This window comes from Fulvivirga marina (assembly GCF_016775155.1).
GTDB classification, from domain to species: Bacteria; Bacteroidota; Bacteroidia; order Cytophagales; family Cyclobacteriaceae; genus Fulvivirga; species Fulvivirga marina.
This window is the reverse complement of sequence record NZ_JAEUGD010000023.1, coordinates 230,685-288,355: the sequence shown is the minus strand read 5'-3', so window position 1 is coordinate 288,355 and position 57,671 is coordinate 230,685. Positions and strand designations below refer to the sequence as shown.

The 57,671-nt window shown below is 38.6% G+C and carries 57 protein-coding genes (2 of these 57 cut by a window edge); 28 read left to right on the top strand and 29 right to left on the bottom strand.

The genetic code is table 11. From position 1 onward, the window contains the following. Positions 1-2,704, bottom strand: the 5' portion of a protein-coding gene (polA, locus tag JMN32_RS08255; RefSeq protein WP_202855835.1) for a DNA polymerase I. It extends 95 nt beyond the left edge of the window; 2,704 of the gene's 2,799 nt are visible here — the first part of the coding sequence; its start codon is at positions 2,702-2,704; its stop codon lies beyond the left edge, outside the window. Between the two features lie 123 nt (positions 2,705-2,827). On the opposite strand from polA, the gene JMN32_RS08250 reads away from it, so the two are divergent. Then, positions 2,828-3,673, top strand: a complete 846-nt coding sequence (locus JMN32_RS08250; RefSeq protein ID WP_202855834.1) for a DUF4349 domain-containing protein — start codon at positions 2,828-2,830, stop codon at positions 3,671-3,673. Here JMN32_RS08250 and JMN32_RS08245 read toward each other — a convergent pair. The 4 genes from JMN32_RS08245 to JMN32_RS08230 form a co-directional block, all read right to left on the bottom strand. Next, a complete protein-coding gene (locus JMN32_RS08245) occupies positions 3,670-4,965 on the bottom strand; it encodes a 7TM-DISM domain-containing protein (protein WP_202855833.1) in 1,296 nt (431 codons plus the stop codon). The two genes, JMN32_RS08250 and JMN32_RS08245, sit on opposite strands and share 4 nt — an antisense overlap. A gap of 104 nt (positions 4,966-5,069) precedes the next feature. Beyond that, positions 5,070-5,915 (bottom strand): dienelactone hydrolase family protein, encoded by an 846-nt coding sequence (locus tag JMN32_RS08240; RefSeq protein ID WP_202855832.1) that lies wholly within the window; start codon positions 5,913-5,915, stop codon positions 5,070-5,072. 51 nt (positions 5,916-5,966) lie between these two features. Then, positions 5,967-6,425 carry a DinB family protein gene (locus JMN32_RS08235; protein WP_202855831.1) on the bottom strand — a complete coding sequence of 153 codons (459 nt, stop codon included), beginning with the start codon at positions 6,423-6,425 and terminating at the stop codon, positions 5,967-5,969. Between the two features lie 185 nt (positions 6,426-6,610). Further along, positions 6,611-8,338 (bottom strand): M14 family metallopeptidase, encoded by a 1,728-nt coding sequence (locus tag JMN32_RS08230; protein ID WP_202855830.1) that lies wholly within the window; start codon positions 8,336-8,338, stop codon positions 6,611-6,613. 88 nt (positions 8,339-8,426) lie between these two features. On the opposite strand from JMN32_RS08230, the gene JMN32_RS08225 reads away from it, so the two are divergent. Beyond that, positions 8,427-9,011: a nitroreductase family protein gene (locus JMN32_RS08225; protein ID WP_202855829.1), complete on the top strand. Its 585-nt coding sequence runs from the start codon at positions 8,427-8,429 to the stop codon at positions 9,009-9,011. Between the two features lie 46 nt (positions 9,012-9,057). Here JMN32_RS08225 and JMN32_RS08220 read toward each other — a convergent pair whose 3' ends face one another. After that, positions 9,058-9,771, bottom strand: a complete 714-nt coding sequence (locus JMN32_RS08220) for a methyltransferase domain-containing protein (RefSeq protein WP_202855828.1) — start codon at positions 9,769-9,771, stop codon at positions 9,058-9,060. After that, positions 9,771-10,862, bottom strand: coding sequence for a type III polyketide synthase (locus JMN32_RS08215; RefSeq protein ID WP_202855827.1), 1,092 nt, complete (start codon positions 10,860-10,862; stop codon positions 9,771-9,773). The genes JMN32_RS08220 and JMN32_RS08215 overlap by 1 nt, the downstream gene beginning before the upstream one ends. 50 nt (positions 10,863-10,912) lie before the next feature. On the opposite strand from JMN32_RS08215, the gene JMN32_RS08210 reads away from it, so the two are divergent. After that, on the top strand, positions 10,913-11,812 hold the full coding sequence (locus JMN32_RS08210; RefSeq protein ID WP_202855826.1) for a UbiA family prenyltransferase: 900 nt from the start codon (positions 10,913-10,915) through the stop codon (positions 11,810-11,812). Here JMN32_RS08210 and JMN32_RS08205 read toward each other — a convergent pair. Further along, on the bottom strand, positions 11,809-12,924 hold the full coding sequence (locus JMN32_RS08205; protein WP_202855825.1) for an NAD(P)/FAD-dependent oxidoreductase: 1,116 nt from the start codon (positions 12,922-12,924) through the stop codon (positions 11,809-11,811). The two genes, JMN32_RS08210 and JMN32_RS08205, sit on opposite strands and share 4 nt — an antisense overlap. A 105-nt stretch (positions 12,925-13,029) precedes the next feature. Here JMN32_RS08205 and JMN32_RS08200 point away from each other — a divergent pair, with 105 nt between their 5' ends. Further along, the gene (locus JMN32_RS08200; RefSeq protein ID WP_202855824.1) at positions 13,030-13,506 is read left to right on the top strand and encodes a hypothetical protein; all 477 of its coding nucleotides are present in this window, start codon (positions 13,030-13,032) and stop codon (positions 13,504-13,506) included. Here the strand turns inward: JMN32_RS08200 and JMN32_RS08195 are convergent. The 3 genes from JMN32_RS08195 to JMN32_RS08185 form a co-directional block, all read right to left on the bottom strand. After that, the gene (locus JMN32_RS08195; RefSeq protein WP_202855823.1) at positions 13,503-14,741 is read right to left on the bottom strand and encodes an aspartyl protease family protein; all 1,239 of its coding nucleotides are present in this window, start codon (positions 14,739-14,741) and stop codon (positions 13,503-13,505) included. The genes JMN32_RS08200 and JMN32_RS08195 overlap by 4 nt on opposite strands. A 113-nt stretch (positions 14,742-14,854) precedes the next feature. Next, positions 14,855-15,364, bottom strand: a complete 510-nt coding sequence (locus JMN32_RS08190) for an ABC transporter permease (RefSeq protein ID WP_202855822.1) — start codon at positions 15,362-15,364, stop codon at positions 14,855-14,857. A gap of 131 nt (positions 15,365-15,495) precedes the next feature. Next, positions 15,496-16,077: an LOG family protein gene (locus JMN32_RS08185; RefSeq protein ID WP_202855821.1), complete on the bottom strand. Its 582-nt coding sequence runs from the start codon at positions 16,075-16,077 to the stop codon at positions 15,496-15,498. A gap of 41 nt (positions 16,078-16,118) precedes the next feature. Here JMN32_RS08185 and JMN32_RS08180 point away from each other — a divergent pair, with 41 nt between their 5' ends. The 3 genes from JMN32_RS08180 (at position 16,119) to JMN32_RS08170 (ending at position 18,734) form a co-directional block, all read left to right on the top strand. Continuing rightward, positions 16,119-16,505, top strand: coding sequence for a RidA family protein (locus JMN32_RS08180; protein ID WP_202855820.1), 387 nt, complete (start codon positions 16,119-16,121; stop codon positions 16,503-16,505). A 213-nt stretch (positions 16,506-16,718) separates the two neighbouring features. After that, positions 16,719-18,134: a toxin-antitoxin system YwqK family antitoxin gene (locus JMN32_RS08175; protein ID WP_202855819.1), complete on the top strand. Its 1,416-nt coding sequence runs from the start codon at positions 16,719-16,721 to the stop codon at positions 18,132-18,134. Between the two features lie 45 nt (positions 18,135-18,179). After that, positions 18,180-18,734, top strand: a complete 555-nt coding sequence (locus JMN32_RS08170; protein ID WP_202855818.1) for a DUF2911 domain-containing protein — start codon at positions 18,180-18,182, stop codon at positions 18,732-18,734. Here the strand turns inward: JMN32_RS08170 and JMN32_RS08165 are convergent. Further along, the gene (locus JMN32_RS08165) at positions 18,731-20,440 is read right to left on the bottom strand and encodes a TolB-like translocation protein (protein ID WP_202855817.1); all 1,710 of its coding nucleotides are present in this window, start codon (positions 20,438-20,440) and stop codon (positions 18,731-18,733) included. The genes JMN32_RS08170 and JMN32_RS08165 overlap by 4 nt on opposite strands. Before the next feature lie 98 nt (positions 20,441-20,538). On the opposite strand from JMN32_RS08165, the gene JMN32_RS08160 reads away from it, so the two are divergent. After that, a complete protein-coding gene (locus tag JMN32_RS08160; protein ID WP_202855816.1) occupies positions 20,539-23,742 on the top strand; it encodes a caspase family protein in 3,204 nt (1,067 codons plus the stop codon). A gap of 89 nt (positions 23,743-23,831) precedes the next feature. After that, entirely contained in the window at positions 23,832-24,611 is a 780-nt protein-coding gene (locus JMN32_RS08155; protein WP_202855815.1) for an alpha/beta fold hydrolase, read from the top strand. A gap of 43 nt (positions 24,612-24,654) precedes the next feature. Here JMN32_RS08155 and JMN32_RS08150 read toward each other — a convergent pair whose 3' ends face one another. Both JMN32_RS08150 and JMN32_RS08145 read right to left on the bottom strand, forming a co-directional pair. Further along, complete coding sequence (locus tag JMN32_RS08150; RefSeq protein ID WP_202855814.1) at positions 24,655-24,867, bottom strand: DUF2905 domain-containing protein; 213 nt, start codon at positions 24,865-24,867, stop codon at positions 24,655-24,657. Between the two features lie 148 nt (positions 24,868-25,015). Then, the gene (locus tag JMN32_RS08145) at positions 25,016-25,612 is read right to left on the bottom strand and encodes a hypothetical protein (protein WP_202855813.1); all 597 of its coding nucleotides are present in this window, start codon (positions 25,610-25,612) and stop codon (positions 25,016-25,018) included. A 198-nt stretch (positions 25,613-25,810) separates the two neighbouring features. On the opposite strand from JMN32_RS08145, the gene JMN32_RS08140 reads away from it, so the two are divergent. The 8 genes from JMN32_RS08140 (at position 25,811) to metK (ending at position 31,585) form a co-directional block, all read left to right on the top strand. Then, positions 25,811-26,686, top strand: coding sequence for an AraC family transcriptional regulator (locus JMN32_RS08140; protein ID WP_202855812.1), 876 nt, complete (start codon positions 25,811-25,813; stop codon positions 26,684-26,686). Between the two features lie 78 nt (positions 26,687-26,764). Next, positions 26,765-27,265 (top strand): GbsR/MarR family transcriptional regulator, encoded by a 501-nt coding sequence (locus JMN32_RS08135; protein WP_202855811.1) that lies wholly within the window; start codon positions 26,765-26,767, stop codon positions 27,263-27,265. A gap of 70 nt (positions 27,266-27,335) precedes the next feature. Continuing rightward, positions 27,336-27,692: a hypothetical protein gene (locus tag JMN32_RS08130; protein WP_202855810.1), complete on the top strand. Its 357-nt coding sequence runs from the start codon at positions 27,336-27,338 to the stop codon at positions 27,690-27,692. Between the two features lie 10 nt (positions 27,693-27,702). Further along, the gene (locus JMN32_RS08125; RefSeq protein WP_202855809.1) at positions 27,703-28,122 is read left to right on the top strand and encodes a DCC1-like thiol-disulfide oxidoreductase family protein; all 420 of its coding nucleotides are present in this window, start codon (positions 27,703-27,705) and stop codon (positions 28,120-28,122) included. 401 nt (positions 28,123-28,523) lie between these two features. Beyond that, positions 28,524-29,096, top strand: coding sequence for an NAD-dependent epimerase/dehydratase family protein (locus tag JMN32_RS08120; protein ID WP_202855808.1), 573 nt, complete (start codon positions 28,524-28,526; stop codon positions 29,094-29,096). Positions 29,097-29,231: 135 nt separating this feature from the next. Then, positions 29,232-29,438, top strand: a complete 207-nt coding sequence (locus tag JMN32_RS08115; RefSeq protein WP_202855807.1) for a DUF1731 domain-containing protein — start codon at positions 29,232-29,234, stop codon at positions 29,436-29,438. 80 nt (positions 29,439-29,518) lie between these two features. Next, a complete protein-coding gene (locus JMN32_RS08110; protein WP_202855806.1) occupies positions 29,519-30,229 on the top strand; it encodes an SAM-dependent methyltransferase in 711 nt (236 codons plus the stop codon). Positions 30,230-30,331: 102 nt separating this feature from the next. Next, positions 30,332-31,585 (top strand): methionine adenosyltransferase, encoded by a 1,254-nt coding sequence (gene metK / locus JMN32_RS08105; RefSeq protein WP_202855805.1) that lies wholly within the window; start codon positions 30,332-30,334, stop codon positions 31,583-31,585. 122 nt (positions 31,586-31,707) lie between these two features. Here metK and hpf read toward each other — a convergent pair whose 3' ends face one another. The 5 genes from hpf to JMN32_RS08080 form a co-directional block, all read right to left on the bottom strand. Next, a complete protein-coding gene (hpf, locus tag JMN32_RS08100) occupies positions 31,708-32,004 on the bottom strand; it encodes a ribosome hibernation-promoting factor, HPF/YfiA family (RefSeq protein ID WP_202855804.1) in 297 nt (98 codons plus the stop codon). Positions 32,005-32,033: 29 nt separating this feature from the next. Continuing rightward, the gene (locus tag JMN32_RS08095; protein WP_202855803.1) at positions 32,034-32,915 is read right to left on the bottom strand and encodes a tyrosine-type recombinase/integrase; all 882 of its coding nucleotides are present in this window, start codon (positions 32,913-32,915) and stop codon (positions 32,034-32,036) included. A 72-nt stretch (positions 32,916-32,987) separates the two neighbouring features. Beyond that, positions 32,988-33,182 (bottom strand): 30S ribosomal protein S21, encoded by a 195-nt coding sequence (gene rpsU, locus JMN32_RS08090; protein ID WP_202855802.1) that lies wholly within the window; start codon positions 33,180-33,182, stop codon positions 32,988-32,990. 67 nt (positions 33,183-33,249) lie between these two features. Further along, positions 33,250-33,999, bottom strand: a complete 750-nt coding sequence (locus JMN32_RS08085; protein ID WP_202855801.1) for a hypothetical protein — start codon at positions 33,997-33,999, stop codon at positions 33,250-33,252. A 171-nt stretch (positions 34,000-34,170) separates the two neighbouring features. Beyond that, the gene (locus tag JMN32_RS08080) at positions 34,171-35,310 is read right to left on the bottom strand and encodes an acyl-CoA dehydrogenase family protein (protein ID WP_202855897.1); all 1,140 of its coding nucleotides are present in this window, start codon (positions 35,308-35,310) and stop codon (positions 34,171-34,173) included. Between the two features lie 236 nt (positions 35,311-35,546). Between JMN32_RS08080 and JMN32_RS08075 the strand changes: the two genes are divergently transcribed. Genes JMN32_RS08075 through JMN32_RS08065 form a run of 3 tightly spaced genes read left to right on the top strand, consistent with a single transcriptional unit; the run spans position 35,547 to position 38,504 of the window. Beyond that, positions 35,547-36,860: a UDP-glucose dehydrogenase family protein gene (locus JMN32_RS08075; protein ID WP_202855800.1), complete on the top strand. Its 1,314-nt coding sequence runs from the start codon at positions 35,547-35,549 to the stop codon at positions 36,858-36,860. Further along, positions 36,853-37,845 carry a UDP-glucuronic acid decarboxylase family protein gene (locus JMN32_RS08070; RefSeq protein WP_202855799.1) on the top strand — a complete coding sequence of 331 codons (993 nt, stop codon included), beginning with the start codon at positions 36,853-36,855 and terminating at the stop codon, positions 37,843-37,845. Before JMN32_RS08075 ends, JMN32_RS08070 begins: the two co-directional genes overlap by 8 nt. Further along, positions 37,845-38,504 carry a DUF2461 domain-containing protein gene (locus tag JMN32_RS08065; protein ID WP_202855798.1) on the top strand — a complete coding sequence of 220 codons (660 nt, stop codon included), beginning with the start codon at positions 37,845-37,847 and terminating at the stop codon, positions 38,502-38,504. Before JMN32_RS08070 ends, JMN32_RS08065 begins: the two co-directional genes overlap by 1 nt. A 67-nt stretch (positions 38,505-38,571) precedes the next feature. Here the strand turns inward: JMN32_RS08065 and JMN32_RS08060 are convergent, their stop codons facing one another. From JMN32_RS08060 to JMN32_RS08050, 3 genes are all read right to left on the bottom strand, one after another. After that, complete coding sequence (locus JMN32_RS08060) at positions 38,572-39,360, bottom strand: hypothetical protein (RefSeq protein WP_202855797.1); 789 nt, start codon at positions 39,358-39,360, stop codon at positions 38,572-38,574. Positions 39,361-39,547: 187 nt separating this feature from the next. Then, positions 39,548-40,666 carry a zinc-dependent metalloprotease gene (locus JMN32_RS08055; RefSeq protein ID WP_202855796.1) on the bottom strand — a complete coding sequence of 373 codons (1,119 nt, stop codon included), beginning with the start codon at positions 40,664-40,666 and terminating at the stop codon, positions 39,548-39,550. A gap of 8 nt (positions 40,667-40,674) precedes the next feature. Further along, a complete protein-coding gene (locus JMN32_RS08050) occupies positions 40,675-42,006 on the bottom strand; it encodes a DUF5117 domain-containing protein (protein WP_202855795.1) in 1,332 nt (443 codons plus the stop codon). Positions 42,007-42,191: 185 nt separating this feature from the next. On the opposite strand from JMN32_RS08050, the gene JMN32_RS08045 reads away from it, so the two are divergent. From JMN32_RS08045 to JMN32_RS08030, 4 genes are all read left to right on the top strand, one after another. After that, positions 42,192-42,791: an RNA polymerase sigma factor gene (locus JMN32_RS08045; protein WP_202855794.1), complete on the top strand. Its 600-nt coding sequence runs from the start codon at positions 42,192-42,194 to the stop codon at positions 42,789-42,791. Further along, positions 42,791-43,099: a hypothetical protein gene (locus tag JMN32_RS08040; protein WP_202855793.1), complete on the top strand. Its 309-nt coding sequence runs from the start codon at positions 42,791-42,793 to the stop codon at positions 43,097-43,099. Before JMN32_RS08045 ends, JMN32_RS08040 begins: the two co-directional genes overlap by 1 nt. Beyond that, positions 43,086-43,742, top strand: a complete 657-nt coding sequence (locus JMN32_RS08035) for an energy transducer TonB (RefSeq protein ID WP_202855792.1) — start codon at positions 43,086-43,088, stop codon at positions 43,740-43,742. Before JMN32_RS08040 ends, JMN32_RS08035 begins: the two co-directional genes overlap by 14 nt. Before the next feature lie 545 nt (positions 43,743-44,287). Next, on the top strand, positions 44,288-45,637 hold the full coding sequence (locus tag JMN32_RS08030) for an SPFH domain-containing protein (protein WP_238354382.1): 1,350 nt from the start codon (positions 44,288-44,290) through the stop codon (positions 45,635-45,637). A gap of 39 nt (positions 45,638-45,676) precedes the next feature. Here JMN32_RS08030 and JMN32_RS08025 read toward each other — a convergent pair whose 3' ends face one another. Further along, positions 45,677-46,138 carry a DUF6265 family protein gene (locus tag JMN32_RS08025; protein ID WP_202855791.1) on the bottom strand — a complete coding sequence of 154 codons (462 nt, stop codon included), beginning with the start codon at positions 46,136-46,138 and terminating at the stop codon, positions 45,677-45,679. A 118-nt stretch (positions 46,139-46,256) separates the two neighbouring features. On the opposite strand from JMN32_RS08025, the gene JMN32_RS08020 reads away from it, so the two are divergent. The 4 genes from JMN32_RS08020 to JMN32_RS08005 all read left to right on the top strand — a co-directional run bounded on the left by JMN32_RS08020 (position 46,257) and on the right by JMN32_RS08005 (position 49,467). After that, the gene (locus tag JMN32_RS08020) at positions 46,257-46,841 is read left to right on the top strand and encodes a toxin-antitoxin system YwqK family antitoxin (protein ID WP_202855790.1); all 585 of its coding nucleotides are present in this window, start codon (positions 46,257-46,259) and stop codon (positions 46,839-46,841) included. Between the two features lie 197 nt (positions 46,842-47,038). Beyond that, positions 47,039-47,455: an Hsp20/alpha crystallin family protein gene (locus JMN32_RS08015; protein WP_317191768.1), complete on the top strand. Its 417-nt coding sequence runs from the start codon at positions 47,039-47,041 to the stop codon at positions 47,453-47,455. A 181-nt stretch (positions 47,456-47,636) separates the two neighbouring features. Further along, a complete protein-coding gene (locus JMN32_RS08010) occupies positions 47,637-49,145 on the top strand; it encodes a Do family serine endopeptidase (protein ID WP_202855788.1) in 1,509 nt (502 codons plus the stop codon). 139 nt (positions 49,146-49,284) lie between these two features. Beyond that, on the top strand, positions 49,285-49,467 hold the full coding sequence (locus tag JMN32_RS08005; protein WP_202855787.1) for a hypothetical protein: 183 nt from the start codon (positions 49,285-49,287) through the stop codon (positions 49,465-49,467). A gap of 120 nt (positions 49,468-49,587) precedes the next feature. Here the strand turns inward: JMN32_RS08005 and JMN32_RS08000 are convergent, their stop codons facing one another. The 6 genes from JMN32_RS08000 to JMN32_RS07975 form a co-directional block, all read right to left on the bottom strand. Next, positions 49,588-51,075 carry a hypothetical protein gene (locus JMN32_RS08000; protein WP_202855786.1) on the bottom strand — a complete coding sequence of 496 codons (1,488 nt, stop codon included), beginning with the start codon at positions 51,073-51,075 and terminating at the stop codon, positions 49,588-49,590. A 253-nt stretch (positions 51,076-51,328) separates the two neighbouring features. Then, positions 51,329-51,634 carry a hypothetical protein gene (locus JMN32_RS07995; RefSeq protein WP_202855785.1) on the bottom strand — a complete coding sequence of 102 codons (306 nt, stop codon included), beginning with the start codon at positions 51,632-51,634 and terminating at the stop codon, positions 51,329-51,331. A 564-nt stretch (positions 51,635-52,198) separates the two neighbouring features. After that, positions 52,199-55,216, bottom strand: a complete 3,018-nt coding sequence (locus JMN32_RS07990; protein WP_202855784.1) for a CHAT domain-containing protein — start codon at positions 55,214-55,216, stop codon at positions 52,199-52,201. A gap of 117 nt (positions 55,217-55,333) precedes the next feature. Further along, on the bottom strand, positions 55,334-55,546 hold the full coding sequence (locus tag JMN32_RS07985) for a hypothetical protein (protein WP_202855783.1): 213 nt from the start codon (positions 55,544-55,546) through the stop codon (positions 55,334-55,336). After that, positions 55,536-56,714, bottom strand: coding sequence for an adenylate/guanylate cyclase domain-containing protein (locus tag JMN32_RS07980; protein WP_202855782.1), 1,179 nt, complete (start codon positions 56,712-56,714; stop codon positions 55,536-55,538). Before JMN32_RS07980 ends, JMN32_RS07985 begins: the two co-directional genes overlap by 11 nt. Positions 56,715-56,789: 75 nt before the next feature. Continuing rightward, positions 56,790-57,671: the final stretch of an ABC transporter permease gene (locus JMN32_RS07975; protein ID WP_202855781.1), read on the bottom strand. 1,545 nt of this gene lie beyond the right edge of the window; 882 of the gene's 2,427 nt are visible here — the last part of the coding sequence; its start codon lies beyond the right edge, outside the window; the stop codon is at positions 56,790-56,792.

The window sequence follows — 57,671 nt, the reverse complement described above, 5'->3', positions numbered from 1 at the left end:
CCTTAACCTTTTCAACTTCAGCCTTAGGCACATCGAAGATCAATTCATCATGCACCTGCAATATCATTTTGGTGCTAAGCTTCTCTTCCTTCAACCACTGGTGAATGTTAACCATGGCTACCTTGATGATATCTGCTGCACTACCCTGAATCGGGGCATTGATAGCATTTCGTTCGGCATAGCCTCTCATAGTGGCATTTCTGGAGTTAATATCCCGAAGATACCTTCTTCTGCCCATAATGGTTTCCACATACCCCTGTTCCTTAGCTTTATTAACAGAGTCATCCATATACTTTTTGATGGAAGAAAACTCTTTGAAATAAGCATTGATAATATCATTGGCCTCAGATCGTGGAATGTTAAGATTTTGAGATAAACCAAACGCCGATATTCCGTAGATAATCCCGAAGTTGACTTCTTTAGCCTTCCGTCTCATATTAGGATCAACATCTTCAAGGGCAACATTAAAAACTTTTGCCGCTGTAGTAGCATGAATATCTCTGCCATTCTTAAAGGCCTCTATCATATCTTTATCTTGCGCAAAAGATGCCGCTATTCGAAGTTCGATCTGTGAATAATCTGCTGACAGCAGCACATGATTCTCATCTCTTGGAACAAATGCCTTTCTGATTTCTCTCCCCTTCTCAGTTCTTATTGGAATATTCTGAAGGTTCGGGTTATTAGAGCTCAACCTACCCGTTGCTGCTACAGCCTGCCCATAATCAGTATGAACTCTGCCATCACTCGCACTGATCATTTTAGGCAATGCATCCACGTAAGTAGACTTGAGTTTTTGATACTCTCTAAATTCAAGTATTTTCCTTGCTATATCATGCTCTGCAGCCAGCCTGCTAAGAATTTCTTCACCTGTAGCATACTGTCCTGATTTGGTCTTTTTAGGTTTTTCCATGAGCTTCAGTCTATCAAACAAAACCTCACCCAACTGTTTTGGAGATGCTATATTAAACTCACATCCGGCTATTTTAAATATTTCTTCCTGAGCCTGCACGCTAGCCTCCTGAAGTTCAGCAGACATCTGCTTCAATGCACCCTCATCTATTCTTACACCTTCAAACTCCATATCCGAAAGCACATAAGCCAACGGGTACTCAACTTTATCAAGGAGGCTGACTAGTTTTTCCTCCTTTTTAAGTTGCTCGGACAGCACCTGCTTTAGCTGCAGCGTTATATCAGCATCCTCTCCTGCATACTCCACTATATCTTTAGGTGCAATATCACGCATATTCCTCTGTTGCTTGCCTTTAGCTCCTAAAACAGCAGTAATCGGCACACATGTATAGTTCAGGTATTGCTCCGCAATGGCATCCATGTTATGAGGCATTTCTGGCTCAATAACATAATGTGCTAACATGGTATCAAATATCTTCCCTTTCACATGTATACCATATTTCTTTAGCACAAGAATATCATACTTAACGTTTTGGCCTATCTTGGCAACTTTCTCATTTTCCATCACAGGTTTAAACTCCTGCAATATTGCCTTGGACTCTTCAAAGCTTTCCGCAAGTGCCACATAGTAGGCTTCACCTTTAACATAGGAAAACGCGAGTCCCACGACCTCCGCCTCCACAGCATCTATGTCCGTGGTTTCTGTATCAAAGCAAAATTCTTCCTGCTTTTGCAGAAACTCTATCAATTCTTTTCTCTTTTCTGCTGAAGTGATCAGATGATAATCATGTTCAACTGATTTGATACTTCCCTTTTCAACAGCAACGGTCTCATTTGCATCAATGGTAGCCTTACTTTCATCACTGAACATCGAAAGTTGACCTGAAGATAATGGTGCAGTTTTACCTGATGCCTCCTCTCCGAATATGCGCTTCATGATCGTCTTGAATTCAAGCTCTTCGCATATTGGCTTCAGCTTTTCTTCATCAGGGCCTTCATAAAGCAGTTCCTTCTCATTAAACTCTATAGGCACTTCCGTATTAATGGTTGCCAACTCTTTTGAAAGTACTCCTTGCTGCCCGTAAGTTTCTACGTTTTCCTTTTGCTTACCCTTGAGCTTATCCACATTGGCTACCAGCTCTTCCACTGATCCAAATTCTTTGATAAGTTTTGCCGCTGTCTTTGGCCCAATACCCGGAATCCCAGGAATATTATCGGCAGCATCTCCCTGCAAACCCAGCATATCCTTTACCTGATCAACACGTTCTATGTTCCATTTCTCCAGTACCTCTGGTACTCCAAGTACATCTACCGCATTGCCCATATAAGCAGGTTTATATAAGTAAACATGCTCATCCACTAACTGTCCAAAATCCTTGTCTGGCGTCATCATAAACACCTCAAACCCTGCTTCGCCAGCTTTTTTAGCCAAGGTACCAATTATATCATCTGCTTCATATCCATCCAGCTCAATTACAGGGATATTAAATGCCCTTACAATATCCTTAACCACCGGAATCCCAGTCTTTATATCTTCAGGTGTTTCTTCCCGATGAGCTTTATACTCCGCAAATTGCTCATGCCTGAACGTAGGAGCAGAGGTATCAAAAGCAACTGCTATATGTGTAGGCTTCTGCTTTTGCAACACCTCTAAGAGAGTATTCATAAAACCGAACATTACGCCAGTATTCACCCCCTTAGAACTGATTCTTGGGTTTTTGCTGAAAGCAAAATGGGCTCTGTAAATAAGTGCGTAGGCATCAAGGAGAAATAACTTTTTTTCAGGTTTGCTCATGCTCGTAAAGGTATGCAATTGAAATTATAAGATGATAAAAATTAAAAGTGACTTTTTCAGCGATCAAAGTTATGGAATTAGCTAGTTTGAAGCATCTATATTAAAAATGTAAAATAGATAACTATGAAAAAGCCGCTGAAATATCTCTTAATAATGATGGTCATAACCATGGGTGCCTGTCAAGGTGAAAAAAGCATGAATGGTGAGTTTAGCTATGCAGAAGATTTACAGGAAATACCAGCTACGGAACAATCTTCCCCTCCTGATATCAGGTTTGCAAGTCTGTCAGGTCCTGTAGAAAGAAAAGTGATCAAAACAGCAAATGTCAACATGCAGGTAGAAAATCTGGATTCAGCAAAATCAAATATTGACAATATCATTAAGCAGTTTAATGCGTATGTGAATACAGATAATCGCACTAACAATAATTATCGGCTATCTCTCGAAATGACTATTCGTGTACAGCAGGATCAGTTGGGTGCACTCCTTAAGAAAATAATTACTCAGGCATCATTCGTCTACACCAATAATATCAATGCCCAGGATGTTACTGAAGAGTTTGTTGATCTGAAGATCAGGCTAAAGAATAAAAGAGCGGTAGAAGAGCAATACAGGGAAATATTGAAAAAAGCTCATAAGGTGGAGGACATTCTTAAGGTCGAAAATGAACTGCGCATGATCCGCGAAGAGATAGAGGCAAAAGAAGGAAGGCTTAATTTTTTGAATAGCCAGGTAAATATGTCAACCATTCACCTCAGTGCATATCAGGATATTTATACAGCCAGTCAGGCCCCTTCAAAGAGTTTTTGGCTAAAAATGACTGATGGGTTTAGCGGCGGCTGGGACCTTCTAAAAGGTTTTATAATAGGAGTTACTTACTTGTGGCCATTTTTGCTGATGACCTCAATTATAATCTTCCTTTTAAGAAAGCGATTTAAAAACCTACGCTTGAAAAGAAACAGGGGCTAAATGCCCCTCAATCTTCCTTCCAGACTTCGATTTCTTTCCTCTTCCAGAACATTGATCTGCTTGTAGGCTCCCACGAAGTGGTATGCCAATACCAGGGAATTGAGGAAGAAAACGGCTAGGTATCCGAAGTTGAGAAATATAAAGTTTATTTTAACAACCACAGCATAGGCTGTTAATTCATAGGCAAACAGGGTCATTCCAATGATAATACCCATTGCGCTGAACCATGCCTCGTGCTGTTTCTTAAATATTGCCCTTACAATAACGATTATAACAAACAGAAAATTTACTGCAATAAAAAACTGGTAGGTAGTAAGTAATTGAGTAAAAAAAACAGGCGGCAAAATGACCGTTAATGCAATAATGCAGTAGTTGATCATGATAAGTGTATACTTATAAATAGACTTCTTCTTATCCAAAAACACCTGACTTATAAATAGCATACCCACCAGCATACTAAGGTATAACGAAAGATACTCCACTCTAATGGCCAGCTCCCAGCTAATGCTATCGAAAAACGATGTAATGAGGTAAATATTGGAAAAAAGAGCTCTAATACCCCAGAATAAACACAAGAGGCCAAAATACAACGTTGCCCACAGTCCTTTCCTTATCAGAAAAAAACCAATAAAGAAAGCCCCCAATATCAATAAACCTCCCACCAGAAGAACATTTGAAACAACTATGAATTCATGCTGCCTGCTAATATTATCCGGTGTACCAAGCTTTATAGATTTATGCACCCCTCCACGGTTATGATGAAAGTTCGACACCTGCAAAATGATCTCAATAGTTTTTCCCTGAGCTTCAAAAATCTTCACATGTGGCCGCCATGCTGGTTTTGCTTGTGACCCTTCTTTTGAAACAACACCATTGGAAGCCAGCATTACCCCGTTAACCCATAGCGCATAATTAGTATATACATTTGGTATATCCAGACTGAGCAAGTCTGGCTTTTCATCTTTTGTTATAACCAACCTGTATGTAGCATAACCTTCCCCTGTTAATTCTGAATTACCCAGTTTAAGACCATTCCAAACAGCTGGAACCTTTATATATTGGGCTGAAGGATGCTTCTTAGAGGTAAAATCAGATGGAAACAGGATCTGCTTCCAGTAAAACTCCCATTCTCCGTCAAGCACTATTGGTTCCGCATTACTTATATCTATTTGAGTCAGATCCATGCTTCCGTGCTTTATTGTGGTTTTTGACATTGCCTGAAACCCCAATGTGACGATCAATAAAAAAGTTAGAAACGCAGTAATTTTACTTGCATTAAGTAGCTCAGCCATAGACATTTTATGATTGGATTTACCTTACCATCGTTTAAGCTAACTCCTAATACTTTTATATCCTAAGCAAAAACGAGGTAAAAGGTACATGAATATAATAACACTTAATCCAGCACTTCCTTCAAAAATGCTAATGACTTTTGGTAAGCGTCTTCAGCCGCCTTCATATCATGGTTAGGGTTGCTAGGGTTAGCAAACGCGTGAGTTGCTTCGTAAAAGTGAATCTTGAGTTCCTTATTTGCCGTCTGCATATCCTTCTGAAATTTTGAGACTACTTCAGGAGTGATCCAATTATCATTTCTGGCAAATACACCCAAAACAGGAAAGTTTATTTTCTCTTTGATTTTATTTAGATCCTTTTCTGGCATACCGTAGTATATTACGGCTCCTCGGGCCTCATTGCCTGCCATCATAGCCGCCTGCAGAGCCCACCCTCCACCAAAACACCAGCCAATGGCAGCTATTTTCGAACCATTTCCAGCATAGTCAAGTGCCCCTTGTATAATTGCACGAACTCTCTTTTCATCAGCCTGTCCCATGTATTCTGAGGCTTTCTCCCTGGTCTCTGCAACCTTGCTATCATATAGATCAAGGGCCAGCACATTAACGTTACCCAGCTCTCGATAATATTTCTCTGCCATTTTTTTGATGTGACCATTTAGTCCCCACCATTCATGAATCACAAACAAATAATCATCGGAATCCTCCTGCGCCTCCAGCAAATAGGCATTAGCAGTTTTGCCATCAGCTGTCTTTATCTTAATCATTTTACCGTCCTTGCTATAGTGTAAATATGGCTCAGGCTCAGCATGTTCCCCATTAAATTTTTGGTCGGAAGCAAACATCGCGAAAGCCTGCGTAGGAGAAGTATGACATATTGTAATGTCAGACTGGGCGAACAGAAAGTTGGTAAAAAATAAAAGCGCAATAAAAAATGCGTAATCTTTCATGGGACCAAGGGGTTGAGATTACCCCTCTAACAACTTGATAAAATATTTTGTTTATTTCTGCCTTGCATAAACAATATAATCCGTCACCGGAGGCTCAATACCTTCCTCCTTTAACAGTATGGCTATTTGACCTCTATGGTATGAACTATGACTCAACACCTGATTTATGATCTCCCTTATGGTGTTTTCAAACTTCTTGCCCTCAGTGTTTTTATAAAAGATCATTTCCTCAAAGGTGTCAAACTTATGTTCTTCCAGATAGCTAAGCCAGTTAACAGAGCTTTCCTCTGTCATACTGCGAAGTTCTCGCAGCTTATATTGCTCCCATAATGGAAAAGGTGAGGTAGGAATATCTTTAATACGATTAAGCCAAATAATTTGAGCTGACAACAGGTGGCTAAAAAGCTGGAGCGCCTTGTCATTTTTGACATTGCTGCTTTCAAGGGTGATCAACACCCTTTGATTCGCCCATGCATTATATTGAAACTGGTCCCTAAAATGCTTTTTCATTGGTGTGTGTTTTATTTTTAGTATTCTCTGGCTTTTAGCTTCATGTTCTTTTGGCATTACATCTGTCAGCTTCTTTTGATCCCACTCCTGCCAAATCGCTAAATTAGAAAATAGATTTCTTATTTAAAGATGATCGCTCCACTCTTTTTTGATACTACTTATGCATGTTTTATCCGGTCTATTACTTAATCCACTATACGGTATATTGGATACTGCATATGAGCCTCTTCATAATAAGGCGAATGCATATAAATAAAACTTAGCTGAGCATGCCAGCTACCTGCTAACTTTATATCTTCGCTTTTTTTCTTTTCGAAAAGCTCTTTAAGTTCAGGTTTTTCTTCAAGCAACTGCCAGGCAATATCCTCAAAAACATAAGGGGAGAAATGCTCCTTCTGCTGCAGGATAGTATCAAAAAAATTCCAGTTGAAAAATGAATCCGTTGCTTCTGGCTCTAAAGTTTCCACGAGGTACTTCCCTCCGGGCTGATCAACATAAAAGACATAGTCTCCAGCTCTGAAACTTACATCTGTTTTTAATTTATCTACTTCAACACTATTGTGTGGGTAATGCCCTTCATATGCTGAGGGTGACGTTTCGTATTTAACTATTTTGTAACTTTCAACCTCTATTGTTGTATCGTTTTCAAGCCTTGAATAGGTCAGGTCATTAACTTTCAACCTGTTTAGCACTGCATGCCATCCCTGCGGCACAATGTATGCCTTGGGAAGAATGACCTCTTTGGTGGGATTATAAATATTATAGTAAGGAATCTTTCTATTGAAGGGTTTTCCCCGATTATAAAAAATACGCTGCTGCCCAGTAACCTTGCTGGCAACCATCTCCCCCTCATAACCTTTAAAACCTATTTCCCTTGATTTCTCAGAATCCAGCTTCCAGGTAACTGGATATAAGCTGCCCGGCTCTGGCACATTATCCTTATGCATGGCCCTGATCTTCCCCCCGTCCTTTCTCGCTATTTCTATAACGCTCGCGATGAAGTTGTAAGTGGCTTTTACTCTAACATTAAAGGGTTTGAGCATATGTGTTTCAATCATAAAACCCAAAGTATTAAACAAAGTGGTATATCCTGTAGAGTACCTGGGGTAATCCATAAACTGAGTGATACCATCTGAATCTGGTGTTTGGTTAAACACATTAACATAAGGGGTGATTTCACTTCCTTTTTTAGCAATTAGGGTTTCGAGCTGAGGAGTAAAGCTACCTTCAATGTATGCACCCATATCACCCCCGATCTTATTATGCTGTGTGGCCAAGTGTGTAATGCTATACTGATAATCAGCCCCATTACTAACATGGGTATCTATGAAAATATCGGGCTTCGCTAAATGATATATTTCATAAAAAGCCAATGCATTTTTTGTATCGGCTTTTATAAAGTCTCTATTAAGGTCATAATTTCTAGCATTACCCCTAAACCCATACTTTTCCGGCCCATTTTGATTCGCTCGGGTGAAGCTATTCCTGTTTAGTGCGCCACCAATGTTATAAATAGGGATCACCACCAGTACAATGTCCTTTAGAGCTTTTTTCATTTTTGCACTCACTACATAATCGCGTACCAGCATTTGTGAGGCCTCAATACCATCCGGTTCTCCGGGATGTATCCCGTTATTGATCATGATAATAGTCTTTCCCTTTGCCCTTGATCTATTTAGATCAAAGTCTGCATCAACATCCACTATTACCATGTGCAGCGGCTTACCACTATCTGTTTCATCCATTTCTTGAATATAAACTTCCGGATACTGCTTGGATAGCATTTTATAATAGTCAATTACTTCATGATAGGGCGAGGTACCTCCATTTTGTTCAAATCCGGTTTTAATATGCTTTTGAGCAAAAAGTTGCACTGAAAAGAAAAGGCATAAAAGAAAGATTGTGTTTTTCATTCTCTATATTTAATCACTTCAAAGCCACTAATGTGGCTTAACCAATTTATTTTGAGAGGTTAAATTACTTAATAAAAAGAAAGTATAAATGGATTTTATTGAAACGGTAAATGAAATCATAAAAACTCGTCGGTCAATATACACCAATATGTTCTCCGGGGAACTGGTTGATGATAAGGTAATTGAAAACATGCTGGATAATGCTAATTGGGCACCAACACATAAACTGACCGAGCCATGGAGGTTTGTGATATTCAAAGAAGAAGGTCTGAAAAAGCTGGGAGACTTTCAAAGTGATCTCTACAAACAACAAAACAGTGACTCCTTCAAAGAAGAAACCTATACCAAGCTGAAAAATAAACCTTTGGAATGCTCACATGTAATAGCCATTGGCATGCACAGGGATGAAGAACAAAAAATACCCGAGATAGAAGAGATCTGTGCTACTGCATGTGCTGTGCAAAATATGTGGCTCACGGCTTCGGCCCATAAAGTCGGGTGCTATTGGAGTACAGGAGGGGTTACATTCTATGAGGAGGCCAAGCCATTTTTCGGCTTAGGAAAGCATGACTTACTGTTAGGTTTTCTGTACATAGGAATGCCTAAAGGTGATAAGTGGCCTACTGGTAAGCGTAAGCCAATCGAAAGTAAGATAAAGTGGGTTTCCGGCTAAGGTATGCCGGATCCCGTTGCTTAATCTACAGCTTGACCGACTGGCACTAAAACCACGAAACCAATTGCCATCGAAAGGCCCACATCCACCTGAGTGAATAGTTAGTAATATTAGAGTTTTCTAATATTTTCTCAATTTCAGTTTTATGAAACGACCTGAGTACAGATACGGCTGCATCATTTCTTACCATGGCAGATTTTGAAAAAGCAGCGGTCAACCATTTGATGGAGTGATAGGCAAACCAATGGCGATGCAAGTCATTAATTACCATACCTATGGTTGCCTGGGATTTTATATGTGCAAATAAACCGACAAGCTTATGATTGGTAAAATGATGCGTAAAAAGCGTAGAGGTTGCCACATCATATTTCAATGCTTTAAACTCATCTGAAAAAATGTTAATGGCTTTATAGCTTATTTCAGGGTAATCCTGAGTATTCTTCTTGGCGAATGCCACAATATTCGGGTTTGCATCTATACCTATCAGGTTTATGGGCTGTTGGCGCTTTCGTGCCCAATCTGCGATCATCATTAGCATATCACCCCCGCCACACCCAAGATCTGCGATCGTTAAAATGTCAGGCCTTACACTGGCTTTTCCCATCAGCAAATCCAACCCATTGACGGTAACATGATTTCCCCCCAGCCATTTGTTAATGGTTTCCAATTCTTTAAGTGTCTGATCAATAACCTCTCCTGAACTTTCGAGGTCATCCATTAGCTCTGCCTCATTACTTCGCTGTACAAATTTTGACGCCATTAATGAGATTCAATTGTTAAAAGCATACTCTCAAGTGTAAGCCCCGGACCAAAAGCAAGCCCTAAAAGATTCTTACCATTATCCTCCATGTTAAATTTATCCATAACCCGCTTTAATACAAATAAAATAGTCGGTGAAGACATATTGCCATATTCAGAAAGAATGTCATGTGCCTCCTGATTTTCCCTTTTACTAATACCAAGCTCCTTTTCAATAACCTGTAAAATTCTTTTTCCCCCCGGATGTATGGCAAAATAGTCAAATTTATCGACTCCTCCTTTATCAAGTAATTTTTGGGTTAACAGTCTAACACCTGACTCGATAACATCGGGCACGTAGGAAGAAAGACGCATTTCAAAACCAAAATTACCGATTTTCCAAGCCATATGCTCATGGCCATTTCTGAATAACTCGCTGAAAAAAGAAGTGGTTTTTAGATTTACACCTGTCACCGGTTTTCCTGTCACCACTACCGCAGCTGCACCATCGCCAAAAAGTGCATTGGCCAGCATATAGTCGTCCATGGCTTTCTTTTGAAAGTGAATACTACACAACTCCACGCATACTACAAGTACTTTTGCACCTTTATTGGCCGTGCATATAGCGTCCGCCACTTTTATTGCATTAAAAGCCGCATAGCATCCCATAAAATTAATACCTGTCCTCTCTACATGTGAATTTAGACCGAGCCTGTCGACAAGTTCTATATCAATACCAGGGGCATACATACCTGTACAACTTACCGTAATTAAATGCGTAATTTGTTCAGCACGAGTAGTCGTTAAGGCTCTTTTGGCAGCTTCAACACACAATGTGATAGCTTCCTGCTGAAAGAGTTCAAGACGCTCCTGAGTAGAAGGGAAAGGCTCAAGCTTTTTATTGTCAGGGAAAAATTGTCTGACCAGGGATGACTGATAATCTTCTATTACCGAATACCTCGATAATATACCTGTAGCTCGATAAAGTACCCTTAATTTATCTGCATCAACACCTTTCAACTGATGTGCCCGAATCATAAAATCAAGAACATCCTGCTGCTTGATTTTGAATCTGGGATTTGATGTGGCAATAGAGGTGATGTATGCATTCATTGATCAATAATAATTAAAAATTGATATCTTGGCGTAAAAGAATATAATGTATGTTTAAAAAATCTACATGGCTCCACCTGCGTATCCCTTTTTCGTTTTTTCTCCTACCGGTATTTCTATTTGCCCTGGCGGTCTCACCAAATATTAATGAAAGCCGGATCATCATTGTTTTCATTGCTCTTCATTTTTTTCTTTACCCTGCAAGCAACGGCTACAATAGCTATTTTGATAAAGACGAGAAAAGTATTGGTGGTTTAAAAAACCCACCGAAGGTAGTAAGAGGCCTGTACTATACGGCACTAATATTTGATTTGGTTGCTATAGGTTTGGCCTTGCTTATCAGTTGGCAGTTTGCGCTCATGCTATTTATTTATGGGTTAGTTTCTAAAGCTTACAGCCACCCTTTAGTGCGAATAAAGAAATATGCCTGGCTCAGTTGGTTCATTGCAGGTTTCTTTCAGGGAATCTTTACCTTCATTATGGCCTATATGGGGCTGAATAAATACGGCTTTCATGTACTAGAGCAGGCACATGTAGTAATACCTGCTTTACTAACCTCACTGGTATTATGGGGCTCTTACCCCATGACACAGATCTATCAGCATGAGGAAGACTCCAAAAGAGGAGATAATACTTTAAGTTATAAACTGGGAATTAAGGGTACTTTTCATTTTACTGCCATAGCATTTTCCATAGCAGTTGGCTGCTTTGTTTTTTACTTTATGGAATATCATCATGACAAATATGCCTTGCATTTTGTGCTGGGGATGCTTCCAGTTGTAATGTACTTTGGCTATTGGTACTTGAAAGTCCATGTGGATATAAATAAAGCAAATTACAGCTACACTATGTGGCTAAACACCATCTCTGCCTTATGCCTGAACATCTTTTTTATTTATTTTTTCCTGGATAACAGTCAGGTGCTCCAGGCTATTAAAGCGGGCTATTAAAAAGCCTCACCATGTGTTTGTTTAATCAAAAAATCAGCTATAAACCTTGACCTCCTGGCTATAAGAACGGCAAGGTTGGAGGCATGCTCTGAGCCAAAAAGTTTTTGTATCTGTCTGCCTGCCCACAACCTCCTTTCAAACAGCACCCGCCATCTTTGCCCATAGTTACTTTCAAGTTTTTCTCTCGAATGGTGGTTATGAAAGTAATTGATGATTTCTCCTGACAAGGTTTTGGCTGATCGAATGGCCATGGCCATGCCATTGCCGCACAAAGGAGTGATCATACCCGCAGCATCACCGCACATCAACACATGCTGATCTACGGACTCCTTGGTTTCAAATGAAATCTCATTGATAACCTCAGGTCTTTCAAAAAGGAATTTAGCTTCAGTAAATATTCTCTTCAAATGTGGATTTTGACTAAGGATATGATCTTCCATGTCGGAAATATCTGATGACTTCGATAAGTTAGACCGCGCCGACAAATAACATAGATTATATTTATCCTCTTCTATTTTATTGATGCCACAATACCCATTCTTAAAGTTATGGAGTGCAATCAGGTCATCTGGATGCTGGTCATATTGAATATGGTATTTCACCCCAATATAGGGTGATCTTTTTACCAAAAACCTTCTCCCCATTTGCTTATCCAGCCTCGATCTTTTCCCAAATGCTCCCACAACCACCTCTGCTTCCATACTAGAAGCTCCCTCGATGTCAACTAAAAACTTATTTTCCTCGAACCTCACCGCTCCTGCCTGACTCTGTAGGATAAACTCCACCCCCATATCTACTGCCTTTTGATACATGAAGTAATCCATTTCAAATCGACTCAACCCAAAACCACCCATATCCAATGGCAGAAATGCAGATTTACCATTTACAGAAGTAATCTGAAGACGAGTAATAAGTGATGGCCTGACATGATCCGGAAATATTTGGAGGCGCTCCAGAAAGCCACAAACCTCATTAGAAATGTATTCGCCACATACTCGGTGAAATGGATATGTCTTTTTCTCTATTAATGTTACAGGCAAACCAGCCTTGCGTAAACAAATAGAAGTTACTAAACCAGCAAGCCCTCCTCCTATAACGATTACCTTTCTCACCACCAGCGTATTAACATCAAATGTGAATAATTTTCTAAAAAATAGAATATAATGATCAAACTTATTACAGATAAAAGCGTTTAATTTACAAAAACAAGTTGGCCTATGAATTCGATATCTACTAACAAAACTAGCAATGATGCCATTAATATATTTTTAATTGGAAACAACCCGATCGAACTTAGTAATATTTACGAAAAGCTAAAAGAGATCAAAACTAAAAGTTATCATGCAGAAATAGGCTTCGACCTAAAAACCGTCTATAAAAAGATCATGCGGTTTCGTCCCAGTTGCATCCTGATAGATGACAACCTGGAGGAACCCTACTTAAAAAGCCTTCTCGGTAAGCTCTCATCATGGTCTAAAACCCGTGATATCCCCATTGCGATTTTAAAGAATTCAAATTACGGAGAGTCGTATTTAGTTGGTGCTCAAGAGTTTATTCTTAAGGATGGCATTACCTCTGAAGCTCTTTCAAGATCAATATTAAATTCTATACGACTTAGAAGTATGCAGAAGTACCTGTATACCTCTTATAAAAAGCGCCAGTCTCAGTTTCTTAACTTCTTCAGTAATAACTAAATCTGGCTCTTTAAACGAAAAGTTTGAGTGATTTTAACGCCGTCCCGTAAGACGGTTAGCTTCAGCTTTTTGTTCTCCCTGGCATTAAGAAAATTTGTAATGTTACTTAACCTCAACCTACTGGCATCAATGCTATTGATGGAAACGAGAACATCGCCTTTCTTAAAGCCAGCCTTTTCGCCGACTGAATTTTTGCGTACTTCTGTAATCTCATAAGTATTTAAGCGACTACCAATGGCCTTAACCACCAAACCACTTAGGTTATAGGTAAAATCCTTCTTAAAGCTTTTTCCTTTTTTTAGATACAGCTTTTCTTCAGGAAAGTTAATAACCACGGTAAATCGGCTGAGAATTTCACCCCCGACAGAACCGTTTCTAAATGTCCCTACATTTTTGAGGCTATCAAGAAAAGAATTTGTTTCGGGAAAGGTGGCAAGGATATCCTGCCAGCATGCTTCTCCGAGGTGAAAATATTTCAGGCGGGCCATTTCTCCTTCCAACAATCCCCCCAAACCTCTGCCTAAAGATGTCGTGATATGTTTTTCTGGTATTGTTATCTGCGGATCTGATGACTTATCCAATAGCAACCCATGGCTGGCACCCGTATCAACAAGCAACTTCACATCCAGATGCTCGCCCGTTTTGTAAACAATACGTCCCGAAATGTAAGGCTTTGTATCCTCTACTTTCATCTCCACTTCCTGAAACCTCCTGCGTTTCTTAAAGTGTTCAGGTGTTGTAAGCGTTAATACCTTCTTATCATAGTTGATAGTAACTATAAACCGGCTAAAGATCTCGTAGCCCAATATGCCATGCACCTCTGTACCCAGATAATTGCGCAACTCAAGGTAATCTTCCGCAAGTACCAACATCGCATGCCCTTTTCCTGATACGCCAGGAAGTGAAAGAGATACATTGTTGGTAATATAAGCATCTACATGCCGCTCTCCCCCAAGCCCTGAAATCGTATATTTTCTTGAGTAAGTCAGGTTTAATATATCACTAAAAGATTTTTCGGTCAGAATAGTAGTCCGTACGCCGGTATCCAGTATGAATTTTAGGGGTATCTGATTGTTAAGGACAACAGGAACAACAATGAGGTTATTATAGACTTCAAAAGGAATATTGACCCGTTTCGTATCATTTAACTCAAAGCCCAGTGTTTGACTATACGACTTTGAAAAAAAAGGTAATAAAAAAGAACAAAAAGTAAGGCCAATCAAAATTTTTCTCATGCACATCGACTGTAACTCATGTTCTTAAAAATTAAGAATTTTGCGTGACAGATTTATTAGATTGCGAACATAATTTCATTTCTTTTCATTAAAATAACCCAAACTGGGGGATTTTAGTTTTTTTTCAAATGACTGATAATATCAGCTTTAACCAGCCGATAACCTGGGAATATAACGGTAGTAATACTCACCACCAAAACGCAGACAAATGCAAATACCAGGTCGCCAAAACTGCTTAAGTTATATTTTAAATTAAAGCTAAACACACCTTTCAGTGGGGCAAGATCCAATGCAATAAGACTAAAGAGTAATGCCAGTACAGATAGTATAAACGATTCGGTAAGAATTAATTTGTATATGGCCAATGAATCTGCCCCAAGCAATTTCCTGATACTTACCTCTTTAATAGAATACTTATAGCTGATGCTATTTACACTATTGGAAGCAAAGATCGTCACAGCAATACCAACCATGAACACAGACACCTGACCATATGTCTTAAATAAAACAAAACTACTGATAAGACATGCAAAGCCTATTGCTGATACAGAAATGCTTACTATATAAAACAGTATATGTTGACGGAGTTTTCTGAGTGATATGATACAATGATTCCAAAACATTCAGAATATTGTATTTCAAGAAGTATACCATAATTATAATGCCCTCTAAACGCAATTGAGGAAGTTCTCATTTTAAATATGTTCAACCTCAAACATTATGGCTGTGCATAAATGAACACTTTTTCATCAAGTTAGGTTTTGTCCAGATCATCCCAAATAGAATAATCATCATGTATATGTGATTCCAGAAGAGGAAGGACATCTTCAGCATTATTCAGGTTAATAATCAACTTACGATTCTGTGGTTTTAGAAACCCCTGCTTTACCATGTGGTCCATTTGCAACAACAGGTTATTATAAAAGCCATTTACATTAAGTAACGCTACCGGCTTTTTTATTAACCCTAGTTGAACCCAGGTAAGAATTTCACCTAACTCCTCAAGTGTACCGAAGCCACCAGGCATAGCAACAAAACCATCGGCCAATTCTGTCATTTTCTGTTTCCGCTCATGCATAGATCTCACCACTATAAGTTCTGATAAACCCAGATGACCTACTTCTTTTCTCATTAAGAAATCTGGTATAATCCCAACTACTTTACCTCCATTATCCATTACCGCATCAGCTATTACACCCATTAAACCTATGTTGCCCCCACCATAAACAAGGGCTTTGTTATTTTCAGCCAATAGTTTACCCAATGTTTTTGCCTGAGTATCATAGATGGGATCATTACCATGGCTGGAACCACAAAAGACACAGATATTATTCATATTTTAGGGGTATAAAAAAGTAAAACTAACAAAAAGTATCTATGGACAAAAGGTTAAACATATCTACCGGAGCCCCTTGGGAAGATATTGTGGGCTACTCCCGGGCTGTACGCATAGGAAATACTATAGAAGTTTCTGGTACAGTGTCAGTTAAGGATGGGAAATTGGTTGGCAAGGATAACCCTTATGAACAGACCAAGTGCATCCTACAAATTATTGATGAAAGCCTTCAAAAAGCCGGAGCCCAATTGTCTAACGTTATTCGCACCAGAATCTTTGTAACCGATATTGGCCAATGGCAAATGATAGGCAAAGCACACGGTGAAGTATTTGGAGATATAAAACCGGCAACCTCAATGATAGAAGTAAGCCGATTGATCAGTCCCGAATATTTATTAGAAATAGAAGCTACTGCTATTGTTCAGTAGAGCCGTCTATATCGTGCTTATTATCACTGATCATTTTGTTAGGAAAAATCATTGGAGAAATGATTGCCATAACAAATAATACTAAAACCAGTACTAGCGCTAAATAACCCATATTTTTATTACGTTTTTATCTTTGACGCAAAGATAGTAAGGCACTTGTAATATTAAAATAATTTATAATTTACCTTGCACAATATTTGCTTTAGCATGGCCATGAAACAAATAATTAACCTGATTGCAACCTTATTAACCATCCTGGCAATTGATGTTCACGCCCAGGAGACCAAACTTTTCACCACAGACAGCTCCGCATATGCTATTGGAGATATTGTGAACGGTGAGAAAACGGGGATGTGGAGGTTTTATGATAAGAACGACATCAAACTCGAAGAGGGGGAATTCGAAAATAACAAAAGAGAAGGAGTCTGGCGATTTTTCTATTCGAATGGAAGTATTAAAGCTAAAGTAAAATATAAAAATGATCAACCTACTGATTTGATTGGACTTTCTCCCACAGGTACCGTCGAGCAGGCAGGGAAATATCAAAATGGTAAAAAACATGGGGAGTGGGTAACATACTATGACGATGGACAGCCTATGTATGTTAAAACTTTTGAGAATGGTGTGCAGCAAGGGCCTTTTTATTATTACGGACCATATGGTGAATTGTTAGCCGAAGGAAGCTACAAAGCTGATACTACCCATGGCCAATGGAAGGAGTTCAACCAATTCGGCAGACTTACTCAGGAAGGAAAATATAACAATGGCAGCAAAGATGGTCTTTGGAAATCATATTACGATTTTGGTAAAATAATGGAAATCCAAAAATATAAAGCTGGCTTGCCTGATAGCACATGGGTTGAGTATCATGAAAACGGAAAGATCAAAAGCATAAAGCATTATGAAGAAGGGCATGCAAAAAACAAATGGCAATCCTTCTATAAAGATGGAGAGCTTGAGGAACTGAAATTCTATAAAAATGGCTGGCAAGATAGTGTCTATCTTACATATTTCGACAACAGAAACCCCGCAATACAAGGGTTCTATTCCAATGGAATAAAAGTGGGTAACTGGCGATACTTTAACAATGATGGCTATGTAGTGGAGGAAGGAAAATACCAAAATGACAAGCAGCATGGCCAATGGTTTACCTACTACGACAAAGGACAGCTAAGGTCAGTTGGCAGTTTCTATCACGGCCTTGAGGACGGACTTTGGGGCATCTTCCATACTACTGGCCTATTGATGCAGGAAGAAACCTGGGACAAAGGTAGACTCATGAGCACAAGCCCCTATTTCACCATTTATGGAGATACTCTATCTGCAGGAGACCTTAAAAACGGCAATGGCCTTAAGGTTAACTATTACATTGATGGGAAAAAGGAAATAGAATGTCAGTTTCAAAATGGAGTTCCCCACGGCTCATGGAGCTATTATGAAAAGGATGGTAGTGTAACAGAGATTGGACAATTCGAAAACGGCCTGAGAGAGGGTAGGTGGATATATTACTATAACAATGGCAAAAAAGAAGCTGAAGGGGATTTTAAGAATGGTGAGAAAACCGGTGTTTGGTACTATTATTACAAAAGTGGCGGACTCAGGGAGTCAGAAGATTATACGGAAAAGTAACTTTTAATATTGTATTTCAGTATAAGCATACAAAACATGGAGTAAATGAGAAAGTTAGTAGTAGCAGGAGGCATTATAGTAGCAATCATTATTATAGGTATGGTAGGGCTCAGATTCTACACAAAATCATTTAGCCCGCTAGATAAAGCCATTTTTGAAGGAGAAAACACAGAACTAGTTGTCACTTACAGCAGACCTTATAAGAAAGGCCGTAAAATATTCGGAGATCTCGTACCCTATGATAAGGTATGGAGAACAGGCGCCAACGAAGCAACCATATTTACTACTGATAAAGACCTAATGATAGGTAACAAACTACTTAAGGCTGGTTCCTATTCATTATTTACGATACCAAGAAACAACAGCTGGACTATTATATTCAATAAAGAGGTTGGGCAGTGGGGAATAGTCCCGTTTTCAGGTGAGTCAAACAGAGACCCTGAACAAGATGCTCTGACCGTTGATGTAGCCACGATCAAAACCCCAGATCTTTTTGAGCAATTCACTATTGCTTTCGAACAAATGGGGCATGAAATTGAAATGATACTGATGTGGGATCATACTCTCATAGTGGTTCCCATGTATGTTGCCAGTAACTAAATCTTTAGTATTTTAACTTCAACCTTAACATCCGGCAAATCTACATCAGATTCGGTATCTGCAGCTTTTTCCTTTCTTGATGTTCTTAACAGTATTCTGTCTTCAGCAACTCCCCTTCCAACTAAATAAGCTTTTATGGCTGTAGCCTGATTCTGAGTTCGGTCATTGTGATAGTGTTTCTTTATTTGTGTCTCCTCCACAACTTTATATTCCATTTGGCCGTCGTCCTGATCGTTGGCTATTTCATCTTGTTCTCTCTTATTTTCTTCATACCTCGAAGAATCTTCTTCAACTTTACTTTCCACCACATCCTGGAGTACCTGTTTTTTAACTTCCACTATCAAAGTATCAAGATCAATTTCAGTAAGATCATCATCAGATTGTATAGAGTCCTTTCTGAAATTATTTTGACTAACGAGAATTTCTATAGCCATACTTGGATTTTTCCTAAGCACCTCAGCTATGCGCCGCAACTCAAAGGTTGAGTTATCACTAATATTTGAAGAGTGTTCTTCAAAGAAGATGTCAGGATTATAAGTCATCCCCGACTCTATTTTTGTCAGCTTCACTTGTAGACTTTCCTTATCTCTGGTTCCAACCCCCTCACTAAGATCATATACCTTTGAAAAATATAGATAGGTAGGGTCGTCCATATCTACGGCCACATCATATACGGCACCCTCTTTCAAAACAATCGCAAATTCACCTTTCTTACCCACCTGTTCATTCCATAAACGATCCCTCACCCCTACATTAAATACAGTAAGGTTGGCATTCAATGGATCGCCCGAAGCAGCATCCATAACTGTACCTTGAATTCGCATAACTCTTTTAGGTTGAAATTCATCAGGAATCAATATCTGAACTAATTCTCTATCCTTGTCACCTTGAACATCTGCAAACAGATATCTCCCTTTGGCTGGTATACTAATAAACTGATCGTGATTTTCTGTATTTATAAAATCAAGCGGAATAGGATCTGACCAAGTATCTCCCGATTTAGTGGTCATATACAAATCCAGACCACCTTTACCTCCAAATTTGTCGGAAGCAAATATTAACGTTTCCCCATCAGCTAGTATTCTCGGCGTTTGAGAGTTTCCTGTATTGATATTAGAAGGCAACTCTACAGGTGTATCCCAGCCATTGTATGTTCTTTTGGATATCATTAACCTACACCCACTCGCACCTCCATATTCGCTCATTTTTTCGCAACGCATAAAATACAGATACTCACCGTCAGGAGATAGCATACCTGCTCCTTCATTTTCTCTGGAATTTACTGGAGATCCAAGGTTGCTCGGAGCTTCCCAATCATTCCCCCTACGATTGCTCGACCATAAGTCAAACCCACCCAAACCTGATTTACGTGAGGTAAAAAGCATCAGGTTACCGTCAAAGCTAAGGCTATAACCACCCCTATAGTTTAACGTTGGGCGATTGATCAATTTGTTAACCTCAAGCTCATCATTCCAGGTTGAAACTGTTTTTTTTGTAGCCCACCGCATTCCATGATGCCCATCATCAGTATAATCAGACAGGTATAATATGGTTTTGCCATCTCCACTAATAAAAGGGGCATAAAGGTTAATCGAAGGGCGATTTATATTGGAAGGTAGTTTTCTAATTTTATCCTGAGATAAAGCATTAGTTACATTAATTATACAAATCAGATAAAAAAAACTCACCCTAATAATGGAAGACATAATATTCTGTTTAGGTTTACGCATTCTAAATATAATGATTTAGAGCAAAAATGTTTCCAAATCAAATTCATAAATTCAACATCAAAAATCAGTATTCGGTGAAGACATTTATAATTACACTAACCTGCTTATTTTCAACATCAATTGCCTTTGCTCAAAAACTTGAAACAGTAATTCAACGTGGGCATTATGCAGCAATAAAAGCTGTTGCATTTACGCCCGATGGCAAATACCTGCTTACAGGTAGCCGTGATAAATCCATCAAGTTATGGGATGTAGCTTCGGGGCGCGAACTCCGGTCGTTTCTGGGCCATAAATCTACCATCAACGACATAGATGTAACTGATGATGGAAAATATTTCATAAGTAGTAGTGCAGATAAAACTGCAAAGTTCTGGGAGATTTCGACTGGTAAGGTGATCCGGGACTTTGTAGGATCTAAGGATATTATGACCTCCGTCAGCCTAAGCCCGGATGGGTCAAAATTAATTACCGCCGGATATGACTGGGTTGGCTCATTGTGGAGCATGGCCAGTGGAGATACCCTGCGTACATTTAAAGTGAACCCCGACAAAGGGTTGGGGTATGGTATCAATGCCATGTTTAGCCCGGATGGAAGCATGATTGCTTTCGGTAATGACAATCGGACAACAGCAGTTTATGATACTGAATCAGGAAAACTGATAAAAGAGATGAGGCCAACAGCTGGTTCTTGTGGTGGCTGCGCTACTTTTATAGATTATTCTGAAGATGGACAATGGCTCATTACCGCCAGTAATAAAGGAGATTTCACGTTAAGAAATAGTCGGAGCGGTGAGATCATAAAAACTTTTGAAAAGGATAACTCTTACGAAGCTGTGGATTTAAGTTCGAATAGTCAGCTAGCATTAATGCTCACAGAAGACTCACTAAAAGTTTTTACGGTCACCAACGGAAATCAAAAATTCTCCATTAAAGTTGATCACTCTATGCCGGCTACAGATGCCACTTTTAGTCCGGATAGCAAAATGATTGCAGTAGTGAGCGATGACCAAAAAATAAACCTATATGATGCTGAAACTGGCAAAATAGCAAAAACCCTTGGTGGCTACCTGGTGACACGGGATAAGGGCGGACTGGACTATGACCCTAACTCTAGGTGGGATTACTACATTAAAAAATACACTGATCTAAAAAATGACTTTGCCATAAGCCCTAATGGAAAATATCTGGTAAAAGGTAAAGTTGGATCTATTGCGCGCATGTGGGAGATTAAATCAGGAGTAATTGCTCAGGAGTTCCATGGGCATGAAAAAGCTATTCTCTGTATGACCTTTAGTAATGATGGTGAACAACTGGTTACTGGAAGCGCTGATAACACTGCCAAAATATGGGATGTTAAAACAGGCAGAGAACTATTGACATTAAAAGGCCACAGAGAGGTAATATTTTCTGTAAACTTTAGCAAGGACCAAAAAACGATAATAACCGGGAGTTGGGACGGAACAGCTAGAATATGGGATGCAACATCTGGAGAACTGATTCAAACGATGATCTTTGAAAATAACTCACCTTATCAGGCCAACCTCTATAAAAATAATATTTATGCCTTTATCGCTGGCCTTGACAAATCCCTCAAAATGGTCGAGTTAGATTCGAAAAAAGACGTAAGACAATTCGTTGGCCATACAGATATTATTCAAGCATTTGATATTCACCCATCAGGAGACTTCCTGACTTCCGTTTCATGGGATGGTAAATTGAAATTATGGAATATAGCCACTGGCTTACAACAATGGAAATTTACCAGTGACGAACCTCTATACGCTGTAAAATATGGCAGGGAAGGAAAGTTGCTTGCCTTAGGAGGTGCCGACAGAGTGATAAGAATAATGAATGCATCAGATGGAAAGCTGATCAACAGCTTGCAAGGACATCAGGCTGCCATAACTAACATCGATTTTTCACCTGATAATACGCTGCTCATAAGTGCTAGCGAAGATGGCATGATAAAAATATGGGATGCCGTAGAGGGCAAGGAATTGATCACTTATGTCATATTAGAAAATAACGATTGGATGGCCATCAATTCGGAAGGGTATTTTAATGCCTCTAGTGGCGCCTTTGATAAAATAGCTTTTGTTCGTGGGATGCAAAGTTTTAGCGCAGATCAGTTTTTCGAGCAATTTTATCAGCCTGACCTTCTCGACAAAACCTTCAAATCAAAAGGTCAGGGTATGAACATGCTGGAAAAAATCAAAAAATCACCGCCTCCGTCCATAGAAATAATTGCACCGCATCAGGGAGAGGGCTTCCGCAGATCAGAAGCTGAGGTAATGATCAAGGTAACCGATCAGGGGGGAGGTGTCGCTGAGGTTAACATCATTCAAAACGGCAAGATTGTAAGCACACAAACACCTGAGGTACCTAAAGGAAAATCAATACTCATAACTCAAAAGATAAGTCTTGTACCCGGTACCAATACGATAGAAGCTTCTGCCTTCAGCAAGGGCCGAATAGAAGCTGACCGAAAAGGCGTGAAGGTAACAATGGAAGGCAAAGTAAATTCAACCTTATATGTGGTTGCTGTAGGTATCAATAAGTATAAAAATGAGGCCCTTAACCTAAATTACGCAGCAGAAGATGCCGAGGGCTTTGTAAAAGTAGTAGGTGAACACTCCAAAAAGCTATTTGATCGTGTTGAGATCATACCACTTTATAATGAAGAAGCTACAAGGGAAAGTATCCTGAACAAAATGGAGGCCCTATCGAAAGTAGTAAAGCCTCAGGATGTATTATTTTTCTACTATGCTGGCCATGGAAGTATGGTTGACAATAATTTTTACTTCATTCCCTCTGACAACATAAGACTTTACAGTGAAGACAAGTTAAAGAAAAACGCAATTTACGCAGGAGAACTTCAGGAAAAGCTGGCAAAAACTGCTGCATTAAAGCAACTTGTAATTATTGATGCCTGCCAGTCTGGTGGTAGTGTAGAGCTGCTCGCTCAACGCGGAGCAGCCGAAGAAAAAGCACTGGCACAATTATCCAGAAGTACGGGTATACACGTTTTGGCATCAGCCGGTAGCGAACAGTTTGCCGTAGAATTTAAAGAATTAGGACACGGGCTGTTTACTTATGTACTGCTAGAGGCACTTTCAGGAAAAGCTGATGGCCTACCTCAGGATGGAAAAGTAACAATCTATGAATTAAAATCATATCTTGATAATCAAGTGCCCGAATATTCAAGAAAGTTTAAAGGAAAGATGCAGTTTCCTTATACTTTCTCCAGAGGACATGATTTCCCAATCGTAATCAAATAAACAAGACCAATGAAATTTGTTATAAGGTAAATGTACTCCCCTATTGGGGCAAAACATTTACCTTTGAGCAACACCAGAATAGCATAACCATGAAATTGTATCATAGAGAAATAGGAGAAGGAAAGCCATTGATAATTCTACATGGGCTTTTTGGGTCTTCAGACAATTGGATGTCAATAGCCAAAGAATTGGAAGGCCACTTTAAAATGTATCTTGTGGATCAGCGTAACCATGGACAATCTCCACATAGTGATGAATTTAGCTATGCAGCTATGGCCAGTGACCTAAATGAGTTTATTGAGGAACATGGTATAGAGAACCCATCTATCCTAGGTCATTCTATGGGTGGAAAAACGGCTATGAATTTTGCCATTAACCATACTGATAAATGGGATAAACTAATTGTAGTGGATATTGCCCCCAGGGCTTACCCAGTACGTCACGACACCATACTAAAAGGCTTGCGATCCATTGATGTAGACCACATTAGGTCAAGAGGAGAAGCGGACAAACAACTTGCTGAATATGTCAAAGATCTGGGAACACGCCAGTTCCTGTTAAAGAACCTTACTCGAAAGGCAGAGGGCGGCTTTGAGTGGAAAATCAACCTCAAGGTAATTGATGAAAATATTGAAGCTATGGGAGAAGGTATAGAACAGCAGCTCGCCAGTGAAAAAGAAGTTCTGTTTATACGAGGAGAAAATTCGGATTACATACAGGATAAGGACAATATCCTGATCGTCGAACTTTTCCCTAACTCAGAAGTAAAGACTGTCAAAAATGCCGGGCATTGGGTTCATGCCGAGCAGCCACAGGCTGTAATCGAACTAGTAACTGACTTTCTTGAAGTCCCCAACAACACGCGATAGATCATTTTTTATACAGTTACCCGAAGTTTTATTTCGGGTAGCTCTAGCCTTTCAGTTTCTGAATGAAATAAATAATTACAGAGATAAGGATGCTTAGGATAATGCTAGTCATGAGAGGAAAATAAAATTGAAAGCCCTCTCGCTTAATGCTGATATCACCGGGCAATTTGCCCAAGTAAGGAATTTTAGGGCCGAAATGTAAGAATAACCCAACGGCAACAATGATCAGCCCAACAATGATCAGTGATTTACCCATACATGTAAATTTCACCAGAAACATTCAAAACGTCAAGCCCTACCGACGCAGCGACATACTAAAGCTTGCTACACAAAAGGCAACAAAAAAAGGGCCGCCCCCTTACCTGACGACCCTCACCCTCTCCTATGAAGATTTTAGAATGCTTTTATTGAATTCGTATAGATTGACTGAATAACTTTCCTGCTATATCGATTCTCATTGTATATGAGCCTGGACCTAGGCGTGACATGTCATATCTCTTCGTTAGATTGCCATTGTCAGCTAGTGTGTCTTCAAAAATGATATCATTGGTATTATCCAGAATGGAAAGCTTCAAAGGCGCCTCTTGTAGCTTTTGTAGAGCCACATCAACTTTATTTCCATTTTGGTTTATGCTTGGTTTATGGATCACCAATCGACTATCCTTGTTTATAGAAAGCTTGTTATTAATAATCGAGAGTGCAAACATCTCAATTCGTTGATTATTCTCAATCTCCAGTGTGTATTCACCATCAGGTAATGATTGTAGGTCGAAACCCTTTAAATATTCATCGCTATTGATATAAGTTTCTTTGTATAGACTGAAATTATTACCGTCTTTCAGTACTACATTTACCTTTGAAGAGTCTGTATTCTTTATTATTACAAAAAACTTCTTAAGATCATAACTTGTCACCTTGATATACGGGGTAGAACCGTAAGCACTTACAAATAATGTGGTCAAAAACAAGACCGCTACCATGGATTTTTTTAATGTCTTCATATCCTTTCAGTTTTGATTTGCAAAAACTTATGATACAAACTTAGGGCAGTTTGCTAAGGCTCACTACTGCGAAATTGGCCACTTTATGTTGTATTTTAACCCAATTATCCTCCCAAACTATATATCATGTTAATTATGCACATAAACAGGTTAATTTTACATATCTTCGTCTAAAACATATCATATTACTTTGCGTCTATGATTACTAAGAAACCTAGATTTGAAAAGATCAACCCAGCTTTTGGTAGCTCTATAACTATCCGACAATATCGTGACCCTTGCCGCAACAAATTGCCCTATTGGCATATTCACCCTGAAATGGAATTGGTATATGTAAATGGAGGCAGTGGAAAGCGTCACATAGGTAATCAATTATCATATTTTAATAATGGCGACCTTATTTTTATTGGAGCCAATTTACCTCATTATGGTTTCACAGACCGACTAACCGCCAATCGGTCCGAAACGATTTTGCAGATGCGCGAAGATTTTCTCGGAGAGGCTTTTTTTGATATTCCTGAAATGGCACCTGTTAAAAAGCTAATGGAACGTGCTAAAAGAGGTATTGCATTTCATGGAAAGACAAAAAGAAAGGCTGGTGCAAAGATTGAAAAACTAATAGACAAAGATCCTTATGATAGACTTCTGAAAACATTAGCGATACTAAAGCAACTCGCAATATCCGAAGAGTACACCATCCTGAATGTTGATGGCTTTGCAGTGGAAATCGAACCACAGGATAATGATCGCATTAATACCGTTTATAAATATGTACGAGAAAATTTTCAAAGCCAGATCAGCTTGGATGAAATCTCGGATAAGGTAAGCATGACAGAACCAGCATTTTGTAGATATTTTAAAAAGATCTCGGGGAAAACATTTACCAAATTTGTCAATGAATACCGACTGGTACATGCATCAAAATTATTGTCAGAGAGTACCTCAAGTATCACTGATATTTGTTTTGAATGTGGCTTCAATAATTTTTCCCATTTTAATAAACAGTTTAAGGTCTTTACAGGTAAAAGCCCATCGGAATACCGTAGCGAATTAAAGAAGATTGTACAGGCATGAAACAATCTCGTTTGTGCTTAAGTCAACAAAGTTTCAATAATAATTGAAACTTATGAAACATTGATATAACTTTGACGTATGAAATATCAGGAAGCAAAGGATAAATTTATTTTGGCTTGGGGAAGCTTAGGTTCTAGCTGGGGTATAAGTCGTACCATGGCTCAGATACATGCTCTATTGCTTATATCCACCACTCCTTTGTCAACAGAAGATATCATGGAAGAACTTCAGATCTCACGAGGTAATGCAAACCAAAACATCAGAGCTCTTATGGACTGGGGGCTAGTGGAAAAACAACTTAAAACTGGTGAAAGGAAGGAGTATTTCGTCGCTGGAAAAGATGTTTGGGAACTTGCCAAACAAGTGGCTAAAGAAAGAAAGAAAAGAGAGCTTGAACCAATATTGAAGGTTTTAAACCAGGTACAGGGCGTAAATGGTAATACTAAAGAAGTAAAGGAGTTCAAGGAAGTAACAAAAAACATTTCAGACTTTGCTGAACAGGCAGAATCAACCCTAAACCTTTTTATCAACTCAAAACAAAACTGGCTCTACAAGATTTTATCAAAAATCAGGAGTTAAAAAAATTTAAACTTAAGTTTCATTTTTTACTGAAAGTTATGAAATAAATATTCACTAACGTCTTTACATCATGAACTACAACATTCTCACTTACGCACTCTATATGCCACTCACTATTGGCCTAACCATTTGGGTGGCAAAAACGCTATTCACCAATGGCAGAATATTTCTTGTAGACATTTTCCATGGCAATCAATTGCTTGCTGATAGTGTCAACAAACTTTTAGTCGTTGGGTTTTACCTCGTCAACATTGGCTACGCCATTTACACATTAAAGATATTTGAGTCCATTTCCACCACTCAGGAAATGATCGAAAAGCTCAGTGTCAAAACAGGTACAATAATACTTATACTGGGAGCCATGCACTTCTTTAACCTTTTCATATTCTTTAAGCTTCGCAAAAAGGCCCAGACTGCCACTACCTAACTCTACTAATATGAAAACTTTAAAGAATCATACACTCATTTATGACGATGAATGTCCCATGTGTAAAATATATAGTGGAGCATTCATTCGGTGCGGCATGTTAGATAATGATGGAAGAATCTCCTATGACAAACTTCAGGAGACTCTCGAGCTAGACTTAGACTTAGGCAAGGCCCGTAACGAAATCACACTCATCAACAAAGAGAATAAGCAGGTTTTATATGGTATAGACAGTCTCTTCATGATTATAGGTCACTGTTTTCCGGTTCTCAATGTACTATTTAAGCAAGACGCCTTCAAAGCCGCTTGCCGTCTGCTTTATCGTTTTATCTCCTATAATCGTAACGTAATTGCTCCTGGTAGTTCTGACAATAGATGTATTCCAGATTTCAACTTTAAATATCGATGGACCTATATTCTGTTTGCGTGATTCACAACAGCTGCTATTCTTACAGCATACTCTGAAATGCTAATCCCTTTATTGATCAAACCACACTTAAACCAAGAGTTCATCATTTGCGGCGCACAACTTGCATTTCAATTTGTAGTCCTGCTTGGTCTGGATATAGACAGCTATAAAACACAACTAAACTATCTTGGCCATTTGATGACAGTCTCTTTAATAGGTGCACTGCTTTTAATCCCTGCCATTTTGTTAAATCATTTTATCAATAGCCCCTATTTTTTCCTAAGCTACTTCATGTTAGTGGTGGGATTTATGCTCGCAGAACATATGCGAAGAGTCAAGCTTCTTAAACTTCCTAAGTTGTTAACGGTCGCCTGGGTTTTATATAGGCTAATTGCTTTATGTGTCATCCTATATCAATCACTATGAAGAAAATAGTAATCGCTGGGGGTACAGGTTTTTTAGGCACATGCCTTACCAAGTTCTATTCTGCAAAGGGATATGAAGTATGTATATTATCCAGACAGCATCGGATAGATTATGATAACGTCAAACATTTCAAGTGGGATGGAAAAAACCTTGGATACTGGACAGACATTCTTGAGGGGAGTGAAGCCGTAATTAACCTGAATGGTAAATCCGTGGACTGCAGATATACCAGAAAGAATAAGCAATTGATCTATGATACACGAATAGATTCTACCATAGCTATCGGTAATGCACTAATTCGGTGCAATGAGCCTCCTAAGTTATGGGCCAATGCTGGCTCCGCCACTATCTATCGTCACTCCCTGGATAAAGATATGACAGAAAAGGATGGAGAAATAGGATCAGGCTTTTCCGTTGATGTTTGCAAAAAGTGGGAAGATGCGTTTAATAGCTTTAGATTACCTGCAACCAGGAAGATAATATTGAGAACAGGTATTGTACTCGGCAAAAACAATGGCCCTTTTATACCACTAAAAATACTTGCCAGGATGGGCTTAGGGGGGCGGTAGGGATCTGGAAAACAATATTTTAGCTGGCTACATGAAGATGACTTCGCAAATATTGTAGACTTCCTTCTTAATAATAAAACTGCTCATGGTATTTATAACCTTACCTCACCAGAGTTAGCAACTAATATGCAGCTAATGAATACTATAAGAAGTACTTTTGGCGTACCTTTTGGAATCCCATTGAGTAGACAAGTGCTTGAATTTGGGGCATGGCTCATTAGTACTGAGACTGAACTTATTTTAAAAAGCAGAAGAGTTTTTCCAGAAAAGCTGTTGGATGCCGGTTATAAGTTTTACTTTGCAGACATACGAGAAGCGGTAAAAAACTTACTTAAAGGATAGTGTTACTCAGGCGCTCCAAATCTTTAAGAAGCTATAAGTTCACTACTTATCTTTACCTTTATGCTTTCAAATAAAAAATTATGTCTAAAGGTCAGCTCTATCTAATACCTACAGTAATTTCCGAAAAGCAAACAGAGGTAATCCCGGAACAGGTAAGACAAGTAATAAGGCAGACGGACCATTTCCTTGTAGAAAACCTGCGAACTGCCCGTCGTTTTATTGGAAGCTTAAAATTAGGCCTGACGATAGAAGATTTAAGCTTTGAGGTGCTAGACAAAAACACCTCTATAATGGAAGTTGAAAAATTGATGGCAGTAATTTTTCAGGGGAAAAATATTGGTGTGTTGTCAGAATCCGGATGTCCTGGTATTGCCGATCCGGGTTCAGCCGCTGTAAAATATGCTCATGCCCATGACATCAAGGTTGTTCCACTGGTCGGACCCTCATCAATATTTTTATCACTAATGGCTTCGGGATTCAATGGTCAAAACTTCACTTTCCATGGCTACCTCCCGATTGACAAGAAAATGCTGGAAAGTGCCATAAGGAACTTGGAGAATGAAGCCAAAAGAAACAATCAAACACAAATATTTATTGAAGCTCCTTATCGAAATAACCAACTCTTAGAAAATTTGATAAAAACCTGCCACCCGCAAACTTTATTATGTGTTGCAAAGGACATTTCGGGTAAAAATGAATATATCAAAACCGCCAAGATAAAAGACTGGAAATCAACACAAATTGATCTCCATAAAGTGCCTACAGTTTTCTTGATATACGTTCCGTATTAATAATTTAATGTTATATATTTTAAGGCAGATTTTATTTTAAGCACATTTGATATAAATTTGTGCGCTTTGAACACATAGATATTAATTAAAACAAAATAATATATGCCTTATCTATTTACCTCCGAATCGGTGTCAGAAGGACACCCGGACAAAATTGCAGATCAGATTTCTGACGCTTTGATCGATAACTTTCTGGCATTTGACAAAAACTCAAAGGTAGCTTGTGAAACTCTAGTAACAACCGGTCTCACGGTACTCAGTGGCGAGGTTAAATCCGAGGCATATCTTGATGTACAGCAGATTGCCAGAAACGTGATCAACCAAATTGGTTATACCCGAGGTGAGTACATGTTTGACGGTAACTCATGTGGTGTAATATCAGCCATTCACGAGCAATCACCAGACATCAATCAAGGTGTTGATCGTAGCAGCCCGGAGGAGCAAGGAGCAGGGGATCAGGGAATGATGTTCGGCTATGCTACAAGTGAAACCGATGATTACATGCCTTTGGCTCTTGACTTGTCTCATAAGCTTTTGATTGAACTGTCGAAGCTTAGGAAAGAGAATAAAGAAATAGACTACCTACGTCCCGATGCTAAATCTCAGGTCACTATTGAATATTCTGATGATAATGTACCTCTAAGAATAGACTCCATAGTGGTTTCTACTCAGCATGATGAGTTTGGCACTGAAGAAGAAATGCTTAAAAAGATAAAATCAGATATTATCAATATTCTGATTCCTCGCGTTAAAGCACAGCTTAAGCCAGAAATTCAAACTCTGTTTAATGATGATATAAAATACCATATCAACCCCACTGGTAAATTCGTGATTGGAGGCCCTCATGGGGACACCGGTCTTACCGGAAGAAAAATTATTGTAGATACTTACGGAGGAAAAGGTGCGCACGGAGGTGGAGCATTTTCAGGGAAAGACCCATCAAAAGTAGATAGATCAGCTGCTTATGCTACCAGGCATATTGCTAAAAACCTTGTAGCAGCAGGTATTGCTGATGAAATATTGGTTCAGGTATCTTATGCAATAGGAGTAGTTGAACCAATGGGTATCTTTATTAACACTTATGGCTCAGCAAAAGTGGACATGAAGGATGGAGAGATCGCTAAAAAAGTACAGGAGGTTTTTGATATGAGACCGTATGCTATAGAGCAAAGGTTGAAACTGCGAAATCCGATTTACTCTGAAACAGCAGCATATGGACATATGGGAAGACCAAACGAAATAATTAAAAAGAAGTTTGTTTCCCCTGGTGGACAGGAAGTAGAAATGGAAGTGGAACTCTTCCCTTGGGAAAAGCTAGATTATGTAGACAAGGTTAAAGAAACATTTGGCCTTTAATAAAAATTATAATGAGCTGCTTTATTGTCAGCTCATTTTTAATCTTTCACTTATTCATTAATTGTAAAGAAAAAGGGGCTTGAAATTCAAGTCCCTTTTTTTCCTTCATCTAGTTGACAAAATTAATGTGCCATTTGCTTAACCTTAAACTTTCTGAGCTGTCTTCTCAAAGCTTCAGTTGCCAGATCAGTTGCCTCTTCAAATGATTTAGCTTCTTCTTTTGCAAATAATTGACTACCAGGGATATTTAATTTTATTTCTACTGTCTTATTTTCAATTCCAGAATTATTCAATCTTAAAAACACTTCTCCATCAACTACACGGTCATAGAAGGTTTCCAGTTTATCTACTTTCTTCTGGATAAAATCGATAAGCTTCTGATCGGCATCGAAGTGAATTGAATGCATTTGTAACTTCATAGTAGTAAAGTTTAAAAGATTAGAAAATGTTAAGCCTTAGGGTGCGCCTGGTCAAAGACCTTTTTCAATTTATCTAGCGAATTATGCGTATAGACTTGGGTTGCGGCCAGGCTTGTATGCCCCAACAAATCCTTAACTGCATTAAGCTCAGCTCCCTTATTGAGGAGGTGCGTAGCAAACGTATGGCGCAATACGTGCGGACTACGCTTTTCAATTGTTGTAAATAGGTTTAAGTATTTTTTAACTGTTCTGTAGATCACCATAGGATAGCAAGGTTCTCCATTGTCTGTAACGAGCAACTCGCTTCCATCGTTTAACAAACCGTGACTATTTTTTGCCGCCAGGTACTGTTCAATCACACGCTCCAAGCTAACAGAAAAGGGGATCACTCTTTCCTTATTCCTCTTACCCAAAACTTTGAGTGTCCTGTTAGCAAAATTTACATCTATAGTTTTTAATGAAATCAGTTCAGATAATCGTATGCCCGTTCCATATAGAAGCTCTAAAATCAATCTATCTCGGCAACCGCTAAAATCCTTATTGAACTCAAATTGGTCAAGTAACCTGGTTATATCATTCTCCTGAACAAACTGAGGTAACTGTTTATTGGTCTTCAACACCCTGATTTTTAGCATAGGGTCTTTTATAATATGCTCTCTTCTTAGAAGAAATTTATAAAAAGACCTTAAGCATGCTATTTTCCTGTTTACTGAACGGGAATCCATACCACCATCTACAAGACTTACGATCCACCCACGGATCACACCATGATTGGCTGTACTTGTATTAAGTTCAGGAAAGTTATTTAGAATAAATTCTTCGAATTGGCCTAAATCATTTTCATACGAGGTGATCGTATGTTTACTATAGCGCTTTTCGTACTGAAGGTATTTAAGGAAGGTTTCCCGCATAAAAAAATAGTACTACCCAATTCAACCTGAGTAGTACTAATTTAATAAATTCAGACGGGAATAAATAGCTGATTAATAATTTTCTTCAGCGTATTTCTTCTGTCTATATCTTGCCTTAATTATCTCATTTCTTCTCTGTACAGAAGGCTTTTCATAGAAAGTTCTACCTCTAAGTTCTTTCAAAACACCTGTTTTTTCGAACTTCTTTTTGAATCTCTTAAGAGCTTTCTCTATTGACTCGTTTTCTTTTACGTTTACTACGATCATTTTTTATACACCTCCTTTCAAATGAGTTGCGAAGTTAGACAAAATATTATTGACTAACAAATTAAAATTAACCAGCAGTCCAGGTGCCGCTACTGCTCACATTCCCAGATTCATCATAATAAGTCCAGCTGCCGCTACCATTGGCACTCCACATATACTCTACCTGAAGGAGATCATTCTCATAGCTCTCAATATAACCTGAGCCATCGGCTAAAACCTCAAAAACAAAAGAGTACCCAAAAGATGGATAGTTATACTCACCATAGATGCTTCCATCATTTCTGATTTCGTATTCGTAAGTAAACACTTCTACCCGACTAGCAGCCTCAATATCAAGCATAGCAAATGAACCTGATTTACCATCCTTAGCCTGAGTTCCTTCAAACCATTTGTAGTATGGACCACCTGTTTCTTTAAAAAATATTTCAAAGAAATAAGCATTATCCTGCTCAGTGATCTGATAAGCAATAGATCCCCCTTGGTACGACCACTCATAAGTAACCATATTGGTATACATACGACCATTTACAGCCTCAATAGGACTGGCTAATTTTGTAGCACCATCAGGTATTGTAAAGAGAGAGCTATAGGCTCCGATGTTTGAGGTCATACTTTCAATCATAGCACTAACAGCCTGTGCCTCAGAATCACTAGCATTCTTAAGTCCTTCAGGAATAAATACTTTATTCTCTTCACTGAATACCGCAAGCTCCACTTCTTCTAAAGAAGGTTCTGGGTCATCTTTATCACCACAAGAAACTGCAACTAGTGCCAGGCAAAAGAGGACCAAAAATTTTTGTAGATCTTTAATGTTCATAGTTGTTAAGTTTTAACTTTTATTACCCTTAAATTAGAATATATAAATGATAAAAGTAAATTCTTTCGATAACCAGCAGCAATTTTCGATTAGTAAACTTTAGCATGATAAAATATAACAAAAAAGCCTCCTAGCGGAGGCTTTTTACAATTTAACCTTGAACTATAAACTTTATTTTAATATCGATCTTGAAATTACTAGTTTCTGGATCTCTGATGTTCCTTCACCAATGGTGCAAAGCTTTGAGTCACGATAAAACTTCTCTGCCGGATAATCTTTTGTATAGCCGTAGCCACCAAAAATCTGAACCGCATCGGTAGAATTTTCCACTGCCACTTCAGAGGCATAATATTTGGCCATAGCAGACTCCTTATTTACCGCTTTTCCCTTATTCTTAAGATCAGCAGCTTGATGTGTCAATAGTTTTGCTGCCTCCACTTTTGTAGCCATATCTGATAACTTAAAGGCAATTCCCTGAAAATTAGAAATAGGCTGATTAAACTGATGTCTTTCCTTAGAATACTGAAGCGCAACATCCAAAGCTCCCTGCGCAATACCCAGACTTAATGCCGCAATACTAATTCTACCTCCATCCAGCACTTTCATGGCTTGAATAAAACCTTCTCCAACTTCACCTATTACGTTATCTTTATGCACCCTACAATTATCAAAAATTAATTCGGTGGTTTCCGAAGCACGCATCCCTAGTTTGTTTTCCTTTCGTCCTGCAGAAAATCCTTCTGTTCCCTTTTCAATAATAAAGGCAGTCATGCCATGTGAGTCACCAACCTCACCTGTTCTAACTATAACAACAGCAACATTTCCAGATTTACCATGAGTAATGAAATTTTTAGCACCATTAATAACGTAATGGTCTCCATCCAATTCAGCGACCGTACGCATATTACCAGCATCAGAACCAGTGTTAGGCTCAGTAAGCCCCCAAGCACCAATCCATTCGGCTGTTGCTAGTTTAGGAAGGTACTTTCGCTTTTGATCCTCATTACCAAACTGCAATATATGGCCGGTACACAGTGAGTTGTGCGCAGCCATGGACAAACCGATAGAACCATCAATCCTGGCCAACTCCGATATAGCAGTTACATACTCATGATAACCAAAACCTGAACCCCCATATTCTTGAGGAACTAAAACTCCCATAAGGCCAAGGCCTCCCAGTTTCTTAAACAGTTCTACAGGAAATTCCTGGGTTTCATCCCATTCCATCATTTTAGGACGGATTTCCTTTTCACCAAAATCACGGATCATCTGAGCAATCATCTTTTGGTTTTCACTTTCTTCAAAGCCCATGATGGCCTTTTCTTCAGATACAGCTTGCATATTTTCTTTTAATAAATGGGTTTCAAACGATTTCAAAGCAAAGATAGGTATTAAAATCTGCCAACCAAACGAATGTTAGTTTGGCAACCTGTTTTTAACAATTTATGAAACTTCCCTGTTGATAAGGATTTATAGTAATAATCAATTATTTTTGACGCTTATTCGTAGCAACTGTAAAAAGCTAATACACTGAAAACTAGAAAAAAATGAAAATAGCAGTAGTTGGAACCGGTTATGTGGGTCTTGTAACTGGTACATGTTTTGCCGAGACCGGCAACACCGTATCATGCATAGATATTGATGAGAAAAAAGTCGATAGTCTAAAAAATGGTAAAATAACCATTTATGAACCAGGCCTTGAAGTAATTTTTGAACGTAACCTTTCTCAGGGTAGGCTTAGCTTTACCACCGATCTTAAAGAAGGTATTGAAGGAGCCAAAATAATTTTCCTGGCATTACCCACCCCTCCTGGAGAAGATGGTTCCGCCGACCTGCAGTATGTACTAAAAGTTGCCGAAGATCTTGGGCCTCTTTTAAATGAGTACGCTGTTATAGTAGATAAAAGTACTGTGCCAGTTGGCACCGCAGAAAAAGTAAAAGCCAAAGTTGCCGAGGGTGCAAAGGTTGACTTTGATGTTGTTTCAAATCCTGAGTTTTTGAGAGAAGGAGTTGCTGTCGATGATTTTATGAAGCCTGACCGTGTTGTAATAGGGACTACCTCTGAAAAAGCCAAAAAACTAATGGAAACACTGTATACTCCATTGGTAAGGCAGGGAAACCCGGTAATCTTCATGGATGAGAAATCTGCTGAACTTACAAAATATGCTGCTAACTCATTCTTAGCAACCAAGATCACCTTTATGAATGAAATTGCCAACATGTGCGAACTACTTGGAGCAGATGTCGATGCGGTAAGAAAAGGCGTAGGTACTGACAGCAGAATTGGTAAGAGGTTTTTATTTGCTGGTATCGGATATGGAGGAAGTTGTTTCCCAAAAGATGTTCAGGCCCTTGCTAAGTCCGCAGAACAGGTAAATTATGATTTCCGAATATTGAAATCGGTAATGGACGTTAACGAGGATCAAAAGACTAAACTCGTACCTCGTATTAAGGAATATTTCAATGGTGATCTAACCGGTAAAACAATTGCTATCTGGGGCCTTTCTTTTAAACCATATACTGATGACATCCGCGAAGCTCCTGCTCTTTATAATATAGAACAGCTTTTAGCGGCAGGAGCAGAAGTTAAGGCATATGACCCTGAAGCTATGGAAAATGTACGCAATCAAATTGGCGAAAAGATTACATTCTGTGATGATGCTTACTCAGCTGTTAACAATGCTGATGCATTACTCGTAGCAACAGAATGGCCAGTATTTAGAACTCCAGATTTCGACAAGCTATCAACATTATTGAAGAATAAAGTGATTTTTGATGGTAGAAATCTTTATACTCTGGAGGAAATGAAAGAACTTGGATTCACATATATAAGTATAGGTAGAGAGACAATCAATGGATAAGAAAGTAGTTTTAATAACAGGAGCCGCGGGATTCCTTGGCTCACACCTTTGTGACAGGTTTATCAGTGAAGGTTTTAAGGTTATCGGTATGGATAACCTTATCACCGGGAACCTTAAAAACATAGAACACCTTTTCAAACTAAAGGACTTCGAATTCTATCATCATGATGTTTCGAATTTTGTTCATGTTTCCGGACAACTGGATTATATCCTGCACTTTGCCTCCCCAGCCAGCCCTATCGATTATTTGAAAATCCCTATCCAAACTTTAAAGGTAGGGTCACTGGGTACTCACAATCTTCTGGGGTTAGCAAAAGCTAAAAATGCAAGGATGCTAATAGCTTCTACTTCTGAGGTATATGGGGATCCTTTAGTTCACCCTCAAACAGAAGAGTACTATGGCAATGTGAACCCTATTGGTCCCAGAGGAGTTTACGATGAGGCAAAACGCTTTCAAGAGGCCATGACTATGGCATATCACACTTATCATGGAGTAGAAACACGTATAGTTAGAATATTTAATACCTACGGCCCAAGAATGCGGCTGAATGATGGGCGTGTTTTGCCTGCATTTATAGGACAAGCACTCCGCGGAGAAGACCTGACCGTATTTGGTGAAGGTGCTCAGACCAGGTCATTCTGCTATGTAGATGACCTTGTTGAAGGCATCTATCGCTTACTTTTTAGTGATTATCCCTACCCGGTAAATATTGGTAATCCTGATGAAATCACTATTAAGGAGTTTGCTGAAGAAATAATCAAGCTAACTGGTACTGACCAGAAGATTACTTACAAACCACTTCCAAAAGATGACCCAATGCAACGCCAACCTAATATTGACAAAGCCAGGGAAATATTGAATTGGGAACCTAAAGTAAATAGAGCCGAAGGGTTAAAAATTACCTACGATTATTTCAAGACGTTAACCGATGAGGAATTGTACTCTAAGGAGCACAATACTTTTGATGAATACATCAAGAAATAATGGCACTTTCAAAATCTTTAGCGTTTTTAAAGGACATTAGATTCAACAATAACAAGGACTGGATGCAGGCTAACAAGCCTGCATATCAGACCGCACGTACAGAGTTTATAGACTTTGTGCATGAAGTCATTTTAAAAATGACACCCATAGACACTGGACTTCTCGGACTAGAACCCAAACAATGCATATTTAGGATTAATCGAGACATTAGGTTTAGCAAAGACAAAAGTCCTTATAAAACAAACTTTGGAATGTACCTTTCGGAAGGAGGTAAGAAATCGGGCAAAGCTGGATATTATCTGCATCTCGAGCCCGGCGATAATTCTTTTTTTGGGGGAGGTATGTATGCCCCTGAATCAGAGAATCTTGCCAAGATACGTCAGGAAATTGACTACAATGCTGCTGAACTTAAAAAGATTGTTGATCAAGATAGTTTCAAAAAGCTTTTTGGCACATTGCAGGGAGATACTCTAAAAAGAGCACCGAAAGGCTATCAGGAGGATCACCCTAATATTGACCTCCTTAGGTTGAAAAGTTTCGTTGTTCTTCACCAATTAAATGATCAGGAGATAGCCACGTGGTCAAATGCTGATAAATGCATCTCTGTTTTCGAGCAAATCAAGCCGTTAAATGATTATTTCAACGTAGCCATAAGTTAACTTTAAGACATTAACTAAAAAAAATGCCTGGAGCAGAACTCCAGGCATTTTCGTTAAAGATATAATATTACTGACAGGCAACATCCTCAAAAGAGGCATTCCAGCATAAATAATTACCTCCATTTACCCTGTAATGACCTACACCTGTTTCATGGCTCCACTCTATCTCTACACTGGCACCACCAGCACCAATAATATTGTAGTATCGGTTTAAGTCAACATCAGTTGTTTTTCCATACTCAATATATGAACCAAATCCAGCTGTCCCTGTTTCAATATTCTTGTATTTGATATAGGCAGCCTCTTCATTCTCTACTTCCCAATCTATTCTCAAATAAGGAGTGGGATTATCACCATCTTTATTAAGCTCCCAATAACCTGTACTTCCATTCGTTGCCATAATACCTGAATACCACAGCACATTTTGGAATCCGTTTTCTTCAGAAGCGTACATATTCCACTCTACCCCAGCCTCTGTAACCTCTCCGGTAAGCTCGAAACTGTAAGTCCTCCCAACTACTTTATGGTCAAAATTCCAGACCCATAAGCCTCGGTCAGAATCATAGCTGGCCCTTTGGGAAATGGCAGCTTTGAACGAAGCTACAGGTACTGCCATACCAACAGCCAACACCACATTCCATACACCAACATATGTAGCAGCAGTTTCCCAGTTAGTTGCCATTTCTCGTCCGCCGCTATTAGCACTGTTATCAAACTGAGAAAAATCCATTTCCATAGAACTGGCAGGAGGAAGCTCAGGTGGCGTTCCTGGATTGACTTCTTCATCAGAAGTACATGCTGCAAACATAAAAGTAAAAGCCAATAATAAGACTCCTAGTTGTTTTAACTTATTCATAATGATCGATTTTATTGTGATAAAATTCAAGAAGCAAATACCGTGCTCCTTATTTTCAGAAAATTTAACGGACCCTTGTTTGCCCTCAAAAAAGTTAAAATGAATCCTTCCTTAAGTTGATTTGGTAACCTCTAATATAAAACAGCCTTAATATTCCAAGTTGATACTATTTGAATAAATTACCTTCCTACTCGTTACACATCACCCCAATCGGTGATCCTGGTGGGGGCAGCACGAATTCAGTCTTTTCAAAACTTTCCGGCTCTTTTTCAAATCGAGCAATTTTTCTCAAAGCCAGTAGGTAATGTGCCTTCTGAGATTCGCCTATTGAGCCTTTTGAAATTTGCTCAAGCCAGGTTTTAAGCTGACTGATTTTAAGATAGCTAATTGCCTTTACCTGATCACTTGCATCCTTATTTACAGCCAAGGCCATTAAATGAACCAGAACCATATCATCAACAACACGCTGTATTTCACCATGATAACCCTTGGAATGAGAGGCCCTCCATGTAGCGTTAAGCACCTTATCGATGACCGAAGCAAATGAAGGCTGACTTTCTACCCTTGCATGGTATTCAATCAGGCGCTGAGCTCTGGAAGGGTTAAAAAGCAACCGTAAAGTTATATTGGCAGCGCTTTCTGCTGCACCTAACGGGTCAAACGTAACTGCTGTTCGCAAAACTATAACCTCCCTCCCTCTACTATAGCCTAACGGTCTGGGAGGGATCATTGCTAGTAATTTTTCAGTCAAAGCCAGATTCTCTGGCATGAGTGTTTCCATAAGTGCATCTAGGGCTTTATTTTGTATTTCCGGAGCGACCATTTCGGTTATTATTTGCCCATCTCCTCTTAAGGCGTACCTATAATTCAAACCGCCCACTAACTTCACTGCTGCCTCAGCCTGGTACCTGTGAAAGAAGTAAACCGGAACAAGCACTTCCTCCAGCTTCGAATAAGGCTCATTTAAACGGATATTATTTTCTCCAAAATTTTGAAGGGCAAGCTTGCGTACCTCAAGTACTCTTGTAAGTTCATCCGATGCATCCTTACCGTTATCCCATAAGTGAGCATAAGGGTGCGCTCCCCCGTCAGGCCTGGCATCTTTATCCGATAGGAAACTGAGCCCTTGCCGGAGTGCCTCCTGAATCACGCTATTAAGCTCCGCCTTTTCATTGGTACCATCCGAAAAGTCCTGATAACCATATTTTATGGCTACTTTATCCCAGGCACCTATTTTATCGTCGTATGCATAGTCTAAGGAGATTTTTCCATCTACAACTCGAGCAATCGGATGTGGGTAGTCCATAACAGAGGCTAAGTTCTCGCCACTGGATGCATAGCTATGTGCCAGCCCAATGTATGGCCTACTTCATGTGCAGCCAGCTGCCTAAGCCTGGCCAAAGCCATCTTTTCCATAGCTTCGGGCACCTTTACACCTTCTGCATATGGAGCAAGCAGCCCCTCAGCAATAAGAAAGTCCTGACGCACTCTTAATGATCCCAATAAAACATGCCCTTTAATGATCTCTCCGGTTCTTGGGTCTGTCACTGACGAGCCATAGGACCAGCCCCGCGTAGATCGATGTACCCAATTGATCACATTGTAACGGACATCCATGGGGTCAGCACCTTCAGGTAGCATTTCCACCTTAAAGGCATCTTTATACCCTGTTGCCTCAAATGCCTGGTTCCACCAACGTGCTCCATCCAGCAAGGCCGAGCGAATTGGCTCTGGAGTACCCCGATCAAGGTAATAGATAATCGGATCTATAGCTTCACTTATTTCAGCCTCTGGGTTTTTCTTTTCAAGACGATGGCGGGTTATAAACCGCCTTTCAATATTTTCACTTATAGGCACAGCATAATCATAGTAGGTTATATCAAAAAATCCAGCCCTTGGATCAAATACACGAGGCTTATACTTATTATCTGGCAGCTCTATAAACGAATGATGCTGACGCACGGTAACGCTTGAAGGTGTAGGGACAACACTCTTTATATAATTACCCGGAGAGGTTCCTGTAAAAGTAAGTGTAACCTCAAATTCAGAGTTCTTTGGAAAATTCTTGGTTCGCGACAAATAAAAAGCAGAACGTGATTTGTCTAACGTATAGCTTCCTTGTCCTGCATTCTTTAAGGTTCCACTCACGTCATGGGCATCACTAAGAAAAAAATCAGAAGCATCAATAAGCACCTTATCCTCCTCCTCAGTAATCAATTTAAAGCCCCACAAGACAGACTTCGCAAAAGCATCCTCAACAGCTTTTTGTTCATTAACATTATCACTGACTGCACGGTAAGTATAGTTTGGTTCAACGAGCAAAATTTTAGGACCCCTTCTCTCAAATTTCACTACACGGCTATGCCCCAACTGGTTGCGGTCTAAACCAATGTCATTGGAGCCTACACCTGCCGAAAGTGAGTTTACATATAGGAACTCCTGATCAAACTTATCCACCACCAGCAGTATTTTATCGGTTTTAAAATCATAATAGTACTCAAAATACCCCTCATATTTTTGCATACCGGCCGTTTTTCCGGCTATTCCTGAACCATATGAAGTAATTTTTCCTGATGATGTTGTGGAATTAGATGTTGCCGTGCATCCTATAAAAAGCATAGCAATACAGAGATAAAGCTTGTTCATTGTACAACAGTTAATGTTACTTAAAAGTATTAATATTTATAAATGCAAGCAATGGGTATTATACCTCTGGATATAGCTATTGATTATTATTACTATATTCCTATTAAAGTGGAGAGACATTAGAATTGATTTTATCCCAAAGAAAAAATCAATTTTTCTGTGACCTTTTTAAAAACTGCGGTTATATGTTCAAAACTATTGGAATTCGACACTTGAATACGGCCAAACATATGACCGAAGAAGAAATTGCCGAGGAGCAACAGATAATCGAGGCATCGAGAAAAAATCCTCGGATTTTCGGTAAAATATATGACCGGTATTATGAAGGGATATTTCACTTTGTATATCGAAGAACTGATGACGAACAGCTAACTGCTGACCTTTGTTCGCAAACTTTTTTAAAGGCACTACAGAATTTAAAAAAGTACGAATTCAGAGGATTACCCTTTTCAGCCTGGCTTTATCGCATCGCTAGTAACGAAGTGAATAAGTTTTTCAACAAAAAGAAGAAAAACAGGGTATTTAGCATTGAAGAAGAACGCGTACTTGAGCTTTTTGAAAACGATGAAAAAGAGTTCAGTCAGGAACAGATACAACTTTTGATCACCACCTTAAAAGAGCTCCCAACCGAGACCATGGAAGTATTGGAGTTAAGGTTTTTTGAAGAACGAAGTTTTAAGGAAATAGCATTTATATTGAATATTGGCGAAAGTGGTGCTAAAATGCGCCTTTACAGGGCTGTAGAAAAATTAAAAGAACACTTTAAAGTCAATTGGACCAAATAATGGGAAGACACGAGATCAGATTGCGTAGAAAAAAGATGACCTCTAGAAGGATCGAAAGCCACAAGGATTACTATGACCTTCTCAAAAGGCATGAACGCACGAGTGTTGGCAAAAAGTTGTTGAGAGTTGTTATCTACATTATCATTTTTATAGGCTTGATCATGTTGGGGTACTTTGCTTTACGCAAAATAGATCGCCCTCAAAATGATACTCCAAAAGGAGACGCCCAATCAAAAGCATATAAAACATCCCGGCCGGGTGTATTAATAAATGTTTCATTAAACACCAAAAATCATGGAAAAGCGTAAGAATCCTGAAAAGGACTTGAGAAAACAATCAGGACTTTTCTTTCATATCGGTCTGTTAGCCGCGATGATGCTGGCTGTAAGTGCCTTTGAATATAGAGCAGCAGAAGTCATTGAACCAATAGATATAGAGAGTGGAAATGCAATTGAAGACCCTATCATACCTATTACAGTTCATGAACCACCACCACCTAAACCCAAACCTGTATTGGCTAATCCGGTTGAAGCCGAGCCAGATGAAATTGAAGTCAAAACAGAAGTAACGTTTGATATTACGGAACTACCTGACCCAGAACCCATATTGGAAGAGCCTCCTGTGGAAAAAGCGGAAACTACCTTTACAATAGTTGAGGAAATGCCTGCTCCAGAAGGAGGGTTAGAAGCTCTATACAAATTCATCAATAAAAGACTCAAATATCCTGTACAGGCAAGAAGAATGGGAATAGAGGGCACGGTTTATATGAGCTTCATTGTGGATGAAAAAGGAAACATGGTAGATATTCAAATTGCCAAAGGAATAGGTGCAGGGTGTGACAAAGAAGTGCTAAGAATCTTTGAAAACCCTCCAAAATGGAACCCTGGTAAGCAACGAGGAATTCCTGTAAAGGTAAGACAAATCATCCCGGTAAAGTTTGTATTAAACTAACCAGAGCAATACATAAACTCTTAACTTATTATAGTTGGCTCTCCTTGAGGCCAACTTTTTTTGTTTTATTTTTTAAGTCAAAACATTCTTTTTCGATCAAATAAGAACATTTTAGTTGTTTGAGAATTTGTCTAAACGATTATGCAACTCATAAAAAAACAATATATATGAATATTCGAAACCTCGAATATTCATATTGCGTATACAATAATAAGTTGATACAAAAAGTAATTGAAAATGTCAATTACTGACCGTTTTGACTCATTGAGAAAACGAGAATTGCAATCAGTCATGGGTTGTGATGCATTTTCTCAGACATGTTATTTTTCTTCTCCCCTATCTGGTCAGGCACCCATGTTGACCAATAGCTAACAAGACAATAACTGAATTCAATGAGACCCCTTTTGGGAACTTGTGGTTTTTGGTGCCCTCTGTTGGCAATATTGAAGTTGATATCTCACCAATACCTTACCTAAAGGTCTGCCCTGCTCAATGACGAGCATAAACGGCTTATGCATTTTTTATTAACCTTAAATTTTTTAGCTATGAAAACATTAACAATTATTATCGGCCTTTTAATGATAATCGGCGCAGTGGGGGTTCTGGTTTTAAAAAAATCAGATATAAACTCCCAGTTCATCAGAAGTTGGAGGGCGAAAAATTCACTGATTTTAATCATCTTGGGCATCATGCTGATGTTTATTAATGGCCTTTTCTTTTATTCGGAGGCTGGTTATAGTTACCTTGTTCAATACCCTACAGGTAAGCAAATAGCAGAACTCCGGCCAGGATATCATTTAAAATGGTGGGGAGAGGTTGTACCTTGGAAAAAGGTGGTAACCGTGAAGTTTGTTTCAAATGAAGAGAAAGAACAGGACGGCCAACAGTATAGCGGCAATAGAGTAACTATACCCGTACGATTTAATGATGCAGTAAAAGCAGAATTGGCACTATCGGCAAGGTTCAGGCTTCCAGAAAACCCAGACTTATTCTTAAAAATGGCCTTAGAGTTCAGACATCAGGACAACCTGGTAAATGGTTCTTTGATACCTTCCTGTATGGAAATTGCAAAAAACTCTGCCCGTTTGATCTCAGCACAGGAGTATATAGCCGGACGTGGCGGTGAGCTGGAGAATGCTGTATTGGATCAATTGGCACATGGCATGTACATATTAGATGCCGAGGAAATGAAGCCTAATGGCACTGATTCAATAAAGTCTATCGACGACAGTAGAACCATAGAAAACCGAACATTAGTACGGTATAATGTTAAAAAGAGAACCAATAGTGACGGATCCATTATGCGAAAAAAGCACCCCATTGCAGAATATGGAATTGTTGTTTCGCAGGCAACCGTTGAAGATGTCAACCCCGAACAAAGGTTTAAAGAATTGCTCGGTAAGCAAAGGGATGCTGCTGCTCAGGCCTCTATAGAAAAAGAAAGAGCCAAGCAAGCAGAATATGAAAAGCAACGTATTATTGCAGAAGGTGAGGCTGCTAAAGCAAGCATTAAAGTAAATATGGAAAAAGAGCAAATAACTGCGCTCATAACCATGGAAACAGAAAAGAAGCGTGAGCAGGTAAATGTTGAAAAACATAAACTTGAACTGCAGTCGGCACGATTGAAAGCTCAGGAAGTAAAAGTACTTGCAGATGCTGAGGCTTACAAAAAGAAAAAGGTAATGCAGGCTGATGGAGCGCTTGAAATGAAGCTTCAGACTTTTGAAAGAGTACATTCAGCTTATGCACAAGCCATTGCAGGTACTCAACTGGTTCCAACAACTTATATAGGCGGTGGCGAGGGTAAAGGCACTCCGAACGCCATGGACTTTATAAACATTGCTACGGCGAATATGGCTAAAGATCTTGATGTGAAGATCAAACAAAAAAATTAGCCTGATGTCTTTTGGTTGGCTCATTATGAGCCAACTTTTTTATTTAATTGCTTTCCTGAACGAAAAGCTTGCTTCCCTACCCCCTCCAGAAATGGTAGTCTTCAACTGGTCACCATCATATACATAGTCAATTCTTTTAGGAAAATCATGAGCCTGATTTTCACAGACAAATCCATCATTACGCAATTCCACAATTTCAAAATATACAGGAGCCTCATTTTCGCTTACCTCTGCTACATAAAACAACCCTTTATCATTGACCACGATTTGAAGTTGCTCTAAAAATACCGTGTCCGCCCCCACCAACGTTACTCCCCAGCCATTCAGCCTGTCGGATACAAATTCCCAACGTTCATGAGCAACTTTGCCTGGTTTCATATTTTGTCTTTCCCACTTCCCTACCAACCAACTTAATTGACTTAGTTTTCCTGTATCTGACAACTGGCCATAGCCATATGCACAGGGCGTTAAAAGCAATAGCAAATAACAGAATGATTTCATAAACTTTTTTATTTGTTGCGATTCAAAACAGCAAAAAAATACTGCCTCCTTTTAAAATGGAATCTGTATTTAATAATATTGAAGATCATTTCTATTTTTCGCAAAACCTAGAACAACCATGAGAAAAACCATCGTAATTTTGTTTGTTTTTTCAGTGAATATGTTTGCCTGCAACAAGGCATCTGATACACTTAAAAGCAGAGAAGGATTAGGGGGGTTGCCAGAAACTGCCCAAACTGAGTCCTACCTGGACAACGCTGATATGGTAAAGGTTACGCTTAACTATCCCGATGGTAATATTTCGGCTGAAGGGGATTATCTGAAGGGTGAAAAAATTGGAAGCTGGACCGAATTTCATCCGAATGGTGTGGTTAAAACGATATCAGGGTACGTGAACGGGTTGAGACAGGGGGCCCATATTGAAATTGACAATGCTGGAAGGTTGCTAAAAATGGCCTACTATCATAATGACCAGCTCCATGGAGCATATAAAGAGTATAAGCTCGCACGGATCAAAGAGGAGCGCGTGTATGAAAACGGTAAGTTAAACGGTTTGGTAAAGGTCTATTACGATAATGGAAAACTTCTGGAAGAAAGCCCATATCTAAATGGCAAGCGGCATGGCTTAGCTAAATGGTATGATCAAGAAGGTAATGTGACCATCGAATACGAATATATTGATGGTGAGCTGGTGAAGAAATAGTACCTTACATCAAAGTCTAGCTATACACACATCGCCCCAAATAAGCCAAAATGACATATTTTGGAGTGATTTCCTCTTTTATATATGTCAACTTTTCATTCTTACAAAGATATCGGCAGATGGCATAAGAGTTGTAGATTTTACAGTAAATAATTAACCAATAACCAAAATTAAAAAAGGAGGTAATTATGACACTCATGAAAAGATCAAATGATTTGTTTCCCAGCCTTTTTGATGATTTTTTTGGAAGGGACTGGTTTAACGCTGGCGTAAGCGCGCAGCCCACAATGCCAGCTGTCAACTTAAAAGAAAAAGACGATAATTTTGAAGTTGAGCTAGCTGCCCCCGGCATGAACAAGAATGACTTCAAGATTGAGTTGGATAATAATTTATTAACCATTTCTTGTGAGAAAGAAGAAGCACATGAAGAAGGCGAAGGTCAGTACGCCCGAAGAGAGTTCAACTATAGGTCATTTCAACGATCATTTACTTTGCCTAATACAATAGAGAGTGATAAAATCAATGCTAAATACGTTGATGGAGTCCTAAAGTTAACTATCCCTAAAAAAGAGGAAGCAAAAAAAAGAACCTCAAGGCAAATTGCAATCTCTTAATGTAACTCACTGAAAGCCTTGCCCGTACAATGTTGGCAAGGCTTTTGATATTTTTTAAGCTACCGATACTATTCTCAACTATATCAGCCCCAAATACTAGAGACTGGTTCGGTCTTACTTACAATCTACAGTTGTTGATCTCAAACAACTATACACAATTAATAACTAATAGGAGAAAAGTATGAAAAAATTTAGTTCATTAATTTTAGCTGCAACTCTGGGTAGTGCACTAACTATGGGTTCAGTTTATGTTTTTAACATAGACAAAGAAAATAAGGTGTTAAAAATTGAACACGTAGAAGGTACCCCCGCAGTAAAAACGGCTTATTCCTTAAAGGAAGATGGCAAAGTGATCCCTCTCGATTTTACGGGAGCCGCAGAAAAAGTAATGCCAGCCGTAGTCCATATCAGATCTACACAAACAGGCAATTTCTCAGCTCAAAACAGACAACAGATACCTGAGCCATTTAGGGACTTCTTCGGCCCATTTCTTGATGAGCGAGGCGGAAGGCAGCACATACCAAGAATGGGCAGTGGAAGTGGAGTAATAATCAACACCAAGGGTTATATTGTAACCAACAACCATGTCATTGCCAATGCGGATGACCTTGAAGTTACTTTAAATGACAACCGTAGTTACAAAGCCAAAATAATAGGTACAGACCCAACTACAGATATTGCCCTTATAAAAATTGATGCGGAAGAACTAAGTAGTCTTTCATTTGTAAATTCAGATGATGTTCGCGTAGGGGAATGGGTATTGGCTGTCGGTAACCCATTTAATCTTAATTCTACAGTAACGGCGGGCATAGTAAGTGCTAAAGGACGTAGCATAGGTATAATAGGCGATAACAATACTCAGGATAGCGTAAATAGTGCCATTGAAGCATTTATACAAACAGATGCTGCTGTTAACCCAGGTAACAGCGGTGGTGCCCTGGTTGACCTAAACGGCAATTTAATTGGAATCAATACGGCAATTGCCAGCCCTACAGGATCCTACTCAGGATATTCCTTTGCAGTTCCTTCAAACATTGTTAGTAAAGTAGTAGAAGACCTTATGGCCTACGGCACTGTACAAAGGGGATGGCTAGGAGTACAAATCAGAAACATTAATAGCCAATTCGTCAGGGAACAAAACCTTAGTGTAATTTCAGGTGCCTACATTGACAGAATTGACCCGAAGAGTGGCGCTAGAGAAGCTGGTATTAAAGAAGGTGATGTCATCGTAGACATAGACGGTAGAACTATAAATAATACAGCTCAGCTAATAGGTTACATTGGTAGCAAAAGGCCTGGAGACAAGATAAACGTAACTGTCAACCGAAGTGGAAAAGAAGTTTCATATGGTGTAACACTAAAAAACAGGGATGGAAATACTGAGATAGTTAAGAAAGAACGTAAAGAAATTCTAACCACACTAGGTGCGGAGCTTGAGGATATTGACAAAGCAACTCTGAGAAAACTAGAGATCAGCTCTGGTGTAAGGGTTAAATCCCTTACTCCTGGCAAAATAAGAAAGTCAACAGATATGAAACCGGGTTTTATTATTACCAAAATCGACGGACAATCTGTTAAATCAAAAGAAGAGGTGGTGAAAATTCTTGAAAAAAAGGAAGGAGGCATCCTTATTGAAGGAGTTTATGAAAATATTCCTGGTAAATATTACTATGGTTTGGGGTTATCCTAAAGGTTAAGCAAAAATAACGTCCATATTATTTGGGCGTTATTTTTTAAATTATGGCATCTATAGTTTTAAAAATTACGTATACTTATAGTACTAAAGAAAAAGATCTTTAATTTAATTTAATTTAAGTTTTGTATTGCCTATGAAAAGACTTTTTAAGAAAGGAGAGCGGGTAAGAAACAGTGGAGATGGGAAAGTGATGGAAGTCTTAAAGTACATCAAAAACAAAGGCTCTTACTTAGTAGAGTGCGCTTGGTTTGACTTGGAGAAGAAAGAAATCAGGACGTACAAATTAAAACAGGATAACCTTTTAAAAGCGAGTTAAATAGATCCCTCCTTTTGGAGGGATTTTTAAATGCAAACCTTCTGAGTATTATGCTTAACACCCAGAAAGCTCTCATTAATTATTTTCTGCATCTGTTTTTCTATAGTTAAAACAGCTTCACTACTTTTTATTGAAGTCCGTTTCTCTTTCAAGAACGTCAATAAACTCCTGAATTCTCAATTTTTCGATTTCATCAACAGAGACCCCACTGCTCACACTGAGGTAACTTCTAAATATATGACTGAAATAAAGTGGAGACTTACTATTTTTAAAGGTGGATTTGCCAACTGTAACTGTTGCAACAGTGGTGTGACAGCCCATACAGTTGAACACCTGTGAAGCATCCATAGTATGGATCTGAGAAACACCAAAAGTCTGCGCAAAAGTCTCCATGGTAATATTAAATGCTGCCAATGAGCCTCGTGCACTAGAGGTGCTATCAGCACTACCAATTGAACCCCCAGCTTTGATCATTAGTTCTACCTGTTGATCATGAGTGAGCCCATCAGTATTTATCCATACCGAGCCATTGTAGAAGTAGTTTTTCCAAACATCAGAAAGACTTTCGGAAACACATTCGTTCAACCTCACAATATTATTATAATTGCTTAGGTTAGTGGCACTATCCTGACTTGTATGAGGCATTATAGCATTTTCTGCCGTTCTGGGAATGCCATATTGGAACACTGTAAAAACATTCTCTGCTGCTGATGAGGTAGACTTTGTATATGTAATATTTTTTATAGTAGCTGTATCTCCCTTAGCAAAAAACATTAAATTCTCATTTGACGTAACAGGAACATCCTGATCAGTTGTTGAAGCCCAATCATAGCGACCAGCCAAGCTATTATGTTCAAAAGTTGCCCAAATAAATTCCGGGTGGTTTTTCACCACACCCACTACATGCACACCCAAAAGAGCTACAGTTGCGGTGTCTTGCAAAGGTGTTATATAAGCTTTGGTAAGATAATAGTCAGACTGTTGACCTGAAGGTATGGTACTTGCCTGTACCCATGATGTTTTAACCTCCAATGCCCCAACAGGAAATGTCGCTGTATTGCTTACTTTAGAGGTGTCGTTTAAAATTACAGATTTCATGGAGTCAGCCACCTCTAAAAGGATATTGTTAGCGTATATCCCATAATAGACGGTATCTGTCTGTCCATTAAAGCTCTCGTTGGATATTAATACTCCATCACTTCCCGCCTGGCCCACATCTGTTAAAACAAGCGCTACACCCTCTATAGGCTCAATAGGAAGCAGTTCATTTGTAACCAATGTTAAAGAGTCTTCAAATAAGGTCTTCCCATTGTCCATTGGCTTAGTCAGCCAAAGAAATTTTTGCCATGACCACTCATGAAAAATCGAATTTGTGGTACTTGTCGTATCGAAAGGACTGCCATTACCCTCCATTGGCGGAGGAGTCTGCGAATGAGGGAACCATGCAGGATTACAATTACTTTCTACATCTTCCACGATGGCATAAGTATCTCCTCTTCCTGCCTCATCATTTATAGGTTCCTTACTTTTTTTACAGGAATACAAACAGCTTGTAAAAGTAATGGTAAGAATAAGTAAGGTTAAGTGGTAACTAAACTTTGTTTTCATACTTAAAAATAGGGTTTTGTGTAAGCATGAAATTGCAGCTTTGACCTGTCTTATGTCGAAACGAAAAAGAGGTCTTATACTCCAATTTCATTAAAATGAATTTTTAACTACCTGAATCATGCGCCCAAACTCTAGAAATAGGGCGGCCAACTTCACCATATAGCCCCTTCAAGGTATAAAGAGAGACGGGTATTTTTATTGTTAATAAAACCACATCATACTCCGAAGAAATTTTCCCTTACTAGAAAAAGAATTAATTGTCCGGGTAATTGATCGGGTCCTTAATTAGCATCAAGCTAATTGTCTTTCTATAGTATTTGAGCCTTTCAACTTGCCCTTTTAATGAATAGTACATCAGCATAAACTCTCGCTCATGATCCGTGAGAAAATCAGCTTCCTTCATAATATCTGAAAGCCCTTTTTCATACATTAGATTGGCGAACTCCAGATGATGTTGCTCATAATTTTCAACAAGATCTGACGTTTCATCAATAAGAACATCTAAGCCCTTTAATAGTCGGTTGTACCTTTTTCGGGATTCGGCCCAGGAAATGCTCATATCAATGATTTTAAGTTGTTAAATGCAGATTCTTTTTATTAATGGTGCTGTTTAATATCGGAAGTAAACATACCTTATAAAGTACCTGGCAACTCATTAAGCTCCTGCTATTATTGAGGCAATATTTTGTTGAAGAAATATACATATGCTCGATTAGGACATGAAATGCTAGTTTAGTTTCATATTAAGCTTGACAAGCTATACTATTGAACAATAATAGTTCGATTATTATGCACAAAACAGTTTAAGACTCCTCTAATAGTACACCTGTAAGAACTCTTACACCTATAAATAAAATACTATAAATTTCAGTCCAAAATCAGCTGTTAGCTATTTTTCGATCATAAAATCTTTGTAACACCCAGATTTAATTAAAGATTTAACCACCAAAATATTCATATATTATCAAAAGCTTACCTATAAATACATCCATCACGAATAGGGGCTTCTAAAAATTATCCAGTTTGTTGGTGACTTACTCTGGAAAAAATCAAATATTGATATGGCCCTGCCTTATGTATCCGAGACATAGGATCATACAAAAACTCGTGTTCACAATGGCCTTTAAAACTCCACTCGCTTTCGAAAATTATTTGCGCCCCATAGAACTAATGAAAAAGCCGAGATAATAATCACAAAATAGAGCCAATAGTTTATTTCCGGGCCTTCTATTTCTAATGGTGAAGGGTCTCCTATCACTACAAAACTGCCCCAGTAAAAAGGAGCACTTTTATAGATCCCTGCCGTTTTCAAATAATTCAATTTAGCAGCCCGAATTGCTTCACTTTTATTCATACCTTGCTTTAAATATCTATAAAAGTCATACATGATGGGTGGTGCGACCTCATCAGGAATACCCCAATTGCTTAAAAGCAGACTATTTACACCGGCATACTGAAAAGCCCTTCCTAAACTCATTAAACCCTCCCCCCTCTCAAGTTTCCCATAACCAGTATTGCACGCACTGAGTACCGTCATTTCTGAGTTTAGATTAATGTTATATATCTCATATATATTGAGGTACCCATCCTCTGTTGTGTCTCCAATAGCCGGGGAAAATTTTAGTTTAGAATACAAAGGGTCTTCATCACTTACCTCTCCATGTAGCGCAAGATGAAGTATTGAATAACCATGGCTTTCCTTTTTAAAATTAGCCTCTGATGCTAAGCTCCCAAAATAATATTTCCCGGAAAGCAATTTGGAAATACTTCGTATCTCCTCTCTGGTACCGGGAAGATCATGCTTAAAATCTCGCAGTACCCAAAAGTCAACAGGTGATGTTTCCAATGAGTCGTTACTATATGAAAAAGCAAGACATCTCTTTTTTACATTGGCTTTAGTTCGACCATTATTTAAAAACAGATGATTAGCAGAATTAGCATAACTTATTGTGTAATCATTAATAAGGTAATCAAGTGAATAAAAAGCTTTACCTTCTTCAATTCGTCTCAGAAGCAAATCAAAGTTCAAATGCCATAGTTTACCATCAGGAACTATAATAACATAGTTCTCCTTAGTCAAAAATAACTCGACAGGTTCAAAAAGGCTTTTGTATAATTGATAAGCCATCTCCTGATACTCCATGTAATCTTTAGCCAGGATAGACGATCTTAGCTTATCAATCCAGAAATCTAATTTTTTTGGCCTAGCGAACTCTAAAACTTTAAAGTTATTTTTCTTAACCAAAAACACATAAATCAATTCATCCGTTAGGACAAACTCTAAAATTGTCTCTCCTGCAAGCCTTTCTTGTATCTCTGATATTGTAAGAAATTTGTTACTATACTTTAGCTTGTAATAATTAGGAAAAGCACCTTCCAATGCGTGTTGAAACTTTTCATACTCTCGCCTAGCTTCAAACAAAAGGCCCTTGAGTACCCTTTTTTTAGCTTCTTCAGGCTCCTTGTTAATTTTTGCTATGTAAGAAGTAACCTTATGCTTGATTTCATTTTCGTAGTTTAAAACCGAATCTGGAAGTAGGCTATATTGCATTGCGTTTCGCTTGACTATCGACTGATATAAAAGGTTTGACTTAGCCTTTTCTGCAAAAAGAAAAGCCAATTCCTGATATTTTCTCTGATCACCAATTTTGCCCATTAAATAAGCTACTCTAATGGCTCCATTATATACTTCCACACTGGCCTTATTAAAAACTATTTTATCATTGTCATTCTGAAAATTATATCTAAAAGTATTTACCAGAGTATCACATATTTGATATGCTTTAAAGGATTGTTCTAAATCATTTTGCCTTCCATTTTGCCTGTATAGAATTTCGCACACCATCGCAATATTGTGCATTAATAAAAGGCCCCTTGAATGATCATCTATTTGAGAAGCCAATGGGTAAGAAAACGTATCCGATGGAGACTTACCTAATCGAATCAATATAGCTTTTTTATATTCATTCAAACTTTTTACATAATTTCCAGACTTAAAGTATAAATCACCATATATCTTTCTGATTTCTGACTTTTGCCCAATAGTACCGTCCTTCAACTTTTCTGCTAGTTTTAAAAAACTCATTGAAGCAAACAAGTCATTGTTGGCAAGTTGACATTCAGCAAGTTTATTATAAATATTCAACTTCATAGTGCTCTTACTAGTAGAAATCAACTCCTCAGACTTAAGTGCATTCTTATAAAAATATAGTGCAGAATCATAGTTATTTAGCTTGTAATGGCACCTGCCAAGCGACAGCAATGCACCTGCTAGCTTAGGGTGGACAGGTGTTCCATAAATTTGCTTTAGGCAATAATACTCCCGGTTAGCGTACATTAGTGATTCATGATAATTCCCTAAATTGTGGTGAAGTTTAAAAAGTAGATTAAAGGTAGAAGCTGTATTCGAGTGAAACTCACCATACACCTCTACAGAAAGTTCATGTGCTTTTTGACAATATTCCAGGCCCATTTCTGGTGAATTAGTATAATAGAGAAATTCCGCCATGGTTTTATAACCCGTACACATTAATTCCTTCTCATTTGTCTTTATGGACTCGTTTAAACACTCTTCCGCATAGTTAATAGCTAGATTAATGTCCCCCATTGAATAGCAAATCCGTGACATATTTTGTAGCAGGGTAATATTTCTTTTATTAAGTTGATATGCCTGATTGACTTTTGAAGCCCTTTTATAAAAATGGAGTGCGGAATCAAAATGATATAAATTCTTATAGATCAAACCCAGGTTGTTGTAAATTGCCGAGTATGTCTCCGGGTCTTCAATTTTATAGGTATACCCGGTATTTAGTGCTTGATTTAAATGTTTTACCGCTTTGGACGGTTTCCACTCTATGTTAAAAGAAACTAACCCTAAATAAAAGTAAGTTTTAAACAAGCCCTCTTTGATGTCTAGGGCATTTGAAAGCTTATGCATTTCTTCCAGAAAAGAATACATCTCCTTATTTTTATTAGCCGAGAAGCATTTATCTACCAGCTGATCCAGCACTTTTACCTTAGTAGAACCATGCGCATGAGAAAGCTCTCTATTAAGGCTATCAATCTCCTTAACATACTTTTGCCCCAAAAGAGTGATAGTAGATAACAAAATAAATGAAATGAGAAAAAGAAGTGCTTTCATCTAAGAAGAATATTCATTCTTATGGGGGCTGCAAATTTAACAATGCAAAAATAATTTTCACGGGGATAAAGCTAAAAGCAGAAAAATTGTTCCCTAAAGAGAGTGATAGAAATTAACTTAACCTCTAATACGTTTAATCACTGCCCCAACTAGCATAACCCATGGAAAACCATGCAAGGCAAGATCAAAGTAATCCATAAATTGCATCCCTTTTGCTCCACCTAATACCCAGCGCAGTTTCCCTAGAATGTGAGGTTCGGGAAAAAATGGCGCTAAACCAAGTGTTAATGCAAGTACCAGTGCTAAAATTATCTCCTTGTTATTTTTCATAATGACTATGTTGCAATGAATTTTCTTTCTTCATGTAGTTGGTAACAATCGGTCTGTAGCTCTTTCTCTCAACAGAGTATAAATATACTTTTTTCTGCTTTCCCTCTGCTTGAAAAATGCCTTCATCACGAAAATGAAACCAATGTAAATTAGAAAATTGTTTCAAAAGTCTTCTTGAGATCACAAGTGGTACATCCTTCTCTTTACAAATACTGTACATTCTTGAAGCAGTATTGAGTACATCTCCCGTGTAGATAAATTCCCTTTTCAAAGTATTGATTTCCCCACGGGTAACCTGACCAACATGCAGACTTCCTTTAATTGTTGGTATAAACCTGAAGTTTCTGTAAAAAAAGCTATTATGCTTTGCAATTTCTTCCTTCATACTAAAAAACAATTCAAGAGCATTGTTTGACTTCAGTGCCTGATTTAACGGCCAGGATATAACTACTTCATCCCCTACATATTGATAGATCTCCCCTTTATATTTTTGAATGATTGGGGCTATAAGAGAATAAAAATGATTAAGAAAATCGAAATATTTACGAGACCCCAACTGTTCGGCTGCAGGAGTTGATTTATTGATATCACAAAAGAGAAATACACGCTCCTCCTGATTAGGCTTATGATATGCTCCTTTCAACCATGACTTAAAAATTTTAGGGTCGTGCCTTGACGATAGGTTATGAAACATCAAGGCTAATATACTTCCAAGCCCCCATACAAAGACAAATTTTAATATAAATGGCTCCTGAAAAAGTGTAGCAGGAAGGTATCTTACTCCATAATGTTGTACTAAAGAATATGAAAAATATATGCCAGCAAGGTAAAGAACTGCCCGGGTAAACAAAGCCATATAAAAATTAAGCCTGTTAATCCATTTCAGAAAAAAAAGTTGCTCAAGAATAAGAAAGGGTATACCAAACAAAACCGGAGGAACAATGTAAATCAATAATGAATATAAAATATATGATACCCCTCTGTACTGATATACTATAATGTTTTCATAGCCAAAAACGAAAACTCCAATAATCAGCCAGTACAGCATTACCCATAAGGTACTGTTTATGATATATCTTTTTTTCCCTCCTATTGTGATTGTTGAACCAGGTTCTTCCTGCCCTTCTCCATTCATGAGCACAAATGTATAGAACAAGGAATCGGACATTTGTAACTTAAGTTACCTAAGCCAGCTCGACCAAAATGTTGCAGGTACCCCGAGTCCTTTATTATGAATATTTACTCATTCTTCCTTTAAGGCATCAACAGGGTTACTGTAGGCCGTTTTAATAGTGAGATAAGAAAGAGAAAACAGGGCTATTATAATTAAGATCACCGCAGAAGCCACAAAATCTATGACTGAAATTCCAATACGGTAAGTAAAATTTTCCAACCAACTATCCATTATTAGCCAGGAAACAGGCACCGCAATAACAATTGACACGCCGATCAGTATTGAAAAATCCTTTACCAAAAGAGTAAGAATTTTAAATACAGATGCCCCCATAACTTTGCGTATACCAACTTCCTTTACTCTTTGAGAGTAACTTAAAGAAGCTATTCCAAAAAGGCCAAAACAAGCTATAAGTATAGCGATAAAAGAAAAACCACCAAATACATTAGCGGTTTTCTCCTCCCCCACATAAAGCTGGCCCATGTCATCAGATAGCACAGAATACTCAAACTCAAATCTGCTTTCAAAACCCTTCCATGTTTGTTCGATATCTGCGATAGTTTCAGTGAAATTCTCTCCTTGTACCTTTATCAGTATATCATTATAAGATGGAGCAAGACAAAAAAGTAGAGGCCTGATTGGCTCGTGTAAGGACCCGTAATTAAAATCCTTTACAACACCTATTACCGTTCCTTTTAATGGCTCTCTTCCGTTATTATCGGTATACCAGATTATCTCTTTGCCAACAGGGTCCCTTAGATTCAACTCTCTGGCTGCAGTCTCATTAATTATAAACGCACCAGAGTCCGTAGGGTAATCTCTGGAAAAACTTCTTCCTGAGACAAAATCAATCCCTAAAGCTTCAAAAAAGCTGTAGTCCACATAGGTTTCAGAGGAATTTGTTCTGACCTGAAGGTCATCAGCTCTTGAAATAGCGTTTTGATTAAACTG

What these genes read in the sequence shown, in the direction of transcription:
- JMN32_RS08250 (WP_202855834.1), top strand. Translation starts at nt 2,828, where the DNA reads ATGAAAAAGCCGCTGAAATATCTCTTAATAATGATGGTCATAACCATG.
- JMN32_RS08245 (WP_202855833.1), bottom strand. Translation starts at nt 4,965, where the DNA reads ATGGCTGAGCTACTTAATGCAAGTAAAATTACTGCGTTTCTAACTTTT.
- JMN32_RS08240 (WP_202855832.1), bottom strand. Translation starts at nt 5,915, where the DNA reads ATGAAAGATTACGCATTTTTTATTGCGCTTTTATTTTTTACCAACTTT.
- JMN32_RS08235 (WP_202855831.1), bottom strand. Translation starts at nt 6,425, where the DNA reads ATGAAAAAGCATTTTAGGGACCAGTTTCAATATAATGCATGGGCGAAT.
- JMN32_RS08230 (WP_202855830.1), bottom strand. Translation starts at nt 8,338, where the DNA reads ATGAAAAACACAATCTTTCTTTTATGCCTTTTCTTTTCAGTGCAACTT.
- JMN32_RS08225 (WP_202855829.1), top strand. Translation starts at nt 8,427, where the DNA reads ATGGATTTTATTGAAACGGTAAATGAAATCATAAAAACTCGTCGGTCA.
- JMN32_RS08220 (WP_202855828.1), bottom strand. Translation starts at nt 9,771, where the DNA reads ATGGCGTCAAAATTTGTACAGCGAAGTAATGAGGCAGAGCTAATGGAT.
- JMN32_RS08215 (WP_202855827.1), bottom strand. Translation starts at nt 10,862, where the DNA reads ATGAATGCATACATCACCTCTATTGCCACATCAAATCCCAGATTCAAA.
- JMN32_RS08210 (WP_202855826.1), top strand. Translation starts at nt 10,913, where the DNA reads ATGTTTAAAAAATCTACATGGCTCCACCTGCGTATCCCTTTTTCGTTT.
- JMN32_RS08200 (WP_202855824.1), top strand. Translation starts at nt 13,030, where the DNA reads ATGAATTCGATATCTACTAACAAAACTAGCAATGATGCCATTAATATA.
- JMN32_RS08195 (WP_202855823.1), bottom strand. Translation starts at nt 14,741, where the DNA reads ATGAGAAAAATTTTGATTGGCCTTACTTTTTGTTCTTTTTTATTACCT.
- JMN32_RS08190 (WP_202855822.1), bottom strand. Translation starts at nt 15,364, where the DNA reads ATGTTTTGGAATCATTGTATCATATCACTCAGAAAACTCCGTCAACAT.
- JMN32_RS08185 (WP_202855821.1), bottom strand. Translation starts at nt 16,077, where the DNA reads ATGAATAATATCTGTGTCTTTTGTGGTTCCAGCCATGGTAATGATCCC.
- JMN32_RS08180 (WP_202855820.1), top strand. Translation starts at nt 16,119, where the DNA reads ATGGACAAAAGGTTAAACATATCTACCGGAGCCCCTTGGGAAGATATT.
- JMN32_RS08175 (WP_202855819.1), top strand. Translation starts at nt 16,719, where the DNA reads ATGAAACAAATAATTAACCTGATTGCAACCTTATTAACCATCCTGGCA.
- JMN32_RS08170 (WP_202855818.1), top strand. Translation starts at nt 18,180, where the DNA reads ATGAGAAAGTTAGTAGTAGCAGGAGGCATTATAGTAGCAATCATTATT.
- JMN32_RS08165 (WP_202855817.1), bottom strand. Translation starts at nt 20,440, where the DNA reads ATGTCTTCCATTATTAGGGTGAGTTTTTTTTATCTGATTTGTATAATT.
- JMN32_RS08155 (WP_202855815.1), top strand. Translation starts at nt 23,832, where the DNA reads ATGAAATTGTATCATAGAGAAATAGGAGAAGGAAAGCCATTGATAATT.
- JMN32_RS08150 (WP_202855814.1), bottom strand. Translation starts at nt 24,867, where the DNA reads ATGGGTAAATCACTGATCATTGTTGGGCTGATCATTGTTGCCGTTGGG.
- JMN32_RS08145 (WP_202855813.1), bottom strand. Translation starts at nt 25,612, where the DNA reads ATGAAGACATTAAAAAAATCCATGGTAGCGGTCTTGTTTTTGACCACA.
- JMN32_RS08140 (WP_202855812.1), top strand. Translation starts at nt 25,811, where the DNA reads ATGATTACTAAGAAACCTAGATTTGAAAAGATCAACCCAGCTTTTGGT.
- JMN32_RS08135 (WP_202855811.1), top strand. Translation starts at nt 26,765, where the DNA reads ATGAAATATCAGGAAGCAAAGGATAAATTTATTTTGGCTTGGGGAAGC.
- JMN32_RS08130 (WP_202855810.1), top strand. Translation starts at nt 27,336, where the DNA reads ATGAACTACAACATTCTCACTTACGCACTCTATATGCCACTCACTATT.
- JMN32_RS08125 (WP_202855809.1), top strand. Translation starts at nt 27,703, where the DNA reads ATGAAAACTTTAAAGAATCATACACTCATTTATGACGATGAATGTCCC.
- JMN32_RS08120 (WP_202855808.1), top strand. Translation starts at nt 28,524, where the DNA reads ATGAAGAAAATAGTAATCGCTGGGGGTACAGGTTTTTTAGGCACATGC.
- JMN32_RS08115 (WP_202855807.1), top strand. Translation starts at nt 29,232, where the DNA reads ATGAATACTATAAGAAGTACTTTTGGCGTACCTTTTGGAATCCCATTG.
- JMN32_RS08110 (WP_202855806.1), top strand. Translation starts at nt 29,519, where the DNA reads ATGTCTAAAGGTCAGCTCTATCTAATACCTACAGTAATTTCCGAAAAG.
- metK (WP_202855805.1), top strand. Translation starts at nt 30,332, where the DNA reads ATGCCTTATCTATTTACCTCCGAATCGGTGTCAGAAGGACACCCGGAC.
- hpf (WP_202855804.1), bottom strand. Translation starts at nt 32,004, where the DNA reads ATGAAGTTACAAATGCATTCAATTCACTTCGATGCCGATCAGAAGCTT.
- JMN32_RS08095 (WP_202855803.1), bottom strand. Translation starts at nt 32,915, where the DNA reads ATGCGGGAAACCTTCCTTAAATACCTTCAGTACGAAAAGCGCTATAGT.
- rpsU (WP_202855802.1), bottom strand. Translation starts at nt 33,182, where the DNA reads ATGATCGTAGTAAACGTAAAAGAAAACGAGTCAATAGAGAAAGCTCTT.
- JMN32_RS08085 (WP_202855801.1), bottom strand. Translation starts at nt 33,999, where the DNA reads ATGAACATTAAAGATCTACAAAAATTTTTGGTCCTCTTTTGCCTGGCA.
- JMN32_RS08080 (WP_202855897.1), bottom strand. Translation starts at nt 35,310, where the DNA reads ATGGGCTTTGAAGAAAGTGAAAACCAAAAGATGATTGCTCAGATGATC.
- JMN32_RS08075 (WP_202855800.1), top strand. Translation starts at nt 35,547, where the DNA reads ATGAAAATAGCAGTAGTTGGAACCGGTTATGTGGGTCTTGTAACTGGT.
- JMN32_RS08070 (WP_202855799.1), top strand. Translation starts at nt 36,853, where the DNA reads ATGGATAAGAAAGTAGTTTTAATAACAGGAGCCGCGGGATTCCTTGGC.
- JMN32_RS08065 (WP_202855798.1), top strand. Translation starts at nt 37,845, where the DNA reads ATGGCACTTTCAAAATCTTTAGCGTTTTTAAAGGACATTAGATTCAAC.
- JMN32_RS08060 (WP_202855797.1), bottom strand. Translation starts at nt 39,360, where the DNA reads ATGAATAAGTTAAAACAACTAGGAGTCTTATTATTGGCTTTTACTTTT.
- JMN32_RS08055 (WP_202855796.1), bottom strand. Translation starts at nt 40,666, where the DNA reads ATGGACTACCCACATCCGATTGCTCGAGTTGTAGATGGAAAAATCTCC.
- JMN32_RS08050 (WP_202855795.1), bottom strand. Translation starts at nt 42,006, where the DNA reads ATGAACAAGCTTTATCTCTGTATTGCTATGCTTTTTATAGGATGCACG.
- JMN32_RS08045 (WP_202855794.1), top strand. Translation starts at nt 42,192, where the DNA reads ATGTTCAAAACTATTGGAATTCGACACTTGAATACGGCCAAACATATG.
- JMN32_RS08040 (WP_202855793.1), top strand. Translation starts at nt 42,791, where the DNA reads ATGGGAAGACACGAGATCAGATTGCGTAGAAAAAAGATGACCTCTAGA.
- JMN32_RS08035 (WP_202855792.1), top strand. Translation starts at nt 43,086, where the DNA reads ATGGAAAAGCGTAAGAATCCTGAAAAGGACTTGAGAAAACAATCAGGA.
- JMN32_RS08030 (WP_238354382.1), top strand. Translation starts at nt 44,288, where the DNA reads ATGAAAACATTAACAATTATTATCGGCCTTTTAATGATAATCGGCGCA.
- JMN32_RS08025 (WP_202855791.1), bottom strand. Translation starts at nt 46,138, where the DNA reads ATGAAATCATTCTGTTATTTGCTATTGCTTTTAACGCCCTGTGCATAT.
- JMN32_RS08020 (WP_202855790.1), top strand. Translation starts at nt 46,257, where the DNA reads ATGAGAAAAACCATCGTAATTTTGTTTGTTTTTTCAGTGAATATGTTT.
- JMN32_RS08015 (WP_317191768.1), top strand. Translation starts at nt 47,039, where the DNA reads ATGAAAAGATCAAATGATTTGTTTCCCAGCCTTTTTGATGATTTTTTT.
- JMN32_RS08010 (WP_202855788.1), top strand. Translation starts at nt 47,637, where the DNA reads ATGAAAAAATTTAGTTCATTAATTTTAGCTGCAACTCTGGGTAGTGCA.
- JMN32_RS08005 (WP_202855787.1), top strand. Translation starts at nt 49,285, where the DNA reads ATGAAAAGACTTTTTAAGAAAGGAGAGCGGGTAAGAAACAGTGGAGAT.
- JMN32_RS08000 (WP_202855786.1), bottom strand. Translation starts at nt 51,075, where the DNA reads ATGAAAACAAAGTTTAGTTACCACTTAACCTTACTTATTCTTACCATT.
- JMN32_RS07995 (WP_202855785.1), bottom strand. Translation starts at nt 51,634, where the DNA reads ATGAGCATTTCCTGGGCCGAATCCCGAAAAAGGTACAACCGACTATTA.
- JMN32_RS07990 (WP_202855784.1), bottom strand. Translation starts at nt 55,216, where the DNA reads ATGAAAGCACTTCTTTTTCTCATTTCATTTATTTTGTTATCTACTATC.
- JMN32_RS07985 (WP_202855783.1), bottom strand. Translation starts at nt 55,546, where the DNA reads ATGAAAAATAACAAGGAGATAATTTTAGCACTGGTACTTGCATTAACA.
- JMN32_RS07980 (WP_202855782.1), bottom strand. Translation starts at nt 56,714, where the DNA reads ATGTCCGATTCCTTGTTCTATACATTTGTGCTCATGAATGGAGAAGGG.